36 protein-coding genes (1 of these 36 running past the window's edge) are annotated in these 40,886 nt (G+C 61.6%); 10 read left to right on the top strand and 26 right to left on the bottom strand.

Features of this window, described 5'->3' with window-relative positions; genetic code table 11:
* Positions 1-175: 175 nt before the first annotated feature.
* From trxA to FY112_RS23005, 12 genes are all read right to left on the bottom strand, one after another.
* The gene (gene trxA / locus FY112_RS23060) at positions 176-496 is read right to left on the bottom strand and encodes a thioredoxin (RefSeq protein ID WP_151519364.1); all 321 of its coding nucleotides are present in this window, start codon (positions 494-496) and stop codon (positions 176-178) included.
* 75 nt (positions 497-571) lie between these two features.
* Complete coding sequence (gene addA / locus FY112_RS23055) at positions 572-4,123, bottom strand: double-strand break repair helicase AddA (RefSeq protein ID WP_151519363.1); 3,552 nt, start codon at positions 4,121-4,123, stop codon at positions 572-574.
* Positions 4,116-7,310, bottom strand: a complete 3,195-nt coding sequence (gene addB / locus FY112_RS23050; RefSeq protein WP_151519362.1) for a double-strand break repair protein AddB — start codon at positions 7,308-7,310, stop codon at positions 4,116-4,118. The genes addA and addB overlap by 8 nt, the downstream gene beginning before the upstream one ends.
* A gap of 3 nt (positions 7,311-7,313) precedes the next feature.
* Positions 7,314-8,045 carry a nucleotidyltransferase family protein gene (locus FY112_RS23045; RefSeq protein ID WP_151519361.1) on the bottom strand — a complete coding sequence of 244 codons (732 nt, stop codon included), beginning with the start codon at positions 8,043-8,045 and terminating at the stop codon, positions 7,314-7,316.
* A gap of 13 nt (positions 8,046-8,058) precedes the next feature.
* Entirely contained in the window at positions 8,059-9,576 is a 1,518-nt protein-coding gene (tsaE, locus tag FY112_RS23040) for a tRNA (adenosine(37)-N6)-threonylcarbamoyltransferase complex ATPase subunit type 1 TsaE (RefSeq protein ID WP_151519360.1), read from the bottom strand.
* Positions 9,573-12,158, bottom strand: coding sequence for a PAS domain-containing sensor histidine kinase (locus FY112_RS23035; protein WP_151519359.1), 2,586 nt, complete (start codon positions 12,156-12,158; stop codon positions 9,573-9,575). The genes tsaE and FY112_RS23035 overlap by 4 nt, the downstream gene beginning before the upstream one ends.
* A gap of 203 nt (positions 12,159-12,361) precedes the next feature.
* The gene (gene ahcY / locus FY112_RS23030) at positions 12,362-13,762 is read right to left on the bottom strand and encodes an adenosylhomocysteinase (RefSeq protein ID WP_011649859.1); all 1,401 of its coding nucleotides are present in this window, start codon (positions 13,760-13,762) and stop codon (positions 12,362-12,364) included.
* Positions 13,763-13,919: 157 nt separating this feature from the next.
* Positions 13,920-14,195: an HPr family phosphocarrier protein gene (locus FY112_RS23025; RefSeq protein ID WP_003544133.1), complete on the bottom strand. Its 276-nt coding sequence runs from the start codon at positions 14,193-14,195 to the stop codon at positions 13,920-13,922.
* Positions 14,196-14,204: 9 nt separating this feature from the next.
* Positions 14,205-14,606 (bottom strand): PTS sugar transporter subunit IIA, encoded by a 402-nt coding sequence (locus FY112_RS23020; RefSeq protein ID WP_003544139.1) that lies wholly within the window; start codon positions 14,604-14,606, stop codon positions 14,205-14,207.
* Positions 14,607-14,756: 150 nt separating this feature from the next.
* Positions 14,757-15,209, bottom strand: coding sequence for a serine/threonine protein kinase (locus tag FY112_RS23015; protein WP_131719631.1), 453 nt, complete (start codon positions 15,207-15,209; stop codon positions 14,757-14,759).
* On the bottom strand, positions 15,206-16,996 hold the full coding sequence (locus tag FY112_RS23010) for a sensor histidine kinase (protein ID WP_027667952.1): 1,791 nt from the start codon (positions 16,994-16,996) through the stop codon (positions 15,206-15,208). The genes FY112_RS23015 and FY112_RS23010 overlap by 4 nt, the downstream gene beginning before the upstream one ends.
* A 185-nt stretch (positions 16,997-17,181) precedes the next feature.
* Positions 17,182-17,916: a response regulator transcription factor gene (locus FY112_RS23005; RefSeq protein ID WP_198293334.1), complete on the bottom strand. Its 735-nt coding sequence runs from the start codon at positions 17,914-17,916 to the stop codon at positions 17,182-17,184.
* A gap of 337 nt (positions 17,917-18,253) precedes the next feature.
* On the opposite strand from FY112_RS23005, the gene FY112_RS23000 reads away from it, so the two are divergent.
* From FY112_RS23000 to FY112_RS22990, 3 genes are all read left to right on the top strand, one after another.
* Positions 18,254-19,864 (top strand): phosphoenolpyruvate carboxykinase, encoded by a 1,611-nt coding sequence (locus FY112_RS23000; protein WP_131620100.1) that lies wholly within the window; start codon positions 18,254-18,256, stop codon positions 19,862-19,864.
* Positions 19,865-19,971: 107 nt separating this feature from the next.
* Entirely contained in the window at positions 19,972-20,412 is a 441-nt protein-coding gene (gene arfB, locus FY112_RS22995) for an alternative ribosome rescue aminoacyl-tRNA hydrolase ArfB (protein ID WP_017962656.1), read from the top strand.
* A gap of 1 nt (position 20,413) precedes the next feature.
* Complete coding sequence (locus FY112_RS22990) at positions 20,414-21,025, top strand: alpha-ketoglutarate-dependent dioxygenase AlkB (RefSeq protein WP_151519358.1); 612 nt, start codon at positions 20,414-20,416, stop codon at positions 21,023-21,025.
* Positions 21,026-21,140: 115 nt separating this feature from the next.
* On the opposite strand, the gene coaA is transcribed toward FY112_RS22990, so the two are convergent.
* The 9 genes from coaA to hisB all read right to left on the bottom strand — a co-directional run bounded on the left by coaA (position 21,141) and on the right by hisB (position 26,776).
* Positions 21,141-22,136, bottom strand: a complete 996-nt coding sequence (gene coaA / locus FY112_RS22985; RefSeq protein WP_003544165.1) for a type I pantothenate kinase — start codon at positions 22,134-22,136, stop codon at positions 21,141-21,143.
* Positions 22,133-22,456, bottom strand: coding sequence for a phosphoribosyl-ATP diphosphatase (locus tag FY112_RS22980; RefSeq protein ID WP_017962659.1), 324 nt, complete (start codon positions 22,454-22,456; stop codon positions 22,133-22,135). The genes coaA and FY112_RS22980 overlap by 4 nt, the downstream gene beginning before the upstream one ends.
* A 17-nt stretch (positions 22,457-22,473) precedes the next feature.
* On the bottom strand, positions 22,474-23,262 hold the full coding sequence (gene hisF, locus FY112_RS22975; RefSeq protein ID WP_017962660.1) for an imidazole glycerol phosphate synthase subunit HisF: 789 nt from the start codon (positions 23,260-23,262) through the stop codon (positions 22,474-22,476).
* On the bottom strand, positions 23,263-24,009 hold the full coding sequence (gene hisA, locus FY112_RS22970) for a 1-(5-phosphoribosyl)-5-[(5-phosphoribosylamino)methylideneamino]imidazole-4-carboxamide isomerase (protein WP_131620103.1): 747 nt from the start codon (positions 24,007-24,009) through the stop codon (positions 23,263-23,265).
* A 6-nt stretch (positions 24,010-24,015) separates the two neighbouring features.
* Entirely contained in the window at positions 24,016-24,573 is a 558-nt protein-coding gene (locus FY112_RS22965) for a hypothetical protein (RefSeq protein ID WP_131620104.1), read from the bottom strand.
* Complete coding sequence (locus tag FY112_RS22960) at positions 24,570-24,752, bottom strand: hypothetical protein (RefSeq protein WP_003544173.1); 183 nt, start codon at positions 24,750-24,752, stop codon at positions 24,570-24,572. Before FY112_RS22960 ends, FY112_RS22965 begins: the two co-directional genes overlap by 4 nt.
* 254 nt (positions 24,753-25,006) lie before the next feature.
* Complete coding sequence (hisH, locus tag FY112_RS22955) at positions 25,007-25,657, bottom strand: imidazole glycerol phosphate synthase subunit HisH (RefSeq protein WP_151519357.1); 651 nt, start codon at positions 25,655-25,657, stop codon at positions 25,007-25,009.
* A gap of 2 nt (positions 25,658-25,659) precedes the next feature.
* Complete coding sequence (locus FY112_RS22950) at positions 25,660-26,145, bottom strand: DUF2628 domain-containing protein (protein WP_151519356.1); 486 nt, start codon at positions 26,143-26,145, stop codon at positions 25,660-25,662.
* Positions 26,146-26,167: 22 nt separating this feature from the next.
* Positions 26,168-26,776 (bottom strand): imidazoleglycerol-phosphate dehydratase HisB, encoded by a 609-nt coding sequence (hisB, locus tag FY112_RS22945; protein WP_131620106.1) that lies wholly within the window; start codon positions 26,774-26,776, stop codon positions 26,168-26,170.
* Between the two features lie 156 nt (positions 26,777-26,932).
* Here hisB and hslV point away from each other — a divergent pair, with 156 nt between their 5' ends.
* The 6 genes from hslV (at position 26,933) to FY112_RS22915 (ending at position 34,112) form a co-directional block, all read left to right on the top strand.
* Positions 26,933-27,460 carry an ATP-dependent protease subunit HslV gene (hslV, locus tag FY112_RS22940; protein WP_017962666.1) on the top strand — a complete coding sequence of 176 codons (528 nt, stop codon included), beginning with the start codon at positions 26,933-26,935 and terminating at the stop codon, positions 27,458-27,460.
* Positions 27,447-27,959: a GNAT family N-acetyltransferase gene (locus FY112_RS22935; protein ID WP_094087051.1), complete on the top strand. Its 513-nt coding sequence runs from the start codon at positions 27,447-27,449 to the stop codon at positions 27,957-27,959. The genes hslV and FY112_RS22935 overlap by 14 nt, the downstream gene beginning before the upstream one ends.
* Positions 27,956-29,263, top strand: a complete 1,308-nt coding sequence (gene hslU, locus FY112_RS22930; RefSeq protein WP_011649875.1) for an ATP-dependent protease ATPase subunit HslU — start codon at positions 27,956-27,958, stop codon at positions 29,261-29,263. The genes FY112_RS22935 and hslU overlap by 4 nt, the downstream gene beginning before the upstream one ends.
* 187 nt (positions 29,264-29,450) lie before the next feature.
* On the top strand, positions 29,451-30,398 hold the full coding sequence (locus FY112_RS22925) for a DUF1402 family protein (RefSeq protein WP_151519355.1): 948 nt from the start codon (positions 29,451-29,453) through the stop codon (positions 30,396-30,398).
* 43 nt (positions 30,399-30,441) lie between these two features.
* Positions 30,442-31,854, top strand: coding sequence for a cytochrome P450 (locus tag FY112_RS22920; protein WP_151519367.1), 1,413 nt, complete (start codon positions 30,442-30,444; stop codon positions 31,852-31,854).
* 86 nt (positions 31,855-31,940) lie between these two features.
* Entirely contained in the window at positions 31,941-34,112 is a 2,172-nt protein-coding gene (locus tag FY112_RS22915) for a malate synthase G (protein ID WP_151519354.1), read from the top strand.
* A 69-nt stretch (positions 34,113-34,181) separates the two neighbouring features.
* On the opposite strand, the gene FY112_RS22910 is transcribed toward FY112_RS22915, so the two are convergent.
* Positions 34,182-34,865, bottom strand: coding sequence for a L,D-transpeptidase (locus tag FY112_RS22910; protein ID WP_017962671.1), 684 nt, complete (start codon positions 34,863-34,865; stop codon positions 34,182-34,184).
* 179 nt (positions 34,866-35,044) lie between these two features.
* Between FY112_RS22910 and FY112_RS22905 the strand changes: the two genes are divergently transcribed.
* On the top strand, positions 35,045-35,539 hold the full coding sequence (locus FY112_RS22905) for an MmcB family DNA repair protein (RefSeq protein ID WP_012759589.1): 495 nt from the start codon (positions 35,045-35,047) through the stop codon (positions 35,537-35,539).
* An 18-nt stretch (positions 35,540-35,557) separates the two neighbouring features.
* On the opposite strand, the gene FY112_RS22900 is transcribed toward FY112_RS22905, so the two are convergent.
* The 4 genes from FY112_RS22900 to FY112_RS22885 form a co-directional block, all read right to left on the bottom strand.
* Positions 35,558-36,136, bottom strand: a complete 579-nt coding sequence (locus tag FY112_RS22900) for an ActR/PrrA/RegA family redox response regulator transcription factor (protein ID WP_025396545.1) — start codon at positions 36,134-36,136, stop codon at positions 35,558-35,560.
* 67 nt (positions 36,137-36,203) lie between these two features.
* Positions 36,204-37,532: an ActS/PrrB/RegB family redox-sensitive histidine kinase gene (locus FY112_RS22895; protein WP_181018267.1), complete on the bottom strand. Its 1,329-nt coding sequence runs from the start codon at positions 37,530-37,532 to the stop codon at positions 36,204-36,206.
* 23 nt (positions 37,533-37,555) lie between these two features.
* A complete protein-coding gene (hrpB, locus tag FY112_RS22890) occupies positions 37,556-40,021 on the bottom strand; it encodes an ATP-dependent helicase HrpB (RefSeq protein ID WP_151519353.1) in 2,466 nt (821 codons plus the stop codon).
* Positions 40,018-40,886 carry the 3' portion of an ornithine cyclodeaminase family protein gene (locus tag FY112_RS22885; protein WP_151519352.1) on the bottom strand. Its footprint extends 79 nt past the window's final position, so 869 of the gene's 948 nt are visible here — the last part of the coding sequence; its start codon lies off the right edge, out of view; its stop codon occupies positions 40,018-40,020. The genes hrpB and FY112_RS22885 overlap by 4 nt, the downstream gene beginning before the upstream one ends.

Raw genomic sequence — 40,886 nt, 5'->3', positions numbered from 1 at the left:
AAGCCGTCGCCGATCCGGAGGCATTGCCGCCGCGCATCCTGGTCGGCAGATCTCTCTATCTCGTCGGCGACGTGCTTGCCGACAACGGCACGCCCCCGAAGTGAAGGCTGCAAAATGAAAAAAGCCCGGTCGAGCCGGGCTTTTTCATCAATGTGATATAATTCGTCGATATCAATCAGATAGCGCTCGAAATCCAGTTTGAAAGAACCGTCTTCGGCTTTGCGCCGACAGAGATATCGGCAACTTCGCCGCCCTTGAAGATTGCAAGGGTCGGAATGGAGAGCACACCGAACTGTGCGGCGAGTTCTGGATTCTCATCGATATTCAGCTTGGCGACCTTGACCTTGCCTTCCATCTCGACGGCGATTTCTTCGAGGCTCGGAGCAATCATCTTGCACGGGCCGCACCATTCGGCCCAGAAATCGACGACGACGGGTTCTGCGGATTCCAGAACTTCCGACTGGAAGTTATTGATATCGACTTTCACGGTAGCCATGGGCTGCTCCTTTAACGGAATTGGGTGTTGAACCACATGTGATGGTGCGGTGCCGAACTTTCAATGTCCGGTATTTCACTTTGTCTTGACCGCTGCAAGCGCCAAACCGAGCGCCTTTTCGCTCAGCGTGTAGAGCGAAGCGTTCTCGGTATAGACAAGCATGCAATCGATACGCTTATCAGGATAGAGCGGCGCGAGGATCTCGCGATAGATCGCCAGCTGTGCCCGGTGCGCGAAGGGGATAGCTTCTTCTGTTGCCGGCGGTACCCGATTGGTCTTGTAGTCGAGAATGACGACGCGATCGGCAAGAACGGCAAGCCGGTCGATGCGGCCGGAGACGGCATAGCGCCGGTCTTCGAGCGTCAATGTCCCCATGATCGAGACTTCGGGCTGGGCCTGCGCACCGAGAACAGCCTGCAGACCTTCCTCGTCCAATAGTTTCAGAACCGAATCGACAAGCTTGCGCCGTTCGGCTTCCGGCCAGAATCGAGCCGCCCTGTCGGCATAACGGCTCGCCGCGTCAGGCCGTTCGCCAAGTGGAATTTCGGGAAGCGCCTGCAGCATGCGATGGATCAGCCTGCCCTTTTCCAGCGAACGATCGCTGCGTTCCTTCTCGCCGAACAGCGGCGAGACGACCAGCAGACCGCCCTCGTCTTCATCGATGATCGTCCCGGCGCCGGAAGGGCTGAGCGGCCGGGGCAGCTCAGCCTGCGGCGGCAATGGCCGCAACAGGCCGGCCGGCAAGGTCTCCTCGCTGCCACGCTCTTGGCTGCGATCGATACGTTCGAAGCGTCGTTCCACCCGCGGCACGCGCCATTTGATGCCCGGCCATTCCCCATCGGAACCGGAGAATATGGTCGCCTCCACATGCGGATGGTCGTCGCGCAATGCCGTCGAAATCATCATATGCCAAGTGTCATTGTTCACACGCACGCCACGATAGCCGCAGACGACCAGCCGGTCGGCGGCGCGCGTCATGGCGACATAGAGCAACCGACGGTATTCTTCTTCGGCCAGCATCTGGATACGCGTCGCATCGTCCTGGGTCAGCGAATTGGCGAGATCGGAGACAGGAACCCAGACGGGCATCGGCGGCTCGTCGACACCGGTCTCGATCAGGCGAAGCTTCGGCAGATGCGTATGGGTGAAGGCCTTCGAACCACCGTCGACAAGGAAAACGATCGGTGCTTCAAGACCCTTGGAGGCATGCACCGTCATGATCCGCACCTCGTTGCGCCCCTTGTCCTGCTCGCGCTTCATTACCGGGGCTTCGAGCTCCAGCGTCGAGATGAAGGATTGCAGACCGGGAAGGCCGGAGCTCTCGTGGTCGAGCGTGAAGGTCAGGAATTCGTCGAGAATATCGCTGACTTCGGTGCCGAGACGGGCAAGGAATTGCCGCCGCCCGCCATAGCTGCCCAGCACGCGCGCATAGAAATCGTGAACCGACAGGCTCCTGGACTGCCGGAGAAACAGCTCCAGCCTCTCGACGGCAGCACGGAAACGCTCGGTGCCGTCGGCGGCGAAGCTTTTGAGATGGCTCCAGACGCTTTCATTGTCGCCGCGCAACGCGGCGATCGCAAAGATGTCGTCCTCGGAGAGATCGAAAAGCGGGCTCTTCAGCACGGCGGCGAGCGAAAGATCGTCTTCCGGCAGAAGCAGGAAACGGCCGAGCGCCAGCAGATCCTGCACGGCGATATGGCTGGTCAGCACCAGCCTGTCCGCACCGGCGACGGGAATATCGCCGCGGCGCTTCAACGCGCGCGTCAACGCATTGACGAAGGCATCGCGCTTGCGCACCAGCACCAGAATGTCGCCGGCCTCGATCAGGCGCTCCTTGCCTTTGTCGACGATGGTTTCACGGCCAACAAGCGTGCCGATCGAGTGGGCGATCCGCCGCGCGAGGATTGCGGCCGGCGCGCTTTCCGGCGTCGCGTCGAAGGGCGCCGTCCAGTCCTCTTCCTTCACCACTGCTTCCGGCGCAACCATCTCCCAGAGATCGACGGCGCCGGGATGTCCGATGCGGCTGGAACGATGCACGACCGGTTCGCCGAGCGCGCTAAGGCCGCGCGCGTTCTCGGGTGTCTTGAAAATGTGGTCGACCGCCTCGAGCACGTCGGCAGTCGAGCGGAACGACAGCGGCAGCCGCACCGAAGAAAAACTCTGCCCGCTATCGGAAACGCGCCGCCGCGTCCGGTCGCTCTCCTCGGAAAAACGCTCGGGCCTTGCCCCCTGGAAGGAATAGATCGACTGCTTTTCGTCGCCGACGGCAAAAAGCGTGCGCACGATCGGCCGGGCGCTTTCGCCGGAGAAAAAATCTTCGGCGAGCGACTGGATGACGCTCCACTGGATCGGGCTGGTATCCTGCGCCTCGTCGACGAGGATATGATCGATGCCCCGATCGAGCTTGTAGTGGATCCACGCACCGACGCCACTTTTCGTCAGCAGGTCGGCGGTGCGGGTGATCAGGTCCTCGAAATCGAGCTGGCTGCGCTGCTTCTTCAACTCCTCATAATCGTGATTCAGCCGATCGGCGAGCACGAGCGCTGCATGCGTGGCGCCGTACATCCGCATCAGTTTCAGCCGGTCGCGGCTTGCTTCGACATGTGCGCGGGCAATGGCGATGGCCTCCGCAAGCTGCGGCGCCTCGGCAAGCATGGCCTTGACGAAAAATTGCGAGTCCACCTTCGGCTCGCCCTTCACGGTCAGAAAGATTTTCTCGAGAAATTGCGCGCGCCTTGCGTCATCGCGCTCCCGCCCGGCGAGCCTGAGGCCGTAAGCAACTTCCTGCGCCTTCGTGCCGCCCTTCTGGTCGGCAAGCGAGAGATAGAGCTCCAGTGTGCTGCCCGAAAGCTCCGGCAAAGGCCAATATTGCGCCGCGATCCTGTCTTCCGTGTCGCCGACGGCAAGGCCGAGCCTTTTGCGCAGAACCTTGTCCACGCCGCCCTGCTGTTCGGCCGTCGCGGTGAAACGACGAATGGCATTGCGGTTGGCGACGATGTCGCCAAGCAGGTTCTCCAGTCCGGATTCGTCGCCGAGATTGAGCACGTAGGCGAATGCCTCGGCAAGGGCGCTGTCTTCGTCAGGCGCCGTTGCCGTCAGCAGCGCCCGGCGCGCATCGGAAAGCAACGCCACCGCCGCGCGATCGTCGAGAACCGAGAAATGTCCGGCAACGTTGGCTTCCAGCGGGAACTGGTGCAGCAGTGCCTCGCAAAAGGCATGGATCGTCTGGATCTTCAGTCCGCCGGGCGTTTCCAGCGCCTTGGCAAACAGCCGGCGAGCCTCGGCAAGCTTCAGTCCGTCGGGAGCCATACCTTCGATCTGTGTGATGCGACGGCGGAGGCCTTCATCGTCAAGCACCACCCATTCCGCCAGCCGTTCGAAGACGCGGTTCGACATTTCCGACGCCGCAGCCTTGGTGTAGGTGAGGCATAAAATGGCGGAAGGCCGCGCACCTGATAGCAGCAGCCGGATGACGCGCTGTGTCAGCACATGCGTCTTGCCGGAACCGGCATTGGCCGAGACCCATGCTGAACGCAGCGGATCGGAGGCAATCGCCTGCTGGATCGTCGTCCAGCCGATCCAGGCGCCCGGATCATCGTCGTTGGGAAGGGCGGTCACATCACTCATCGCCGCCGTCCTCTTCGGTTTCGGCCGTCGACCATTCGGAGACGCGGGCGAGGTGATCGTAGTCGCCGCCGAAATCGAATTGCTGGGCCGGGATCAGCCGCGAGGTAAAGCCTCTTTCGTTGGATTGCAACAATCCTACGAACTTGACCAGCTGATCGATCGATTCGGCGGCGAGATCCATCGCCGATTTGGCCTTGTCGCTGCGTGCAGAGTTCTCGTTGTTGACGATGTCGACCTGGAGAGGGCTTTTCGGCCGCAGGCGGACATAAAGCAGGTCCTGCGGCACGAGGCTGCCCGCGTCACGGAAAGCGCCGGCGTTCAGGGCCGCGGCCTCCAGAGCGAGCTGGGGATCAAGAAGCGCACGCGCCTGCGGCGGCGTAGGATTGTAGCCGGTCTTGTAGTCGATGATGTCGGCCGAGTGTGGTCCTGTTATGTCGATCCGGTCTGCAACGCCGGTGAGCCGGATATTGATCGGCTCCAGCTCCATGCCGCCCCGCACCTCCGTCAGCGTTTTCAGGATGCCATGCCGGCGTCCAGCTTCCCATTCGAGGAAGGCGCGGGCCACCGCGCGAAAGCGCGGCCGCCACACCGCGTCGATATGCGGCGGCAATTGTTCCATGTCGAAAAGCTCGGAAAGGACGTGCTCCATCGCCGCTGCCGCATCCGGCGTGCCGGCGATATGGGCTTCGCGGATGAACCGGTCGATGATCTTGTGGTAGAGCGTCCCGCGTTCGGCCGCCCCTGGATCGCGATTGAACGGGTCGACGGGGTCAAGCCGCAGGATGCGACGGGCATAGATGGCATAGGGATCTCGGCGCAGCCGGCCGACTTCGCTGAAGGAATAGGATTTCGGCTGCAGCGCCAGCGGCGGTTTCGGCGTGGGACGTTGCGCCGGCGCTTGGACCTCTCCTCGATCGATGAGAGCGGCCCATTGGAGAAACCGATCACCGCGAGCGCTCAATTCCGCTTCGAACGCCTCTCCGCCGAGCGCCAGCAGCCGCTGCAGCCAACGCGAGGCAACGGTCGGCGTCGAGCCCTGGCGCAGCGCGCGCGAATAGATCAGATGGCGTGTGCCGTTTGCCATCTCGAAATCATGTGCCAGCTGGCCGATGCGCCGCTCCGGCGGCTCGAGGCCGATTTCCGTCTTCATCATTCGCGGAATGAAGGGATTGTTGGCGGTCTGCCCCGGCCAGGTGCCTTCGTTCAGGCCGCCGAGGATCAGCGTATCGACGCTCTGCAGGCGGGCTTCCAGCGTGCCGAAGATGAAGAGTCGGGGATGGCTGAGCGCCCGTGGCTTCACCGCATGACCGGCGGCAAGGGCTGCCATGATGTCGATCCATTGCGGTCCGTCGGCCTCCATCTGGCCGTCCGTATCGATCACTTCACCGAGCAGGGCGGCCAGGGCATCTCCCGCTTCGTTCGACCAGAGATCGGCGAGATTGCCTTGTGGATCGACCGCGACCGCTTCAAGCGAACGGCCGGTGCGCTCCGCCCATTCGGACAATGTGAAGCGCGCGGTTCTTCCACGATCTTCCGGCCGATGCCGCATCAGCGCCGAAGCCAGCGGCTCGGTCGCTTGTGCGACCCGCCGGGCAAGGTCGTATGCGGCGTCGGCGGCATCGGGCGAAAGCGCTTTTCGCCATTGCGGCGCGTGCCTGTCCAGGGCCTGTTCGGCAAGTTGGTGCGTGAGCAGCGGTTCCAGCGTGCTGATATCCACCTCTGCCACGCCGCCGCGCAGTGCCAGCAGCTCGAGCGCCTCGGTAGCGGAAATCAATGCACCGCGCTCCAGGCCGAAGCGGGCAAGCGGATGTTTGAGCAGCGAGACGATCGCCACCGGATCGCCCGGCCGCAGCACTGCTTCCAGCAGCAATTGCAGCAAGGTGCCCTGCGGCATGGCCGAAAGCGGTGTGCCCGCCGAATCGTCGGCGAGGATGCCGAAGCGGGAAAGCTCGGCCATCACCCGCCGAGCGAGATTGCGGTCCGGAGTGATGAGGGCTGCCCGGCTCTCGCTGTCCTGTCCCGGTCTTTCCAGCGCCAGCCGGAGCGCGATGGCAATCGCGGTTGCTTCCTCGCGCTCATTGGCGGCTTCAATCAGCGAGACATCAGAGAAGGCCGAAGACAGCGCGCCTGCCGGCAGGTCGGTTTTCCAAGCTCCCCAGTCACTGGTCGCCTCCGCCGGAGCAAGGGCCCGCGACAGGATTTCGGCGCGCCGGTCAAGATCGGCCTCCGGTCTGTCGAGGAGCGTGACGTCGGCCCGCGTCAGCTTCAGCCGCTTGAGCAGCGACGACAGACCATATTGCGGATGGCTCCGGCTTGCCGGATTGGCATGTTGGCCTGGCGCCGGTTCCGGCGCGACCATCTGCCAGTGCCTTTCGGGCATGGAGAGATCCAGACCCGGAAGCACGATTACGCCTTCCGGCAGATGGGCGACGGCGGCAATGAGATCGGCGGTGGCGGGAACGGAACCCGTCGAACCGGCTATGATGATCGGCCCGGCGGGTTTCGTTGCCGAAAGCCGGCTTGCTTCGGCCCGGAGAATGGCGTTTCTGTGCCGCGCCGGCGAGGATTTGCCGAGTTCGGAAAGCCGCTCCGGCCAGAAGGCGCTGGCGATCTGCAGGAACTCCGCCGTCAACTGCCACCAGGCGGCATAATCGCCGGTATCGAGTTTCGACAGCTCCGACCAGTCGAGATCCTCGGTCTCGATGGAATCGATCAGCTCGGCAAGATTGCGGGCGAGCCAGATTGCATCCGCCGGGCTTGCCGGCGCGACGAGCGGCGAGTCCGAATGGATGTGGCGGACGATCTCCGGCAGCTTGTTTCGCCAGGCGAGGATCAGACGCGCAAGCTCCAGCAGACGGGCGGTATTCGACAGCGGCTGGGCGAGATCGATCGTTGCCGGCAGCGCCTCGTCGAAATAGCCGCTATCGTCATCGGTTTCGCCGAGCGGACGGATCACCGGCAGGATCGCCGAACGGCCGCCGAGCAGTTCGACGAATTCGGAGCGCAGCACGCGCACGGCCCGCCGGGTCGGCAGGTAGATCGTCACTTTGGCAAGCGATAGCGGATCATTGGCGTCGTGCCGGAAAATCGGCGTCAATCGGCCGTCGCAAAGTGTGGTCGCCAGCGTTTTCAGGAAGGAGAGGCCCGCTGGGATAGTCAGGATGCGTGGCTGGTGCCGCTCCGCCATGGCTTACGCAAACGTCCGCAATCGCCGGATCGTTTCCTCCGCCTCGCCGATCGCGTCGGGCGTGCCGACCGTCAGCCAATGGCCTTCGAGCACCATGCCGAAAAGCCGTCCGCGCGCGATCGCCTTGTCGAAATAGATATTGAGGTTGAAGGCATCCTTCGGCGCATCGTCGAACAGCGACGGGTTCATGGCGATCGCGCCGGCATAGACGACGGGATTGGACGGATCGTCGCGATAACGCGTCAGCCGGCCATCGGCCGCGAGACTGAAGTCGTTCTTGCCATTGTGACCCGTCGTATGCTCGATCCCAACGCAAAGCAGCGCCATATCCATGCGTTCGGCATCGAAGAATCCGGCTAAGCGTTCCAGGTTCGTCGGCCGCCCCGGCTGTTCGCCGATCCAGAACAGATCGGCATTCATGACGAAGATATTGTCGCGGCTAAGCAGCCTCAGCCCCTTCGCAAGGCCGCCGCCGGAATTCATCAGTGCGTCCCGTTCGTCTGATATGACGATATCGAGGCCGTGATAATTCCCGAGATGTTCGAGCATCTGGTCGGCGTGGTGGTGAATGTTGACAACGGCGCGTTTTATGCCGGCCGCCACCAGCGAATCCAGAGCGTAGTCGATCATCGGCTTGCCGTCGATCTTCACCAGCGGCTTCGGGATCTTGTCGGTGATCGGGCGCATGCGGGTTCCGAGACCCGCGGCCAGTACCATGGCTTGTCTGATGGTCATTCTGATCCGGAACTTATGATTCGTTCTGGCCTATTCCAGCCCTTGCGCACCAATCGCGCAAGGGGGCAAGCGTTTCATGCTCGAGCGCGACGTTCAGATAGGAAAGCGTGCGCGGCATATGTTTCAGATAGCCCGGCTTGCCGTCGCGCTGCAAGAGGCGCACCCAGAGGCCGGCAAGCTTGCAGTTGCGCTGGGCAGACATGATCGCCCAGGCCTTCATAAATCCGGCTTCGTCGAAACCGCCCTGCGCGCGGCGAAGCGTCAGATAATCATCCATCAGCTGCCGGAAGAGGTCCGGCTCGATCGTTACGCGCGCATCCTGGACGATCGAGGCAAGGTCATAGGCAGTGGGACCGATCATCGCATCCTGGAAATCGATGAGGCCGATCTTGCGAATACCGCTTTCATGTTCGCGCCAGATGATGTTCGGCGAATGGAAGTCGCGCAGCAGCAGGTTCTTCTCGGCCGTTGCGAGCTCGTCGATGAGCGCATCCCATATCGCCAGATATTCCGCCCGTTCGGCTTCCGTTGCAGGTGCGCCCTGACGCTTCCAGGGCAGGTGCCAGTCGAGCACCAGCCGCACCTCCATCTTCATCGCCGTGCGGTCGAAATCGGGAATATGGTGGATATGGCCCTTTCCAACGGGGATGTCCTGCGGAAATTTCAGGGCGTGCAGCCTAGCCAGGCAGGCAACGCTTTCGCGATAGCGTTCGATAACCGGCTGTCCGTGGGCATCCAGCACGCCTTCGTTGCCGAGATCTTCGATCAGCAGGATACCCTTGTTATAATCCACCTTGTAGACTTCGGGCGCCGCAAAACCGTCCTTGCGCAGCGTATCGGCGATAGCCACGAAGGGATAAGCGTTTTCGGCAAGATGCGCGACTTTGGGATAGGGTTTGCCGTCGAGAACCGGCGGGCCTTCAGCGAGCGGCGGCCAGTCCATCAGGATGATGCGTTGGTTCCCGGCTTGCGGATAGATCGCCTCATAGGCGCGCAGCGAGGCATCACCGGTCAGGAATCGGCGTTTCGCTGCGGGGTAACCGGCGGTATCGAGGAAATCGCGGATCGCCAGGACGCGGCGGATGCGTGTATTTTGCGCGCCGGCGGCTTCGATCGTTGCCCGGCGGCCGCTGCCTTCGTGCGCCAGCGTCAGGGTGATGCACTCCGCGGGCAGTTCGCTCTGCGCCATCTCAGGCCATTCGATGAGACAGATACCGTTCTGCAGCGCCTCGTCGAAGCCAAGCTCCGTCAGTTCGGCGGGGTCGCCGAGCCGGTAGAGATCGAAATGTGAAACGGCGATGCTCAGATCGTAGGATTGCACCAGCGTGAAGGTGGGGCTCGGGACCTCGAGCCCCTCGTCATCGGCCATGGCGCGCAGGATCGCCCGGGCGAGCGAGGATTTCCCCGCGCCGAGATCGCCGGAAAGGGCAAGGCAATCGCCGGCTTTCAGGGCCAGCGCCAGGTCCTCGCCGAGGCGGATGGTGGCCGCCTCGTCTTTCAGGAAAAGCGAGATCGCATCACTGGTCGTCATTCGGCGGCGGCGGAATGCGGGACATCGACCGAGGGGATACGGCAGACGACGGTCGTGCCCTTGCCCGGCTCGCTGTCGATCGTCACATCGCCGTGATGCAGACTGACGAAGCTGTCGACGATCGAGAGGCCGAGGCCGGCGCCGCCGCGTTTGCCGCTTTTCGCTCCCGTGGCAAAACGGTCGAAGACGGTCGCGATCATATCAGGTGAGATGCCGGGGCCGCGATCGCTGACGGAGAAGACGAAATCGGTGCCTTCGCGATGGCATTCCAGCGAGATCGAGGTGCCTTCGGGCGAGAAATTCGCCGCATTGGACAGAAGCTTCAGAAGGATCTGTTTCAGCCGCTGCGGATCGGCAACGATCGAGCCGAGATAGGCGGGCGCGGTAATTTCAAGCGCCACGCCGCTTTCGTGGAGGCGATCGGCGATCTGCATCGAGACGTCGTCGAGCAGATCGTTGAGATCGATATCCGCATAATTGAGGCGCATAATGCCGGCATCGACGGTCGCAAGGTCGAGAATATCGTTGACGAGCGTCAACAGAACCGAGGACGAGGTCGAGATGTGGTCGATATATTCGGCCTGCCGTTCGGTAAGCGGCCCGACGCCCGGCGTGCGCAGGAGATCGGTGAAGCCGATGATGTTGGTCAGTGGCGAACGCAGTTCATAGGAAACGTGCTGGACGAAGTCGTTCTTCAGCTCGTCGGCCTTGCGCAGTGCTTCGTTCTTCTCGGTCAGCGCGCGCTCGGCACGCACGCTGTCCGTCATGTTGACGAAGGTCAGCATGGTCTGCGCGTTCGGCAGCGGAATGACGGCATAGTCGAGCACGAGGCCGGAGAAGAGCTCCAGCGTTCCCTGGCCCGAGCGGCGTTCGTCGTCGAAGCTGGTGATCAGTTCCGCGAAGGTCTTCCAGCCGTCCGGCCGGTCATAGGACGGCCCGCAGGCCTCGCCCAGCGCACGGATATGGGTGCCGGGCTTGGCTTCGGTTTCGGTGATCCCCCAGAGCGCACGGAAGGCCGGGTTGGAAAGTCGGATGCGTCCATCAGGACCGAAAACCGCCACCCCTTCGGAAAGGTGGTCGATCGTTTCGCCCTGCACCTTGACCAGCGTGTTGTAGCGCGTTTCGAGATCGACCTGCTCGGTCAGATTTTCGAACACCCAGGTGGCGCCGCCCTGCGGATGAGCGGTGGCGAAGACCCGCAACGTCTGCCCGTTGGGCAGGTGCCAGAGATCCGTTTGCGTGTCGAGCGCGCGATAGACGGAAAGCGCAGCTTCCTTCCAGCTTTTCCAGTTGAGCTGGTCCGGCAACTTCTTGGCCGCCCGCAGCCGCTCGAGCAGCTCGCTATTGTCCGGCCGGCCTTCGAGGAAGGCGATATCCAGCTCCCAAAGCGCGACGAAGGCCTGATTGTAGAATTGCAGCCGGCGCTCGCCGTCGAAGATGGCAACCGGCGTGGCGAGATGGTCGAGCGTTTCGGCATGGCTCTTCAGCGTCCGTTCCAGCTCGGCGCGCACTGCCTCTATGTCGGATACATCGATCGCGATGCCGGCCGAACCGCCGGGAACCCTGACGTCGACGACGTCGAAGAATGTCCGGTTGCCGTGCACGACCGTCGAGATCTTGTCGTGGAAGGGCGATTCCGGCGTAGTCGTGGCGCGAATGCGTTCGCGCGCGACGGTCGTCAGCATCTCACGGCCTTCATTGATCGCCTGCTGCGGCGATCGCGCTTCGACCGCCTCGCCATAAGCCTGGTTGACCCAGGTCAGGCGGCCCACCGGATCGCGCTGCCAGGCCGGCATGTCGATCGCGTCGAGCATGGTCTGGAAGGCCGAGATCGAGGTCATCAGCCGGTCGCGCTCGATCCTGAGCTCTGCGAGTTCGGCGCGCAGATTGTTGAGTGCCACGAAACGGACGAAGGCTCGCCCGCCGGAAACCCGGCCCTGTGCCTCGAGGATTTCGTCGCGGATGGTTTCGACCACCATGTCGAAGCTCTGCGCCTCGTCGCGCAGCCGGTCGATCGCCTTTTCCAGCTCGGAAGCCGAACGTGACTTCAGCCACAGGCCGAAGGCCAGGAATTCGCCGTCCTGCGGCGCGCCGGTCTCAGGCGGAAGCTGGCCGAGCAGTTCGGGGCGCGCATTGCCGTCCCAGATGACGATCCGCCGGTTCTTGTCGGCGATCAGAGCCTGGTATTGCGAAATGCGCTGCTGGGCATCGGAGAGCGCCGAGCGGATTTCCCGGCTCTCGTTTTCCAGGTTGCCGCGCTGGCGCACCAGCCACAGCGTCGACAGCAATGCTGCCGATATGACGCCGATGACGACGGAAACACCGACGACCTGCGAGGATGTGAAGAGGTGAGCCGAGGCCGCCGCCTGCTGCTCCGCCTGTGCCAGAGCCGGCCGCGCCAGCGCGGCAAGCGCCGTGCCGGCGGCGCAGCTTTTCAGGAAGCGCGCCAGTGGTCCGTGCTCTTGCTTTGCGGCCTCGTGTGCCGTTGCAGATTTATATCCTCGGCCTGCCATGAGCGGGCGGCGATCGGCGCGAACGCCATCATCCGCCTGACCGGGCAGGCTGCTTCTTATTTCCGACATCCGCGGTATGTCTCCGTCCTTCAATGTGCCGCATTACGACAAGACATCCCATTTTCGCAGCGGTCGGACAGGGGCCGGCGCCACGAATCAAGTCTTAAAACAATACTTCGGAAGGGAATCTGCGGGAAGGGAGCGTCCAAAAAATAAGCCGCGGCATTTGTCAATGCCGCGGCTTCTACATCTTGTGGATATTAACGATCAAATCAATATCTGTAGTGGTCGGACTTGAACGGGCCCTTCGGCGAGACGCCGATATAGGCAGCCTGTTCCTCAGAAAGCTCAGTCAGCTTCACGCCGAGCTTGTCGAGATGCAGGCGTGCGACCTTCTCGTCGAGATGCTTCGGCAGGATATAGACCTGGTTGGAATACTGGTCGGGCTTGGTGAAGAGCTCGATCTGCGCCAGCGTCTGGTTGGTGAACGAAGCCGACATCACGAAGGACGGATGGCCGGTGGCGTTGCCGAGGTTGAGCAGACGGCCCTCGGAAAGAAGGATGATGCGGTTGCCCTTGGGAAATTCGATCAGGTCGACCTGCGGCTTGACGTTGGTCCACTTGAGATTGCGCAATGCAGCGACTTCGATCTCGTTGTCGAAGTGACCGATGTTGCCGACGATCGCCATATCCTTCATCGCCCGCATATGGTCGATGCGGATGACGTCCTTGTTGCCGGTGGTGGTGATGAAGATATCGGCCGAGGAAACGACGTCCTCGAGCAGAACGACTTCATAACCGTCCATCGCAGCCTGCAATGCGCAGATCGGATCGGCTTCGGTCACCTTGACGCGGGCGCCGGCGCCGGAGAGCGAAGCGGCAGAACCCTTGCCGACGTCGCCGTATCCGCAGACGACGGCAACCTTGCCGGCCATCATGACGTCGGTGCCGCGGCGGATGCCGTCGACCAGCGATTCCTTGCAGCCATACTTGTTGTCGAATTTCGACTTGGTGACCGAGTCGTTGACGTTGATCGCCGGGAAGGGCAGCAGGCCCTTCTGGCTGAGCTGGTAAAGGCGGTTGACGCCGGTCGTCGTTTCCTCGGTGACGCCCTTGATCGCGTCGCGCTGCTTGGTGAACCAGCCAGGCGAAGCGGCAAGGCGCTTCTTGATCTGGGCGAAGAGGATTTCCTCTTCTTCGGAATGCGGATGAGACAGCACGTCCTCGCCGGCTTCTGCGCGGGCGCCAAGCAGGATGTACATGGTGGCGTCGCCGCCGTCATCGAGGATCATGTTGGAAAGGCCGCCATCGGCCCACTGGAAGATCTTGTCGGTGTAGACCCAGTAATCTTCGAGCGATTCGCCCTTGATGGCGAAGACAGGTACGCCGGAAGCGGCGATCGCGGCAGCGGCATGATCCTGCGTCGAGAAGATGTTGCACGAGGCCCAGCGGACTTCGGCGCCGAGCGCGACCAGCGTTTCGATGAGCACGGCCGTCTGGATGGTCATATGCAGCGAGCCGGTGATGCGCGCGCCCTTCAGCGGCTTTGTCTGGCCGAATTCGGTGCGGCAGGACATCAGCCCCGGCATTTCAGTTTCGGCGATCGTAATTTCCTTGCGGCCGAAATCCGCAAGCCCGATATCGGCGACGACATAATCTTTTTCAGTGCTCATAGAGGCCTCCAGGCTGAAAAACGTCTCAAAATTGGCGCAGGCGCGAAGATGACCCACGTGCAAGCGCACGGCATGTCCGCCGTTTAGCAGGCTTCGCCGGTGATGGCAATAAGCATATAAAGAAGTCTTTATATGTTTATATGAACGCGATCGAAGCTCACATCTCCTCGCCGAACCTGTTCTGGATCAGCTGGTCCAGCGCCTCCAGCGCTTCCTCGGCCTGGCTGCCGCTCGCCGAAACGACGACGCTCGAACCGGGGCTGGCCGCAAGCATCATCAGGCCCATGATGGAGGTTCCGCCGACCGTCATTCCATCCTTGGAAACGGTAATGGCGGCATCGAAGGTCTCGACCATCTGCACGAATTTGGCGGAAGCGCGCGCATGAAGACCGCGCTTGTTGATGATAAGGAGTTCCCGGGAGAGCGATGTCATGAATGCCCGTTATTTTCCGCTGAGCACACGGCTCGCGACATTGATATATTTCCGCCCGGCTTCGGAGGCTTCCACCAGTGCCTTCTCCATGTTGTTCTCGCCGCGCACCCCGGCAAGCTTGATCAACATCGGCAGGTTGACGCCGGCAATGACCTCGGTATGGCCGCTGCTCATGACTGATATGGCGAGATTGGACGGTGTGCCGCCGAACATGTCGGTCAGAATGACGACGCCGTGGCCATCATCGGCACCGGAAACGGCTTCCAGAATGTCCTGCCGTCTCTGGTCCATGTCGTCTTCGGGGCCAATACAGACCGTCTCGATGAATTTCTGAGGACCGACGACGTGCTCGACAGCATGACGAAACTCTTCAGCCAGCTTGCCATGAGTGACAAGCACAAGTCCGATCATGATATTACTGCTCCCATATACGCAAACGGTGGCCCCAATATCGCAATGCAGCAATTACGTCCACCGGTGGGGGCACATCTTGGCTATGAAAAGCCGAAGTGCAAGATAAAAATGCGAATATATAAGGCAGATTGACCAATCCGGAAGGCCTCAGCGCCCGATATCCGGCACTTTCGCCATCAGGATCGCAAGGGGTGAGGAAACGTCTGTGAGCAACCGCAATGCGGGAAGCGAAAAACCGGCGGCAAGGCTCACCACTTCGCCCTCGGGAGGCACCCGGTTTTCACCGGTGGCGCTGCCCGGAAGCACGGCATAATGCATGGTCGCCTTGGGAATATGGTCCTGACGAACGATCCCGGTGCCGCGAAGTTCGATCAGCCCGGTGATTGACGGCGGGCACGTGGCGATCACCGCGCCGGCCTCTGCTGAGAGAAGAACTTGATCGTCCGCGACCAGCGCCGTGAAAAGCCCGAGCCGGCGCGCCTCGGTCATGCAGGTGAAGGCCAGCATCGATTTTCCCCAGCCGGAGGGGCCGCTGAACAGCAGCCCGGTCTTGCCGACGACGATCGCCGTCGCATGGACGTTGAAACCTGCCTCGGTCATGCTGCGGCGCCGATTGGCAACGAGAGGATGAAGCGCGCGCCGAGTATATGCCCGCTCTCGGCATCGGTGATGTTTTCGGCTCTCAGCGAACCGCCATGCGCTTCGGCGATCTGGCGGCTGATCGAAAGGCCGAGCCCCGAATTCTGGCCGAAGCCTTCCGCCTCCGGCCGGTCCGTATAGAAGCGCTCGAAGATACGGTCGATATTTTCCGCCTGGATGCCGGGGCCGTTGTCTTCGATCGTGGTGACGCAGCGCGAGCGTGTCCGCACCAGCCGCACAGTAATCTTGCCGCCCTTTTCCGGCACGAAAGAGCGGGCATTCTCGATCAGGTTGGCGATGATCTGGCCGATGCGTAGATCGTGGCCGTTGACGACGAAGCGGGTCTTGACGTTCGGCTTGCGTTCGATCGCATATTCGATTTCCACCTGCTTCTTGGTGCTCCTGACCTGACGCGAAACCTCGATGAGGTCGCGCAGCAGCACCTCCATGTCGACGGAGCCGGCATCGACGCGTGCGAGTTCGGCGTCGAGACGGGAGGCGTCGGAAATATCGCTGATCAGCCGGTCGAGGCGGCGGACATCGTGCTGGATGACGTCCATCAGCCGCTTCTTGGAATCGTCGGATTTGGCAAGCGGCAGCGTTTCGACGGCGCTGCGCAGCGAGGTCAGCGGGTTCTTGAGCTCGTGGCTGACATCGGCCGCGAAACTCTCGATCGCATCGATGCGGTCGTAGAGCGCCGTCGTCATCTCGCGCAATGCGATGGAAAGGTTGCCGATTTCATCCTGGCGGGCAGAGAAGTCGGGAATTTCCTCACGCGTCTTGGCGCCGCGGCGGACGCGGATGGCCGCTGCCGAAAGACGGCGCAGCGGGTTAGCGATGGTCGACGACAGCACCAGCGAAAGCAGCACGTTGACGAGTGTCGCCACGCCGAAGACGCGCATGATGGCAAGCCGCTCGGCATGAACGATATTGTCGATGTCGCCCGCCTGTGTCGACAACAACAGCACGCCGAGCACGGCGCGGAAACGCTGGATCGGCACGGCGACGGAAACGATGAGCTCACCTTTTTCGGTGGTGCGCACGACTGCGCCGCGCACGCCGGTGAGCGCATTCATCACTTCGGGATAGATCGAGCCGTCGCCGCCCGGCGCTTCCTTATAGAGCGGCAGATTGCCGGGCTGTAACGCCTTGTTGAACAGGGTGGCGAACCACTCGCTCCAGGTCTGTTTCTCTTCCTCCACCGGCGGCAGGTCGAAGCGCAGCACCTGGCCGCGCGAATAGAGATGGCGCGAATCGAGCAGCAGGTTGGCATCGGCATCGAAGATGCGGGCGCGCGTGCGCGTCGGAGAGATCAGCCGGCGCAGAACCGGCGCGACCTTTTCGGGATCGATCGGGAATTCAAGATCCTCGTCGTTCGGCACCGGGGTGATGCTCTGGCCGGCCTGCAGCTCGAGCAGCTTCTGCGGATCGATGGTAATCGAGTTCGTATCGACCGACGCGGAGGCCGAAACGGCGCCGGCGATGATTTCGCCCTGCGTCAACAGGCTTTCGGCGCGAGCGTCGATCAATCCCTCGCGGAACTGGTTAAGATAGAGGATGCCGCCGACGAGCACCACCAGCGCGACGAGATTGAAGAACAGAATGCGCCGCGTCAGGCTCGAAAAGACGGCATTGCCGAAGATGCGGCGGATCAGCGTGAAGGGATGCGACCAACGGCGGCCTCGGACGCGACGGGTGCTCACGCCCTCCGCATCGTCGAGATCCCTTTCCTGCACCAACTGTGCCAATAACAGGCCCTTTCGAAGGGCGGGGCCGGATGGACCGGCCCGCAGCCCTCAACATTTCTAACAGCGCCGCGCGTCTTTTCAGACGCGCAAAGGACGCTGTGACATTTTGAACTGCTGCATAATTTGATCCTTAAATCGATGCCGACTTAGGAGATTATGCAGGAGCGCGCTGCGCCGCTCGGGGCTCAGGCTGCTTCGCGGAAGCGGTATCCCACTCCGTAGAGTGTTTCAATCATATCAAAGTCGGTGTCGACCATCTTGAATTTCTTGCGCAGCCGCTTGATGTGGCTGTCGATGGTCCGGTCGTCGACATAGACCTGTTCGTCATAGGCTGCGTCCATCAGCGCGTCGCGGCTTTTGACGACGCCGGGGCGCTGCGCCAGCGAATGCAGGATCAGGAATTCGGTCACCGTCAGCGTCACGGCCTCGCCTTTCCAGGTGCAGGTATGGCGTTCCTGGTCCATGACCAGCTGCCCGCGCTCCAGCGAGCGGGCCTGCTGCACCGCGCCGGTCTTCGGCGCGCCGCTGGGGCCGGTGCCGGCGGCGGCGGCTTCGCGGCTTGACGCGCGGCGCAGGACGGCGCGCACGCGCTCCACCAGCAGACGCTGCGAAAAAGGTTTGGTGATGAAATCATCGGCGCCCATCTTCAGGCCGAAGAGTTCATCGATCTCCTCATCCTTGGAGGTGAGGAAGATGACGGGAATATCCGACTTCTGCCGCAGGCGGCGCAGCAGTTCCATGCCGTCCATGCGCGGCATCTTGATGTCGAAGATCGCCAGCTGCGGCGGTCGCGCCAGCAGGCCGTCGAGCGCCGAAGCACCGTCCGTATACGTCTCGACCTTATATCCTTCGGCCTCCAGTGCGATCGACACCGAGGTGAGGATGTTGCGGTCGTCATCAACGAGCGCGATTGTCGGCATGGTGTTGGTCTCCGTCATCAGTGCGCAATCTCCCGGATTTGCTCTCCCCAGGCGGTCTCAGTGACCGGATGCGCTTATGGAGGATAAAGGTGGAACAAATTGTGGCAAAGATAAAGGGGCAGATTGTCGTAAAATGCGCGGGCAATCTTAGGTAGTGCGTCCGAATCTTTAAACGCGATCTATTCAAACGATTTAAAATTAAGACGATAAATTTAAATCGATTAATTGTTTGATATCACTGCATTTTCTCAAGTTTTCCATCTTGTGTTTTAAAATTTCTACCCGTATTTTCGCGATTAGTTTTAACGGCAACGAGCCTGAGTGAAGGGAACTAGCCATGGAAATGTTCGGAGTTCATAACCCGGCAATAGAGCTGGCAACGGGTGGATTGGGCGGCGCAGCAAGCGTTCGCTACAACTTTTCCGCCGCCGCGCTCTATGAAGAAGCGATCCGCCGGGGCGAAGCCGAACTGACCGCTCAAGGCGCATTGCGGGCTATTACCGGCCAGCACACCGGCCGTTCGCCGCGCGACAAGTTCGTCGTTCGCGATATCAATACCGATGGCGAAATCTGGTGGGACAACAATAAACCGATCTCGCCGGAGCATTTCGCCGTGCTGCGCGGCGATATGCTGGCGCATGCCGCGGGCAAGGAGCTTTTCGTCCAGGATCTCGTCGGCGGCGCCGAGGAAGGTCATGCCCTGCCGACCCGCGTCGTGACCGAATTCGCCTGGCATTCGCTGTTCATACGCAATCTGCTGATTCGCCCTGACACCGCAGCGCTGTCCAGCTTCGTGCCGAAGCTGACGATCATCGATCTGCCGAGCTTCAAGGCCGATCCGGCCCGCCACGGCTGCCGTTCGGAAACGGTGATCGCCTGCGATCTCACCAACGGTCTCGTCCTCATCGGCGGCACCTCCTATGCCGGCGAAATGAAGAAATCGGTCTTCACCGTGCTCAACTACCTGCTGCCGGCCAAGGGCGTGATGCCGATGCACTGCTCGGCCAATGTCGGCCCGGACGGTGACGCGGCGGTCTTCTTCGGCCTTTCCGGCACCGGCAAGACGACGCTTTCGGCCGATCCGGCCCGGACGCTGATCGGCGATGACGAACACGGCTGGAGCGAGAACGGCATCTTCAACTTCGAAGGCGGCTGCTATGCCAAGACTATCCGCCTTTCGGCCGAAGCCGAGCCGGAAATCTACGCGACGACGCAGCGCTTCGGCACCGTGCTGGAAAACGTCGTGCTGAACGAAAGCCGCGAGCCGGATTTCGACGACGGGTCGCTGACCGAGAACACCCGTTGCGCCTATCCGATGGACTTCATCCCGAACGCTTCGGAAACGGGCCGCGCCGGGCATCCGAAAACGATCATCATGCTGACCGCCGATGCCTTTGGCGTCATGCCGCCAATCGCCCGATTGACGCCTGATCAGGCGATGTATCACTTCCTCTCCGGCTACACCGCCAAGGTGGCCGGCACCGAAAAGGGTGTCGTCGAGCCGGAAGCGACCTTCTCCACCTGCTTCGGCGCTCCTTTCATGCCGCGGCATCCGGCCGAATATGGCAATCTGCTCAAGGAGTTGATCGGCCGTCATGGCGTCCAATGCTGGCTTGTCAATACTGGCTGGACCGGCGGCGCCTACGGCACCGGCAAGCGCATGCCGATCAAGGCGACGCGTGCGCTTCTCGCTGCCGCCCTGAGCGGCGAACTTGGACAGGCGGAATTCCGTGCTGACACGAACTTCGGCTTCGCCGTGCCGGTCTCCGTCGACGGTGTCGATGGCGGCATTCTCGATCCGCGCTCGACCTGGGCCGACAAGGCAGCCTATGACGCGCAGGCTGAAAAGCTGGTCTCGATGTTCATCGCGAACTTCGCCAAGTTCGAAAATCATGTCGACGGCGGCGTCCGTGATGCGGCCCCCGGCGTAAAGGTCGCTGCCGAATAAGCAGATCAACCACTGACTCACGTGAAACCCGGCATCGCAAGATCGCCGGGTTTTCCATGTCACAGTCGATATTTTCAATTCGCCGCCGATGTGAGATAGAACGCCGCATGGCCAGCGACGCGCTCTATATCGATGACAGGATCACCATCGCGGGATGGGAGCTGACGGAACAGTTCGTTCTGGCGGGCGGTCCCGGCGGGCAGAATGTCAACAAGGTCTCGACCGCTGTCCAGCTGTTCTTCAACATCGCGAATTCGCCATCCCTCAATGATCGTGTCAAAACCAATGCGATCAAGCTCGCCGGCCGGCGTTTGTCGAAGGATGGCGTGCTGATGATCGAGGCGAGCCGGTTTCGCAGCCAGGACCGCAACCGCGAGGATGCGCGTGACCGGTTGAAGGAACTGATCCTCGAGGCAGCCAAGCCGCCGCCGCCGCCGCGCAAGAAGACCAGGCCGACCAAGGGTTCGGTCGAACGCCGCCTGAAGGAAAAATCCGGTCGCTCGGAAGTCAAGAAGATGCGCGGCCGCCCCGGCGGCAGCGGTGAGTGACATGCCGGAGCTCTTGAGCGGCATCCGCCATCTCCCCGGCTATCTCGACCGGTCGCGTCAGGAGGCATTGGTCGAGGTGATCCGCACCGTCGTCGCCGAAGCGCCGCTTTATGTGCCCGCCATGCCAGGCACCGGCAAGCCGATGTCCGTGCGCATGACCGATTGCGGGCCGCTCGGCTGGGTGACGGACAAAGAGCGCGGCTATCGCTACCAGCCGACGCACCCGGCAACCGGCAGACCCTGGCCTGATATGCCGCAGCAATTGCTCGATATCTGGAATGACGTTTCGGGTTACGACAAGCCGCCGGAAGCCTGCCTCGTTAATTTCTACTCCGACGAAGCGCGCATGGGCTTGCATCAGGACAAGGACGAACAGGATCTCAAGGCCCCGGTCGTTTCGATCTCGCTCGGCAACAGCTGCCTCTTTCGCGTCGGCGGTCTCAGCCGCAATGATCGCACGCTATCTTTCAAGCTTTCGAGCGGTGATCTGGTCGTGCTGGGCGGCGAGGGGAGGCTTTGTTTCCACGGCGTCGACCGTATCCATCCGGCGACATCGACGCTGCTGAAGAATGGCGGCCGCATCAATCTGACGCTCCGCCGCGTCAATCCCTGACTAGAGCAATTCCAGCAAAAGTGCGCAGCGGTTTTGCGTCCGGAATTGCGTAAAAACAAAGCGATAGAGCGTTTCCGTGATTCGGAGAAAAACGGAAAGGCTCTAACGACCGCCGCTATAGTTTTCGCAGCGCGACCTGTTCGATCAGGTGGTCCTTGCCCTTTTTCAGGATGAGATCGGCGCGCGGGCGCGTTGGTAGAATGTTCTGGCGCAAGTTCTTCAGGTTGATGTTTGCCCAAAGATCCTCGGCGATTTCGAGCGCTTCCGCGTCGCTGATCGAGGCATAGCGATGGAAATAGGAATTCGGATCGCGGAAGGCGGTTTCGCGCAGCCGCATGAAGCGCGTGACATACCAGTTGTGGATCTCGTCTTCCGCGGCATCGATATAGATCGAGAAGTCGAAGAAGTCGGAGACCATCGGCACGATCTTGCCGCCGGCCGGCAGGTCGCGCGACTGCAGCACATTGATGCCCTCGAAGATCAGGATGTCCGGCCGGTCGACGATCTTGTATTCGTCCGGCAGCACGTCGTAGACGAGGTGCGAATAGCTGGGCGCCTTCACATCCGGCCGTCCGGCCTTGATCGCCGAGAGGAAACGCAGGATCGCACCCGTGTCGTAGCTTTCCGGAAAGCCCTTGCGCTGCATCAGCTTTTCCCGCTGCAGCACGGCGTTCGGATGGAGGAAGCCGTCGGTGGTGACGAGATCGACCTTCGGGCTGGAAGGCCAGCGCCCCAGGAGCTCCTTGAGGATACGGGCGGTGGTCGATTTTCCCACCGCGACCGAGCCGGCGATGCCGATGACGAACGGTGTCTTCGTCACATCAGACAGGCTGAGGAAGCGGTTGCGCTGTTCAAACAGCATCTGCGAGGATTCGACATGTGCCGAGAGCAGCCGCGACAGCGACAGATAGATGCGCCGGACCTCGTCGAGATCGATTGGATCGCCCATCGAACGCAGCCGTTTGACCTCGTCGCTCGTCAGCGTCAACGGCGTGTCGGCGCGGAATTTCGCCCATTGTTCGGAAGAGAAGAAGTGGTAGGGCGAATAGGATTCCGACTGGAAATGATCCAACGTTTCCGGCACCCCGATAATCTCAGTCGCGATACTCATGAACTCTGCCGGCTGGCCTTTTCCTTGAGGCCGGACTGCGCGGTTCTGCGCTCGAGCTCGGCCATGACATTCTCTAACGGTATTTCAGCAATCTTCAATACGACCAATAGGTGATAGAGCACATCGGCAGCCTCATAGGTCAGATTGTCGCGGTCGCCCGTCACCGCCGCCATCACGGCTTCGATCGCCTCTTCGCCGAGCTTTTTTGCCGCTTTCGGCTGGCCGGCGGCCACGAGCTTGGCTGTCCAGGATTGCTCCGGCGAGGCTTTCGATCGTTCTGCGACGATGCTTTCGAGATCGGAAAGGGAAAATCCGCTCATAGGTCCGCTTTCAAAGTTCAGTCGAGACGCATGTCGATGCCGCACTTCGACATATAGTGCTTCGCCTCGCTGACGGAATAGGTGCCGAAGTGGAAGATCGACGCGGCGAGCACGGCATTGGCATGGCCCTCCTTCACCCCGGCGACGAGATCGTCGAGATCGCCGACTCCGCCGGACGCGATGACCGGCACACGCACCGCATCGGCGATCGCCCGCGTCAGCTCCAGATCGTAGCCGACCTTTGTGCCGTCGCGGTCCATCGAGGTGACCAGCAGCTCACCGGCGCCGCGCGCCACCATCTTCTCCGCGAATTCGACGGCATCGATGCCGGTCGCGTTGCGGCCACCATGCGTATAGATTTCCCAGGCGCTGAGATTGTCGCCGCCGACCGCCTGCGTGCGCCGGCGCTTGGCGTCGATCGAAACAACGATGCACTGGTCACCGAACTTGTCGGCTGCCTCGGTGACGAAGTCGGGATTGCTGACGGCTGCCGAATTGATCGAGACTTTGTCGGCACCGCACAGCAACAGCTTGCGGATATCGGCGATGGTGCGCACCCCGCCGCCGACCGTCAGCGGCATAAAGCATTGATCGGCCGTGCGCGACACGACATCGAAGATCGTCTCGCGATTGTCCGAGGAAGCGGTGATGTCGAGGAAGCAGAGTTCGTCCGCGCCGGCCGCATCATAAGCCTTCGCGGCTTCGACGGGATCGCCGGCATCGACGAGATTGAGGAAGTTGACGCCCTTGACGACACGGCCGTCCTTGACGTCGAGGCAGGGAATGACACGGGCCTTGAGGGTCATTTATGCGGTCTCCTTGGCCCGGGCCGCCTTGATCAGCGCCAGCGCTTCCTTGGGATCGATACGGCCGTCATAAAGCGCACGGCCTGAAATCGCCCCTTCCAGCTTCCGCGCATCGGGCTCCAGCATGCGTCTAACATCGTCGAGAGAGGCAAGGCCGCCCGAGGCGATGACGGGAATGGAAACGGCGTCGGCAAGTTCCAATGTCGAACTCCAGTTGATGCCGGCCAGAATGCCGTCACGGTCGATATCGGTGTAGATGATCGCAGCGACGCCGGCGCCCTCGAATTTCCTGGCGAGCTCGATGATACCGAGTTCGGAGGCTTCCGCCCAACCCTCGACGGCCACCTTGCCGCCCTTGGCATCGATGCCGACGGCGACATGATCAGGAAATTTCCGGCAGGCCTCGATCACCAGCGCCGGATTCCTGACCGCGACGGTGCCGAGAATGACGCGCCGCAGCCCGCGCGACAGCCAGGCCTCGATATGATCGAGAGTGCGAATGCCGCCGCCGAGCTGCACGGGATTGTCCGTTGCCTTCAAGATCGCTTCGACGGCATCGCCATTGGCCGAATGTCCCGCGAAGGCGCCGTCGAGATCGACCACATGCAGCCATTCGAAGCCCTGATCTTCGAAGGATCTCGCCTGGGCGGCCGGATCGGTGTTGTAGACTGTCGCCTGCTGCATGTCGCCGAGCTTCAGGCGGACGCATTGGCCGCCTTTCAGGTCGATCGCGGGAAAAAGGATCATGTCGTCTTACGTCCGTAGAGTGGTCGGTACCATCAGCGCATTCCACGCATCTACGATATCCGATCGGAAAAAGACAGCGGCAATGGCAGCCGCGCCGAAAAGCAAAAGGAGGAGCAGGGTGACGGCAAAGCTGGCCCGGACCTGACGCCAGAAGCCCAGGCGCCTCTTGATCGATTTCTCGATGTTTCGCACCTGGCGCAACGCATCGCTGTTGACGGCGGTCAGCCGGATCTGCGGCTCCATTGCCTCGACATAGGTTTCGGCATAACTCGAAAGGATCTGCGAGGCGCGGTCGCGTAGCGTGTTGCGCAGGTCGGTCGAGAGATAATTGCTGTTGACGGCGGCAAGCTCGGCCTCATCGGGCGAACGGCCGGCATTTCGCTTGCGATGGCTGAGAACGAAATCGCGCTTTTGCCGCTCGTAGAGTGCGTAGGCGAGCAGGCCGATCAGATCGTCCTCACCTTCGATATAGAATTCCAGCACGGCCTCGGCGATATCGCCGGCGCTGACCCCGTTTTGCCGCCGGCTCGAACCGTCGTTTGCGGGGAAAGAGTCATGGATCATCGGTCCAGCCTTTCTTTCAGCGCCTTGGCTGCATTGGAAAGCGCCTTCCTGTGGATGGCTTCGTCGACACGGCGGATGACCGTGCCGCCGGGAAGCTTGATATCAGAAAAGGGGGGCAAGCCTTCCCTGGAGGGCCGCAACGTGTAGAACACCTTGCCTGATTTCCGTGAAGCCGGCATCGAGCGCACTCCTGTTCCGCTGTTTCCATACTAGAACAGGATGATTTTAGGCCGGGTCGGCCTAAAATCTGAATCCTGTTCTACATTATACAGTCAAAGCATGATGTCGTCCGAAAACCGCTCACACTTTTCGGCATCATGCTCTAGAGAAATAAGGCGGCTCTATTAAAAGCCAGCCCTTGGAGCAATTCCAGCAAAACCGTTTAACCGTTTTGCTTCGGGATTGCGTGAACAATGCTTGACGGGTTCGGGCTCTACGGGTTCCAGCGCAGAAAATTGGCGATCAGGGCCAGGCCGAGCTTCTGGCTCTTTTCCGGGTGAAACTGTGCCCCGACCATGTTGTCGCGCCCGACGAAAGCGGTCATCGGACCGCCATAGTCGGCCGTCGCAATAACGTCCTCGGTGTTTTCGGCTGCAAGATGGTAGGAATGCACAAAATAGGCGTGCAGTCCCTGCGACCCCGTCGGAATTCCTTCGAAGAGCGGATGTTCGCGCTTCAGGTCGAGCGTGTTCCAGCCGATCTGCGGGATCTTGAGGGCCGGATCATCCGGCGTCATCTCGACGACGTTACCGGGAATCCAGTTAAAACCGTGCGTCACTGTCTTCTCGAGGCCGCGCGAGGACATGAGCTGCATGCCGACGCAGATGCCGAGGAACGGCCGCGCCTTCTTCTCGACAGCCTCGATCAGCACCTCGGCCATCCCGGGCACGGCATCGAGGCCGCGCCGGCAATCGGCATAGGCGCCGACACCGGGAAGCACGATACGATCGGCCGAGGCAACATCCTCCGCCCTATCGGTAAGATCGATATGGGCATCGATGCCAGCTTCGTGGGCGGCACGCTCGAAAGCCTTGGTCGCCGAGCGCAGGTTACCGGAGCCATAGTCGATAATCGCGACGCGCATCGTCAGCGTCCTCCATCAAAACCAAAGAGACCAAGCGATGTTGCATCGCCGTGCGGGCCGTTCGGACCGGCTTTGTTCTGCCAGTCCGGCGCCGCGGCGTCGTCACTAACTGCGATAGCCGCCCTGTCCGAAAAATAGACCTGCTCGGCAATGCCGATCGTATCGGCCGCAATGAATGCGTCTTCGTTCCAGCCCTTCGCAGCAAGGTTGCGGACACGGAAATTCTGGCCCTCGAGACCGACCAGCATATTCACGCCCAACAGGATTGCCGCTCCCGCCGGCCCGAGGCCGGGTTCGTCCATCAGCGCACCACCAATCCCCTGCAGCAGAAAGGCCGCGGCCGCATGCAGCCAAAGCCGATGCGCCAGCAGCCAAACCCATGGAAATAGGAAGCCGAGCAGCGTGAAGCCGTCACGGATGGTTCGCGTCTCATCGGCCGTGGCGCTCGTGCTACTGGGCGGTGTCAGGAAGATATAGCTGGATGTCATTGCCGCCGCTCCCTTGAAGGGCTCAGACGAGCGTGCCCTTGGTCGAGGGAACACGGCCCGCCTGTCTCGGATCGATCTCTGTCGCCGTGCGCAATGCACGCGCAACGGCCTTGAAGCATGTCTCGGCAATATGGTGATTGTTGGCGCCATAATGGTTGAGAATATGCAAGGTGATGCCGGCATTCTGGGCGAGCGCATGGAAGAATTCGCGAACGAGTTCGGTGTCGAAAGTGCCGATCTTCGGCGCGCTGAAGGTGACATTCCAGACGAGGAACGGCCGGCCGGAAAGATCGACCGCAGCCTTGGTCATCGTCTCGTCCATGGCGAGATCGATCGACGCGTAGCGGGTGATCCCGCGCCGGTCGCCGAGCGCCTTGGAGATCGCCTGGCCGATGGCGATGCCGGTATCTTCGACCGTATGATGGTCGTCGATATGCAGGTCGCCCTTGGCATCGATCTCCATGTCGATGAGGGAATGTCGCGAAAGCTGGTCGAGCATGTGGTCGAAGAAGCCGACGCCCGTCGAGATCGTCGATTTGCCGGTGCCGTCGAGATTGACGGAAACGGAAATCGAGGTTTCGTTGGTCTTGCGGGAAACGCTGCCCGTGCGGCTTGCTACGGTCTCGGCCATATGGCCCTCCATCGGGAATAAGGCCGTTCCTTATCAGGCGCATCGGGAAATATCCAGAAGCCGGGCAAGAGAAAAGCCGGCCCATTTGCAATCGGCGCCAGTCCACTTACATAGGGCTCAACAGGGCCGGCATGCGGCCCGGCAGACAGGTGTTTTATGACAACAATCATTACAGTTCGAAAAGGCGGCAAGGTGGTGATGGCGGGCGATGGCCAGGTGAGCCTCGGCCAGACCGTCATGAAGGGCAATGCCCGCAAGGTGCGCCGCATCGGCAAGGGCGAAGTCGTCGCCGGTTTCGCCGGCGCCACCGCCGATGCCTTTACCCTGCTCGAAAGGCTTGAAAAGAAGCTTGAGCAATATCCCGGTCAACTGATGCGCGCCGCCGTCGAGCTCGCCAAGGACTGGCGCACCGACAAATACCTGCGTAATCTCGAAGCCATGATGCTCGTCGCCGACAAGTCGATCACGCTGGCGATCACCGGCAATGGCGACGTTTTGGAACCGGAGCATGGCACGACGGCGATCGGTTCCGGCGGCAATTTTGCCCTCGCCGCCGCTCTCGCACTCATGGATACCGACAAATCGGCCGAGGAGATCGCCCGCCGCGCCCTCGATATCGCCGCCGACATCTGCGTCTACACGAACCACAATGTGGTGGTGGAATCGCTGGATGCCGAAGGCTGAGCCCTATGCCTTCCGGCCGCTTGCCGCGACTGACCTGCCGCTCCTCGCCAAATGGCTGGAAAGCCGGCATGTCAGGCGCTGGTGGGGCGATCCGGCCAAGGCGCTGGCTTCGATGGAAAAGCATGTCGATGCGGCCTCGGTCTCGTGCTTCATCGTCACGCTGAATGGAAAGGACTTTGCCTTTATCCAGGCGGCCGATCTCGACGACGAGGACGATGAAGCGCTCGCCGGTCAGCCGAAGGGCACCTACGGCATCGACCAGTTCATCGGCATCGAGGAACTCGCGGGCAAAGGTCACGGACCGGCCTTTATGATAGGGTTCTGCGATATGCTCTTTGCAAAGGGCGCGCAGCGGATCCTCGTCGATCCGCATCCTGACAATGCATTCGCAATCAGAGCCTATACCAAGGCGGGCTTTCAAGGACTTGGCGAAACAACGACTAATTACGGCCGGGCACTGTTGATGGCCCTGGACCGCCAGGAGAATGATACGCAATGACCACTTTTTCCCCCCGCGAGATCGTTTCCGAGCTCGATCGCTATATCATCGGCCAGCATGACGCCAAGCGCGCCGTTGCGATTGCGCTGCGCAACCGCTGGCGCCGCCAGCAGCTCGACCCGAGCCTGCGCGACGAAGTCATGCCGAAGAACATCCTGATGATCGGCCCGACCGGCGTCGGCAAGACGGAAATCTCCCGCCGCCTGGCAAAGCTCGCCGGCGCACCTTTCATCAAGGTGGAAGCCACAAAGTTCACCGAAGTCGGCTATGTCGGCCGCGACGTCGAGCAGATCATCCGCGATCTGGTCGAGGTCGGCATCGGCCTGGTGCGCGAGAAGAAGCGAGCCGAGGTACAGGCCAAGGCGCATGTGAGTGCCGAGGAGCGTGTTCTCGATGCGCTGGTCGGCACCACAGCATCGCCTGCCACGCGCGAAAACTTCCGCAAGAAGCTCCGGGACGGCGAACTTGACGACAAGGAAATCGATATCGAGGTGGCCGATGCCGGTTCCGGCATGGGAGGCTTCGAAATTCCCGGCATGCCGGGCGCCAATATCGGCGTGCTGAACCTTTCGGAAATGTTCGGCAAGGCGATGGGCGGCCGCACCAAGAAGGTCCGCACCACAGTCAAGGCCTCGTATAGTGACCTGATCCGCGACGAATCCGACAAGCTGATCGACAACGAAGTGATCCAGCGTGAAGCCGTTCGCTCCACCGAGAATGATGGTATCGTCTTCCTTGACGAAATCGACAAGATTGCAGCCCGCGACGGCGGCATGGGCGCCGGCGTTTCGCGCGAAGGCGTGCAGCGCGACCTCTTGCCGCTCGTCGAAGGCACGACGGTCTCGACCAAATACGGGCCTGTGAAGACCGACCATATCCTGTTCATCGCCTCCGGCGCCTTCCATGTCTCCAAGCCTTCGGATCTTCTGCCGGAATTGCAGGGCCGCCTGCCGATCCGCGTCGAATTGCGTCCGCTGAACAAGGATGATTTCCGCCGGATCCTGACCGAGACGGAAGCAAGCCTCATCCGCCAGTACCGCGCGCTGATGGAGACGGAAAGCCTGAGCCTCGAATTTACCGACGACGCAATCGACGCGCTTGCCGATGTCGCCGTGCATCTGAACTCCTCCGTCGAAAACATCGGCGCACGCCGTCTGCAGACGGTGATGGAGCGGGTGCTGGACGATATTTCCTACAACGCGCCGGATCGGGGCGGGACGGCCGTGACGATCGATGCCGCCTATGTGCGCGAACATGTCGGCGATCTCGCACAGAATACTGATCTCTCGCGCTTTATTCTGTGATATCGGCGCACCGCTTCATGTCTTTCCCGGCATGAATGGCGGATTGTGACGAACGCGTCTCTCGACAACGGGCCTTTTACTTTCTAGTGAAGGCCCGTTTTGTTTCCGCTCGGCTTTATTCGGCCAAGATTCTGGTCCAGGCAGCCGCATCACAAACAGGACGATGGAACGGACGGGATAACGGATCGTGCGACGCCTTTTGACAAGCCTTATGATTGCCGTTGCCCTGGTGAATTCGGCGCCTGCCTTCGCAATGCAGACGGTGCCGGCGGGCAATCGTCATGCCGAGCAGCCCGATATTCCGGGCGCTTCCATCCGGCGCACCAAGGGCACCAAGAGCAGCTTTGATCTGAAATACGAAAAGGTTCATGAGCTTCTGGCGACCGATCGCGAGCTGATGAGCAAGATCCGCAAGATTTCCAGCGCTTACGGCATCAATCCCATCCATGTCGTCGGCGCGATCGTCGGCGAACACACCTATAATGTCGATGCCTACGACCGGCTGCAGGCTTACTATGTCAAGGCTGCCTCCTATGCCGGAGAAAGCTTCCGCTTCTCCTATGATGGCGAAAGCGTCGACGAATTCGTGGCACGGCCGCAATTTTCCGAATGCAAGGGCAAGAGCGATTCCTACACGCTCTGGTCCTGCCGCGAAGATGTCTGGGAAACCGATTTCCGCGGCAAGACGGTGAGTGGCACGAGCTTTCCCAACAACCGTTTCAGCGCGGTCTTCTTCCAGCCCTTCTATGCCGGCCAGACCTTCGGCCTCGGCCAGGTCAATCCGCTGACGGCGCTGATGCTCTCCGATCTCGTGACCCGCGTGTCCGGCTATCCGAAGCTGAACGAAAAGAATGCCGGCGCCGTCTACAGGGCCATCATGGATCCCGATATCTCGCTCGCCTTCGTCGCGGCCTCGATCCGCAGGTCGATCGACGATTACAAGGATATCGCCGGCATGGATATCTCGGGCAATCCCGGCCTGACGGCGACGCTCTATAATGTCGGCAATTCGCGCCAGCGCGCCGCAGCACTTGCTGCGAAGAACCGCGGCGCCGGTGCGACGGTCTGGCCGGAAGAGAATTATTACGGCTGGCTGATCAACGACAAGCTGGACGAACTCAAGGGCCTGCTCTAGCTTCAAGCTTGTCGGGAAGGATCTTCCCCGAAAGGCTTTGATGATGGACATGCGTCCGGACCCCTTCGTACCGCCAGCACCGCTGCCGCGTACGGTGCCGCCGAGCCGGCTGGAAATTATCCGCATCATCCTGCGCAATCCGCTCGAACTTTGGGGCGAGCCGTCCTACACGCTGCCCTGGATCCGCACCAATTTCTTCGGCCAGAGGACGCTGATCGTCAACGATCCCGGCCTGATCAAGCACGTGCTGGTCGACAATGCCAATAATTACCGCATGTCGGATGTGCGCCAGCTCGTCCTGCGTCCGATCCTCCGCGACGGCCTTCTGACCGCCGAAGGTCCTGTCTGGAAAAGATCGCGCAAGGCGGTGGCGCCAATTTTCACCCCCCGCCATGCCCAAGGCTTTGCCGGGCAGATGCTGCGCCAGTCCGAAGATTATGCCCGCAAATATGAGGGCGCAGGCGAGGCAGGCGCAATTTTCGATATCAGCACCGATATGACCGAGCTGACCTTCGCAATTCTGGCTGACACATTATTTTCAGGCGAAATCGTCACATCGAGCGGCCATTTCGCCGACGACGTCAATGAACTCCTGCATCGCATGGGCCGGGTCGATCCGATGGATCTGATGCGCGCTCCGTCCTGGGTTCCACGTGTGACACGCATCGGCGGCCAAAAGGTGCTGGAGAAATTCCGCGCCATCGTGCGCAACACCATGGATATGCGGCTCGCAAAGATGAAAGCGAATCGCAGCACAGCGCCCGAGGATTTCCTGACCCTGCTCCTGGAGCAGGCTGGCCCCGAGGGGCTGACCAAGGAGGAAATCGAAGACAATATTCTGACCTTCATCGGCGCGGGGCATGAGACCACGGCCCGAGCGTTGGCCTGGACGCTGTATTGCGTATCGAACAGCCCGCATATCCGCGAGGCGATGGAAGAAGAAATCGACGCGGTGCTCGCCACCGGGGCAGCACCTGTGGAATGGCTGGATATGATGCCGCAGACGCGCGCCGCCTTCGAGGAGGCGTTGCGCCTTTATCCGCCGGCGCCATCGATCAATCGCGCTGCCATATCAGATGATTCCTGGACAAGCACCAAGGGCGAACGGGTCGCGATCGAAGCTGGCGTCACGGTGCTTGTCATGCCTTGGACGTTGCATCGCCACGAACTTCACTGGGACAGGCCGCGCGCCTATATGCCCGAACGCTTCCTGCCGGAAAATCGCGGCTCTATCGGCCGCTTCCAGTTCCTGCCTTTCGGCGCCGGCCCGCGTGTCTGCATCGGCGCAACCTTTGCGCTTCAGGAGGCGGTGATCGCCCTTGCTGTCCTGATGCATCGTTATCGCTTCGATTCCAACGATCAGACCAATCCTTGGCCGGTGCAGAAGCTGACGACGCAGCCGCAGAACGGACTGCCGATGCGCGTGACGCCGCGCATAATTTCCACGAAGGCATAAATCTTTCGAATTATTGCAGAATTGACTGTGAATGAAAGCCGGGCAAAGTGGCAGCATTCAAAAGTCGTTGCCAGGGAGAATGTCGCATGAGCCGCGTTGATAAGAACGGTCTTGCCATCGAAACCGTCCTTCATGATTTCCTCGTCGAGGAGGTGTTGCCGGGTCTGGCGGTCGATGCGGACAAGTTCTTTGCCGATTTTTCGGCGATCGTCCACGATCTCGCCCCGAAAAATCGTGCGCTGCTGGCAAAACGCGACGAGCTCCAGGTAAAGATCGACGACTGGTACCGTCGGCATGGCGCCCCGGCGGATATGGACGAATACCAGTCCTTCCTCCGCCAAATCGGCTATCTCCTGCCTGAGGGATCGGACTTCCAGGTTTCGACCGACAATGTCGATCCGGAGATCGCCTCGATCGCCGGCCCGCAGCTCGTGGTTCCCGTCATGAATGCCCGTTACGCCTTGAACGCCGCCAATGCCCGCTGGGGCTCGCTCTATGATGCGCTCTACGGTACGGACGCCATTCCCGAGAGCGACGGCGCCGAGAAGGCTAAGGGTTACAATCCGAAGCGCGGCGAGAAGGTCATCGCCTGGGTGCGCGATTTCCTCGATACATCAGCGCCGCTGCAGGACTGCCGCTGGAAGGACGTCGGAAGCTTCGCCGTCACGGATGGCGCGCTCTCTGTCAGATCGATCGATCGCGAGCAGGCTATGCTGACGGACGGCAAGCATTTTGCCGGCTATCGCGGCGATCCCGCCGCTCCCACGCATCTTCTCCTGAAGAACAACGGCATTCACATTGAAATCGTCATCGATGCGACGACGACGATCGGGAAAGCCGATCCGGCTCATATTTCCGATGTCTGGCTGGAATCGGCAATCACGACGATCATGGACTGCGAGGATTCGATTGCCGCCGTCAATGCCGAGGACAAGGTCGTCGTCTATCGCAACTGGCTCGGCCTGATCAAGGGCGACCTGCAGGAAGAGGTAGCAAAGGGCGGAACGAGCTTCATCCGCACGCTCAACCCGGATCTGCAATATGCCGGCCCGGATGGTGCCGCCTTCGAGGTACACCGGCGCTCGCTGATGCTGGTGCGCAATGTCGGCCACCTCATGACCAACCCGGCGATCCTCGACCGCGACGGCAACGAAGTGCCTGAAGGCATCATGGATGCTGCGATCACCGGCCTGATCGCGCTTTACGATATTGGCCCCTCCGGCCGGCGGAAGAATTCCCGCACCGGCTCAATGTATGTGGTCAAGCCGAAGATGCATGGGCCGGAAGAGGTGGCCTTCGCCGTCGAAATCTTCTCGCGTGTCGAAGACGCGCTTGGCCTACCGCGCAACACCATCAAGATGGGCATCATGGATGAGGAGCGCCGCACGACCGTCAACCTCAAGGAATGCATCCGCGCCGCCCGCGAGCGCGTCGTCTTCATCAATACCGGCTTCCTCGATCGCACCGGCGACGAGATCCACACCTCGATGGAAGCCGGCCCGATGATTCGCAAGGGCGACATGCGCCAGGCGGCCTGGATTTCTGCCTATGAGAACTGGAACGTCGACATCGGCCTCGAATGCGGCTTGTCCGGCCATGCCCAGATCGGCAAGGGCATGTGGGCGATGCCGGATCTGATGGCGGCGATGCTCGAACAGAAGATCGCCCACCCGAAGGCCGGCGCCAACACTGCCTGGGTGCCATCGCCGACGGCGGCAACCCTGCATGCCACCCATTATCACCGGGTCAATGTCGCCCGTGTTCAGCAGGGGCTGAAGGATCGCGCCCGCGCCAAGCTCTCCGATATTCTCTCCGTGCCGGTCGCGGTGCGGCCGAACTGGACGCCGGAGGAAATCCAGCGCGAACTCGATAACAATGCCCAGGGCATTCTCGGCTATGTCGTGCGCTGGGTCGATCAGGGCGTCGGCTGCTCCAAGGTGCCTGACATCAACAATGTCGGCCTGATGGAAGATCGCGCGACGCTGCGCATTTCGGCCCAGCACATGGCGAACTGGCTGCATCACAAGGTCGTCACCGAAGCTCAGATCGTCGAGACGATGAGGCGCATGGCCGCCGTCGTCGACCAGCAGAATGCGTCGGACCCCGCCTATCAGCCCATGGCCGGCAATTTCGACGGTTCGATCGCCTTCCAGGCCGCCCTCGACCTCGTCCTGAAGGGTAGAGAACAGCCGAACGGTTATACCGAGCCGGTGCTTCACCGCCGCCGCCTCGAGCTCAAGGCGAAGCAGACTGCCTGACGGAGAATATGAAAAGGCCGCCGGAACGATAGTTCGGCGGCCTTTTTTATACCGAATTCGAAAATTAGCTTACTGAATGACGACGACCTTGGACGTGCCCTTGCCCGGGCGGACGCGGCTGTAGAGATCGATGACGTCCTGGTTCATCAGGCGAATGCAGCCCGAGGAAGCGGCGGTGCCGATGGAGGCCCATTCCGGCGTGCCGTGCAGGCGGAAGAGTGTATCCTTGCCGTCTTCGTTGAAGAGATACATGGCGCGCGCGCCGAGCGGATTGCTGAGACCCGGACCCATGCCGTCCTCGACGTATTTGGCGAGATCAGGCCGGCGGACGGCCATTTCCTTCGGCGGGTGCCAATTCGGCCATTCCTGCTTCCAGGCGACGTAGGCAGTGCCGGCCCATGCGAAGCCCTGTTTGCCGACGCCGATGCCGTAGCGCATCGCCTTGCCGTTGGCCAGGATGTAATAGAGGAAGCGCTCGCGCGTGTTGACGATGATCGTTCCGGGACGCTCTGTGGTCTGGTAGCTGACGACCTGGCGGCGGAATTGCGGCTTGACCCTGTCGATAGGGATCGCCGGTAGGGAGTATCCGGCATCCTTCGTCAGGCCGTAGGCGTCATTGAAGATCTGTGCCGTCTGAACCGTCGGGCCTGCGCCCTTGTCGTCGACGGATGCGCTGTCTGAGGTCGTCGAGCAACCGGCCAGAGCGAATGTCGCCAGCAGGCCAAAGACAGGGAATGCATTGCGGATGCGCATGGATGACTCTTGAAGTTTTGGGGCAAGGAGAACGGTCTTTCGACCATCGTTGATTATGGTTTATTTTCGATTAACTTGCGCTTTGCAAGACTACTGCAGCGCGACAAATCCGTCTGCCGCGCAAATTAGAAGCGCATGGTTTTTTTGCAACAACACGCCAGCCCCCGCGATGGTTATCCATGACGATTTTGAGTGTTTACAATAACAATCCGTTAATCGATGGCCGGCAATCGGACAGGGCCATGATGGTGCGGCGCGGAACGCAGATATTGCTGCATGAAATGCGCCACGCCGTGCTGCCCGAACTGCCGCTGGCAAGCGGTCGCCGCGCCGATCTGATCACTCTTTCAGAAAAGGGCGAGGTCTGGATCATCGAAATCAAGACGTCTATCGAGGATTTCAGGGTGGATCGCAAATGGCCGGAATACAGGCTGCATTGCGACCGCCTGTTCTTCGCGACTCACCAGGATGTGCCGTTGGAGATCTTTCCCGAGGAATGCGGACTGTTCCTCTCGGATGGTTATGGCGCCCATATGATTCGCGAGGCGCCGGAACACCGCATGGCGCCGGCTACGCGCAAATCCGTCACGCTCAACTTCTCGCGTGCCGCCGCGCAAAGGCTGATGATGGCCGAATGGGCGAACGGAAAACCGTTCACCGTGGATGATGTTTAATGGGCGCGACGTGCGCGCCTATTTCGGCGCGCGTTTGGCAAGGATACGCTGCAGCGTCCGCCGGTGCATGTTGAGTCGGCGCGCCGTTTCGGAAACATTGCGCTCGCACATTTCATAGACCCGCTGGATATGCTCCCAGCGCACCCGGTCGGCCGACATCGGATTTTCGGGGAGCTCGGCCTTTTCGCCCGGCCGCTGCGTCAGCGCCGAAAACACGTCGTCGGCATCCGCAGGCTTTGCAAGATAATCGACGGCGCCGAGTTTCACGGCCGTGACCGCCGTTGCGATATTGCCATAGCCGGTCAGCACGATGATCCTGGTGTCGTCGCGCCGCTGGCGGATCGCCTCGATGACGTCGAGCCCATTGCCGTCGCCGAGCCGAAGGTCGACCACCGCATATTTTGGCGGCCGGCCTTTCGATTTCGCAACGCCCTCCGCCACTGATTCGGCCGTCTCCACCTGGAAGCCGCGTGTCTCCATCGCCCGCGCCAGGCGGCGCAGAAACGGCCCGTCGTCATCGACGATCAGCAGGCTGGCATCGGGACCGATATGGTCCTCATCCGACGCGGCGAAATTGTCATGATTCTGTTCTGTCATCGTCTCGGTCCTGGCGGTTGAACGCCGATCTGCGTCAACCGCTTATATCCTGTTTATGCCGACAAAGTCATTTTGTCGAATTTGCGTCGATCAGCATGCGCGGCCATTCGATCCGGATACGCGCGCCCGCACTTTCCGGATCGCGGTTCTCGAAAATCAGCGATGCGCCGGAGCGCTCCAGCAGCGTCTTGGCGATGAAAAGCCCGAGCCCGAGGCCACCCGCCGTATCCTCTTTCTGCCGCTTCGTCACATAGGGTTCGCCGATCCGCGTCAGAATATCGGGCGCATAACCGTTGCCGTCGTCCTCGATAACGATCAGCACTTTGTCGTGATCGTGCTCGACGGTAACGATCACTTTCTCTCGCGCATAATCGACGGCATTTTCGATCAGATTGCCGAGCCCATACATGATGCCGGCATTGCGGTCGGTGACCGGCTCGCCCTTGCGCGGGCTCTTTTCGATAAGCTCAAGAGCGATACCGAATTCCCGGTGCGGGGCGACGATCTCCTCGATCATCGAGGAAAGCGGCAGCCGGCGCATATGCGCCTCGCCTTCGGAAGAAAGCGTCGTCAGCCGCCGCAGGATGTCGCGGCAGCGTTCGCTCTGGCTGCGCAGCAGCATGACGTCCTCGCGGAAACGATCGTCATTCTTAAGCTCCCGCTCCATTTCCTTGGCGACGACGCTGATCGTCGCAAGCGGCGTACCGAGCTCATGGGCCGCCGCCGCCGCCAGACCGTCGAGCTGCGACAGATGCTTTTCCCGCTGCAGCACCAGTTCGGTCGCAGCCAGCGCATCGGCGAGCTGGCTTGCTTCCATCGAGACCCGATAGGCATAGAAAGCGGCGAATGCCATGGTCGAGGCGATCGAGCACCAGACACCGAACTGCATGACGGTGTGCACGTTGATCTCGGCCCCGTCGAACCAGGGCAGCGGAAAGGGCGAAAAGGCAAGCACCGTAATGCAGACCATCGCAACGCCGATCAGCGCGGTACTGTAGCGAATCGGCTGCGACGCAAAAGAGATGATGACTGGCACGCAGACGAGTGCTGCGAAGGGATTGGCAAGGCCGCCGGTGATGAAGAGCAGCGCGCAGAGCTGCAAAAGGTCGAAGCCGAGCAGCGCAAAGGCGGCCGGCGGTTCCAGCCGATGCGTCGGCGGATAACGGATCGTCAGGTAGAAATTCACCCAGGCAAGGGCGGCGATCAAGGAAGAGCTGGCAATCAGCGGCAGGGGAAATTTCAGCCAGAAGGCAACGATGAAAACCGTCAACGTCTGTCCGCCGACGGCAAGCCAGCGCAGCCGCACCAGCGTCTGCAGGCGCAGCCTGCGGCTGTTGTGCCGGTCCTCCAGCGTATAGCCTTCCGTCTTGTCGATCATGTCAGGCTTGTCGATCATGCCGACGGCTCCTTGAATGGCCCTCATGTACCACGCGGTTTTGCCCGTGTCGTCGGCAACGCATCCTCCGGCCGCTCCGGCCAGGGATGCCGGGGATAGCGCCCGCGCATATCGGCACGCACATCCTTCCAGGAGCCGGCCCAGAAGCCCGGCAGGTCGCGTGTCGTCTGGATCGGCCGATGCGCCGGCGAGGTGAGCTCGAGCAGAAGCGGCAGGCGGCCACCTGCAATGGCTGGATGCTGCTTCAGTCCAAACAGCTCCTGCACGCGGATCGTCAGAACCGGCTCCTCGCCCTCATATTGGATCGGATGCCTTTGGCCGGTCGGCGCTTCGAAATGGGTCGGCGCAAGCCGGCTAAGGTCGCGTTGCAATTCGTGCGGTACCAGCGACATTAGTCCGTTCGAAAGCCCGGCTGCGGAAATCTCCGAAAGGCCGCGGGCCTCCGTCTGGAAGGGTGCGAACCAGTCGTCCAGCCGGGAAAGCAGGGCATCATCGCTGACATCGGGCCAAGGCTCGCCGATCGTCCTGTGCAGAAATCCGATCCGCTCGCGCAGTTGTACGGCCTCCTTCGAGAACACAAGCTGATCGAGCCCCAGCTCGCGCACCCCTTCCACCAGAGCCTGGGTGACCGCTGCCCCGGAAGGCCGCGGCAAGGGCGTCTCTTCGAAGACGATCGCGCCAAGCCGGGTTGCCCGCCGCGCCCGGATTTGCCGGCTCTGCCGGTCGAAGAATATCTGGTCGCCGGTTTTGATCTCACCGGGCAACTCGGCTTCGATGTCGCCGCGTGTCACCTCGGCTGCCGCCAGAACCCGCGCCTGCGCCGCCCGTCCGGTCAGGTCGGCAATCACCAGCATCTGGCTGCCCGCCAGCCTCTCGGTTTCCGGCAGCTCTGCTCCGCGCCCGTTCGCCATCACGAATCGGCCGCGCCCGCCGCGCTGAAGTGCGATTCTATCCGGGAACGCATGCAGCAGCAGCTGGCCGGCCAGCGCCGGCGCCGTTGAGGCAACCCTGTCGAGGCCGCTCGCCAGCCGTCCCGCCAGCCGCCTTGAAGCCTCCGCTCTCTCGCCCCGCTCGGCCTTTAAGCGTCGCAGCCGCTCCTCGATATCGATACTCGTTCCGCCAAGCCCCTGTTCGGTAAGAAGCACGGCGATCATCGCCGCATCCCGTGCGTGTCCCGTTTCTCCCGCCGAGACGACCATGGCGGCAAGCCGCGGCGGCAAAGCGAGATCGCGCATCACCTTGCCGCGCGCTGTCAGCGCTCCGTCCTTGTCGAGCGCGCCAAGCTGGCCAAGCAGCATCCGCGCTTCCCTCAGCGTCGTTTCCGGCGGCTGATCGACGAAGGCAAGGGATGCCGGATCTTGAACGCCCCAATGTGCGAGGTCGAGCACCAACCCCGAGAGATCGCTGGAAAGGATCTGCGGCGGGGTGAAGGCCGGCAGTGCCGCCGTCTGTCCCTGGTGCCACAGCCTGACGGCGATGCCCGGCTCCGTTCGTCCGGCACGGCCGGCCCGCTGATCGGCGGAAGCCCGCGACACGCGCACCGTCTCCAGCCGCGTGATCCCGGTCGACGCCTCGAACACCGGCAGGCGCTGCAGCCCGCTGTCGATCACGATCCTGACACCGTCGATGGTGATCGATGTTTCGGCGATCGATGTCGCAAGCACGATCTTGCGTGTCCCCTGGGATGCCGGTCGGATCGCTGCATCCTGCTCCTTCTGGCTGAGATTGCCGTAGAGCGGCGCAATCAGCGTTTCGGCTCCGAATCGTCCCTGCAGGCGTTCGACGGTCCGGGTGATTTCCGCCTGGCCGGGCAGGAAGGCGAGGATCGAGCCGGCCTCGTTGGCATGGGCATCGAGTATCACCCGTGTCACGGCATCTTCAATACGTTCGCCGCCCGGTCGATCCTGGTAACGGATATCGATCGGAAAGCTGCGCCCCAGGCTTTCGATAACAGGTGGATGATCGAGCAGGGCGGCCACGCGTTCGACGTCGAGGGTCGCCGACATGACGAGGATACGCAGATCGTCGCGTAGAGCCGACTGGACGTCGAGCGCCAGAGCGAGTCCGAAGTCTGCGTCCAGCGAACGCTCGTGGAACTCGTCGAAGATCACGACCGAGACACCGTTCAGTTCCGGATCGTCGAGGATCATCCGGGCGAAAACCCCTTCGGTCACGACCTCGATCCGTGTCGCTGCCGATATTCTGTTGTCGAGGCGCATGCGGTAGCCGACCGTCTCGCCGACCTGTTCACCGATCAGCGATGCCATCCGGCTTGCCGCTGCTCGCGCCGCCAGCCGCCGCGGCTCCAGCAGGATGATCTTGCCGTCGCCGCGCCAAGCCTCGTCGAGCAGATAAAGTGGTACCAGCGTCGTCTTGCCGGCGCCGGGCGGGGCGGAAAGAACGGCGCGTTTTTGCTTTTCCAGCGCGGCAGCGACGGCCGGCAGGACATGTGAAACCGGAAGCTCCGGCAAGGACGCACTGATTGTCACTTTTGGCCCGTCACTGTCTCATAGGCAAGGATGGCGCCGGCGAGATCCTCCAACGCCGCACCCACCGACTTGAACAGCGTGATTTCTGCGTCATGGGTTCGTCCGCCATGGGCGCCGCTGACGAGTTCCGCAAGCTCAGCCCTGATGTCCGCTTCCTTCAGCACGCCGCTTTTCAGCGGCTGGACGATGTCGCCTGCCTCGGCGAGGGCGCCGGCGCGGGTGTCGACATAAACGGAGGCACGGCGGATGGCCTCGTCGTCGCTTTCGCGCATGCTCGGCTTGAAAGCGCCGACGAGATCGAGATGGGCGCCGGGCTTCAGCCATCCCCCTGATATCAGCGGTGTGCTGGAAAGCGTGGCGCAGGAAATGATATCGGCTGTCCGCGCTGCGGCCTCAGCATCCCCGACCGCCTCGGCATTCAGCCCGAGCGCCCGGGCTTCGGCTGCGATCTTTTCCGCCGCTTGCCCGTTGCGGCCCCAGACACGGTACCTCTTGATGGGACGGGTCGTGCCGTGGGCAAGCATCAGGTTGAGGGACAGCCGTCCGGTTCCGCAGACGAGCAGCTCTTCCGCGTCGGAGCGGGCGAGATGACGGGCCGCCAGCGCCGATGCCGCCGCCGTTCGCCGCGCGGTCAACTCGCCGCCGTCGATTGCGGCAAGCATTTCCCCGGTAGCGCCGGAGGAAAGAAGATAAGTTCCGAAGATCGCCGGCAGCCCCCGCCGCACATTGCCTGGAAAGACCGAGACCGTCTTCACCCCGGCATAGCGCCCGGGAACCCAGGCCGGCATCAGGAGCAATGTGGCGCTCTCCTCATCCGGCACCTCCATCTCATGGTGATGACGCACCGGCATCACGCATTCGCTCT

Source organism: Rhizobium sp. PEPV16, assembly GCF_008919455.1.
Lineage (GTDB): Bacteria > Pseudomonadota > Alphaproteobacteria > Rhizobiales > Rhizobiaceae > Rhizobium > Rhizobium leguminosarum_Q.
Note: the sequence above shows the minus strand (reverse complement) of the source record. Positions and strands in the feature narration are given on the sequence as shown.

Coding starts and splice junctions, on each gene's coding strand:
- hisB (WP_131620106.1), bottom strand. CDS start 26,776: ATGGCCGAGACCGTAGCAAGCCGCACGGGCAGCGTTTCCCGCAAGACC.
- FY112_RS22900 (WP_025396545.1), bottom strand. CDS start 36,136: ATGACAGAACAGAATCATGACAATTTCGCCGCGTCGGATGAGGACCAT.
- ahcY (WP_011649859.1), bottom strand. CDS start 13,762: ATGAGCACTGAAAAAGATTATGTCGTCGCCGATATCGGGCTTGCGGAT.
- FY112_RS22920 (WP_151519367.1), top strand. CDS start 30,442: ATGGACATGCGTCCGGACCCCTTCGTACCGCCAGCACCGCTGCCGCGT.
- FY112_RS23020 (WP_003544139.1), bottom strand. CDS start 14,606: ATGATCGGACTTGTGCTTGTCACTCATGGCAAGCTGGCTGAAGAGTTT.
- FY112_RS23035 (WP_151519359.1), bottom strand. CDS start 12,158: ATGTCGGAAATAAGAAGCAGCCTGCCCGGTCAGGCGGATGATGGCGTT.
- FY112_RS23025 (WP_003544133.1), bottom strand. CDS start 14,195: ATGACATCGCTCTCCCGGGAACTCCTTATCATCAACAAGCGCGGTCTT.
- addA (WP_151519363.1), bottom strand. CDS start 4,123: ATGAGTGATGTGACCGCCCTTCCCAACGACGATGATCCGGGCGCCTGG.
- FY112_RS23045 (WP_151519361.1), bottom strand. CDS start 8,045: ATGACCATCAGACAAGCCATGGTACTGGCCGCGGGTCTCGGAACCCGC.
- FY112_RS22915 (WP_151519354.1), top strand. CDS start 31,941: ATGAGCCGCGTTGATAAGAACGGTCTTGCCATCGAAACCGTCCTTCAT.
- FY112_RS22950 (WP_151519356.1), bottom strand. CDS start 26,145: ATGACATCCAGCTATATCTTCCTGACACCGCCCAGTAGCACGAGCGCC.
- FY112_RS22990 (WP_151519358.1), top strand. CDS start 20,414: ATGCCGGAGCTCTTGAGCGGCATCCGCCATCTCCCCGGCTATCTCGAC.
- FY112_RS22895 (WP_181018267.1), bottom strand. CDS start 37,532: ATGATCGACAAGCCTGACATGATCGACAAGACGGAAGGCTATACGCTG.
- addB (WP_151519362.1), bottom strand. CDS start 7,310: ATGGCGGAGCGGCACCAGCCACGCATCCTGACTATCCCAGCGGGCCTC.
- FY112_RS23000 (WP_131620100.1), top strand. CDS start 18,254: ATGGAAATGTTCGGAGTTCATAACCCGGCAATAGAGCTGGCAACGGGT.
- hisF (WP_017962660.1), bottom strand. CDS start 23,262: ATGACCCTCAAGGCCCGTGTCATTCCCTGCCTCGACGTCAAGGACGGC.
- FY112_RS22965 (WP_131620104.1), bottom strand. CDS start 24,573: ATGATCCATGACTCTTTCCCCGCAAACGACGGTTCGAGCCGGCGGCAA.
- arfB (WP_017962656.1), top strand. CDS start 19,972: ATGGCCAGCGACGCGCTCTATATCGATGACAGGATCACCATCGCGGGA.
- tsaE (WP_151519360.1), bottom strand. CDS start 9,576: ATGACGACCAGTGATGCGATCTCGCTTTTCCTGAAAGACGAGGCGGCC.
- coaA (WP_003544165.1), bottom strand. CDS start 22,136: ATGAGTATCGCGACTGAGATTATCGGGGTGCCGGAAACGTTGGATCAT.
- FY112_RS22960 (WP_003544173.1), bottom strand. CDS start 24,752: ATGCCGGCTTCACGGAAATCAGGCAAGGTGTTCTACACGTTGCGGCCC.
- trxA (WP_151519364.1), bottom strand. CDS start 496: ATGGCTACCGTGAAAGTCGATATCAATAACTTCCAGTCGGAAGTTCTG.
- FY112_RS22935 (WP_094087051.1), top strand. CDS start 27,447: ATGCCGAAGGCTGAGCCCTATGCCTTCCGGCCGCTTGCCGCGACTGAC.
- hisH (WP_151519357.1), bottom strand. CDS start 25,657: ATGCGCGTCGCGATTATCGACTATGGCTCCGGTAACCTGCGCTCGGCG.
- FY112_RS22905 (WP_012759589.1), top strand. CDS start 35,045: ATGACGATTTTGAGTGTTTACAATAACAATCCGTTAATCGATGGCCGG.
- FY112_RS22980 (WP_017962659.1), bottom strand. CDS start 22,456: ATGAGCGGATTTTCCCTTTCCGATCTCGAAAGCATCGTCGCAGAACGA.
- hslU (WP_011649875.1), top strand. CDS start 27,956: ATGACCACTTTTTCCCCCCGCGAGATCGTTTCCGAGCTCGATCGCTAT.
- FY112_RS23005 (WP_198293334.1), bottom strand. CDS start 17,916: ATGCCGACAATCGCGCTCGTTGATGACGACCGCAACATCCTCACCTCG.
- FY112_RS22910 (WP_017962671.1), bottom strand. CDS start 34,865: ATGCGCATCCGCAATGCATTCCCTGTCTTTGGCCTGCTGGCGACATTC.
- hisA (WP_131620103.1), bottom strand. CDS start 24,009: ATGATCCTTTTTCCCGCGATCGACCTGAAAGGCGGCCAATGCGTCCGC.
- hslV (WP_017962666.1), top strand. CDS start 26,933: ATGACAACAATCATTACAGTTCGAAAAGGCGGCAAGGTGGTGATGGCG.
- FY112_RS23015 (WP_131719631.1), bottom strand. CDS start 15,209: ATGACCGAGGCAGGTTTCAACGTCCATGCGACGGCGATCGTCGTCGGC.